Source organism: Actinomycetes bacterium, assembly GCA_036000965.1.
Taxonomy (GTDB): Bacteria; Actinomycetota; CALGFH01; order CALGFH01; family CALGFH01; genus DASYUT01.
In genome coordinates this window covers 1-43,324 of sequence record DASYUT010000263.1, presented here as the reverse complement: position 1 = coordinate 43,324, position 43,324 = coordinate 1, and the positions used below count along the sequence as shown (strand labels likewise).

Here is a 43,324-nt window from a genome sequence, read left to right as displayed (position 1 = left end):
CCCGGGCCTGCGCACAGGGCGGCCAACCGGCAGCCCACCACGTCGACCGGGCCGCGGAGCCCCAGCTCTCCCATGCCCAAGTCCCGCGAAGGCCAGTCGCCGCGACCCAGAATCGCCATAATTCAGTGGCCTCCTAGCGGGAGTTTCCGGCCTTCGTCGGTCGTTTAGGCTGTTTGTGCTGCTCAGGCGGGGTGTTGGGTGGGGGTGGGTGTATTACCCATCCCCGGGTGTTGGCCTGGTCAGCGGGCCGGTGCCCAGCGGTGGAGGTCGAACAGGTCGGCTAGGCGCTGCTGGGTGGGGGTCGTGTCGGTGAGCATGCGGCGGGCGCGGGGGCGGCCTTTGCCGCCGTCATGGTAGAGCAGCACGGTCTCTTGGATGTCGGCGAGCTCGGCCAGCAGCTCGCGGACGGACAGGTGCAGGCCGGCGTGTTCAGCCTGGCGGCGCAGCAGGTGGGCGATGGCGAGGGCGAGGACGCAGTAGAAGATGTGGACGCGGATCTTGGAGTCGGTCCAGTGGTGCATCGGGCTGAACGAGACCACGTGGGGGTCTTTGAGCTGCCGGAACCCGAACTCGACCTCGGACTGGGAGCGGTAGGCGGCCACGATGTCGGCGGCTGGCCAGTCGTCACGGTTGGTGAACAGGATCCGCTTGCCGAACAGCCCGCCTTCCAGGCGGTTGCGGGCGCGGGTGTCGCTTCGCCAGGTCAGGCGCAGCTCGGCCGGGTCCTGCCCGGTCAGGGTGGTGGTGATTGAACCACCCTGACTTCAGTGGAGGCTCCATCGCTTGGAAGGGAAGATGGAGTCATGGCAGACGACCACAGCAGACATCCGTCGCAGAAGCGGTACCCGCCCGAGCTTCGTGAGCGAGCTGTCCGCATGGTGGCCGAGACGATCCAGGAGACCGGTGAGCGCTTCGGGGTGATCACCCGGGTGGCGCGCCAGCTCGGCGTGGGGACCGAGTCCCTGCGGGGCTGGGTGGCGCAGGCCGAGGTCGACGGGGGCCGTCGTCCGGGCGTGCCGAGCGAGGAGCGCCGGCGCATCGCGGAGCTTGAGCGGGAGGTCCGTGAGCTGCGGCGGGCCAATGAGGTCCTCAAGGCGGCCTCGGCGTTCTCCGCGCGGGAGCTCGACCCGCGCCTGCCGAGGTGACCCGGTTCATCGACGGCCACCGGGACCGATGGGGGTCGAGCCGATCTGCCGGGTGCTGCAGGTCGCCCCGTCTAGCGACTACGCGGCCATGGGCCGGCCGCCATCGGCGCGGGCGTTGCGTGACGAGGCGCTGAAGGTCGAGATCGCCCGCGTCTACAAGGAGCACGATGGTGTCTATGGGGCCTGGAAGGTCTGGCGGCAGCTGGGCCGCGAAGGGATCGGGGTGGGCCGCGACCGGGTCGCCCGGCTGATGCGCGCGCTCGGCATCTGTGGGGTCGTGCGCGGCAAGCGGCAGCGCACCACCACACCCGCCGAGGCCGACCAGCGCCCGGCCGACCTGGTCGAGCGGGACTTCAGCGCGCCGGCCCCAACCGCCTGTGGGTCGCGGACCTCACCGACGTGGCGACCTGGGCGGGGTTCTGCTACGTCGCGTTCATCGTCGACGCCTTCAGCCGCATGATCGTCGGCTGGCGGGTGTCGACCTCGCTGCGGGCCGACCTCGCCCTCGACGCCCTGGAGATGGCTGTGTGGGCCCGCCAGGGCGAAGGGTTGGACGGCTTGGTGCACCACTCCGACCGGGGGGTGGGAGTACCTGTCGATCCGCTACACCGAGCGCCTCGCCGCCGAAGGCGCGGTCGCCTCGGTCGGCTCCCGCGGCGACAGCTGCGACAACGCCCTCGCCGAGACCGTGAACGGCCTGTACAAGACCGAGCTGATCGGCCGCCACGGCCCGTGGCGCACCGCCGAGCGGGTCGAGCTCGCCACCGCCGCGTGGGTCGGCTGGTGGAACCAGCGGCGGCTCCACGGCGCCATCGGAGCGATCCCCCCGGCGGAGTACGAGGCCGCCTGGCGCCAACGCTGTGAGGAGGCCGCATGATCCCGTCGCGTAACGGGACCGTAACGGCAGCCTGTGGGGTGTGCGGCGGGCCGCTGCCACCCGGGCGCGTCCGGCGCTGGTGCTCCGACGCCTGCCGCCAGGCTGCCTGGCGTCGCCGTCACACCCCGAGCCCGACGTCACCCGAGCTGCCTGCCACCCGGTCGCGCCGCACCAGCACCGTCTACGAGTGCCCCGACTGCCAGACCAGGCTCCTCGGCACCCAGCGCTGCCAGGACTGCGGCACCTTCATGCGCCGCCTGGGGCCTGGCGGACACTGCCCTTGCTGTGACGAGCCCGTCACCATCAACGAACTCCTCCAGCCCTGATGCTCCGAGCCCCTCGAGCCCCGCCACAACCGTGCGGCACAATGACCCAGCCGACCGTCAGCACAGCCGACCAGAACCAACCCCACCGGCCTCCATCAAACCCAGGGCGATTCACCCGGGGTCAGCACCCGCTGGCGGGTGCCCCGCACCACCCAGGTGGCCCGCACCCACGGCAGCAGGTTGCGGTGGGTCTCGTCTTCTGCCAGCACCACCGCGCCCGCGGGCAGGCCGGCGATGTGGGCTCGGACCTGGGCGCAGCGCCGCTCGGCATCGGGGTCGCCCCTGGCGACCAGCCGGGACCGCCGCCAGCAGGCCACCTCCCGGGTGCGCCGGTGCACGGTGCGAGGCTGATCGCGGGTCGACCCAGCCGCTGCCAGAGCCTCCCGATCGTCCAGGCGCGGGGCTGGGCCAGCAGGCGGCGGATCCGCTGGGTGCGCCGCCGACCGCCACGGCGGGGCCGGCCGGGACGTGGCCGGTCGGCCAGGCTTGCGGTCCCGTCGCGGTTGTAGCGGTGGACCCAGCGGCGCACGGTGCGCGGGTCGTAGCCGAGCAGCGATGCGGTCTGGGCTGGCTGCCGGCCTTGCGCAGACAGCAGGATCATGACCAGCCGGCAGGCGACGCGGTGGGGGCCGTGGAGCAGGTCAAGCAGTTCGGTGTGGGCGGTGGGGTGGGGTGGGGTGGCGTACACGATGGGGGGACGCAGACTGACCGTGCCTCGTGGGTCGCTGTGGTTGCAAGCTCCAACGGCCTACGAGGCTACTTCGTCGGCCCAGGTGTTCTCCACCAGGCGTTACGGACAGAACTTCTGGTCACCTGCTTAGACGGCGTTCGACGATGCCTCACCCGACGCGATCGAGCAGCGACGCGCCTGAGCAGCGCGCTTGACCGGATCGGCGGCCCCCTCCATACTTACACCGCTGTAAGTTTGTCGGCGTTCTCGCCCCTCCGGCTCGGCCGTTGCTCTGTGCTTCACGGCAATACAGAGGTACGACCGAGAGGAGGTGAGATGTCCGACGACCACAGCGAGGCGGAGGAGTACGGGTTCTCGTGCCCCAGGTACGACGAAGGCGGGTACGAGGACTACGAACCTCCGTAGCAGGACGGAGGGCAGGCGGGTGGGTGAGTAACCGCCGGGAAGCCGCCTGTCTCCTCCGAAAAGCAGAGGAGGGCCGGGTTCCTGCGGCCGGCCAGCCTCTGGCAGCACGGAGGATGGGTGTGGGGGGCCATAGGCAGATGCCCATCTCCTCCGATAGAGGGCCGGCGGGGCGTGTCAAGCGCTGTCGCGCCAAGTGCGCGCACTTCCCCACCGCCGGAGCCTCATCCCATATACCACACCGCCCGCGCAGAGGCGGACGGCGGGTCGACTAGGACTTCGGGTCGGGCAGGGTGTCGGGCAGATACTTCGCCCGAACGTACTGCGTCACGTCGTCGATGACCTGGCCGGGCGGATACTGCTCCGTCGGAGCCACCCGGGCCATCATCGCGTCAATCTCGTCCATCGCCTGGTTGGCGGCGGCGAGTCCATGAGCCTTCCTGATCTGGCCCACCAGTTCCTTCTGGCGCTGGCTCGCGTAGTGCACCTCGTCCTTCGGGAACGGACGCAGGATGCGCAGCTTGCGCAGCAACGCCTTGACGGCCAGGAACAGGGTCATGCAGACCTCCTGAGATCGTTCAGCCACCCGTCGATCGTCGCGATCGCGGAGAATACGTCACGCCGGACGGGCAGGTCCAGGGCCTCGCCTCGGCGACGCACTGTGCGAGCAGCTCAGACACGCGCTGCACGTCGGCTATCAGCGCGGCTCTGCGGACGGCGGTAGGGGTACGCTCGTCGGGCATGTGAGGCTCCTTCCTCGTGTGCCTGGGCCGGGGGTGCGACCACACCTGCCGGCCCTCAAACATGCCGCAGCACCCCTCGTCCTGAGAGGCGCGCGGCGGAGCGTGTGGATCACTCGGTCTCGGGCTTCGGCTGGCGGGCGGCCTTGGAGGCGGCACGGGTGGCCTTGCGGTGCGCGTCGGCGGCGGCCTGTGCCTTGGGAAGCCCCCCGTTCTCCTGCGCGACCTCGACGACGTCCTTCGGCTGGTGGATCTCGGGCTCTTCGGCCTCGTCGCCGGAGTCCTCGGTCTCGTCGTCGGGCTCGAGAGCCTCGTCGATCTCCTCGTCAGCGGCCTTGGCCTTCGCGGCGCGCTCGTTCTCGCGCTTGGCCTTCGCCTCGGCCTGCGCCTTGGTCCAGGAGTCGAACTTGGCCTTAAGGGACTTGACCTGCCCCTTCTGGATCTCGTATCGCCCTCCCTGCCCCACCGGCTCGACCCCCGAGTCGGGCGAGCGCCGCTCGGGTCGGCAGGGACCCGGCAACCTCACCGGGCGAGGCACCTCCCCGGAGACTGCGGCGCGGTTCCTGCTCTCGGGGCAGGTGTGGTGCGACCGCTGCGGAGAGAGGGTCGGGATCAAGTCGCCGAAGCCCGGTCGCCGGAACAAGGACAAGTACCGCTGTCGCGGTCGTCGCATGGGCAAGTGCGATCTGCCGCCCATCGACCGGGAGATGCTGGACTCGGCGGTGCTGGACCATCTGCGCGACCGGCACATGGACGTCGTGGACGTGCGGCGCACGGTGGAGCGCGAGCGAGACCGGCTACTGGCGCTGCGCGACGACGAGGCGGGTGTGGTCGCTGACGAGCTGGCTCAGGTCGAGGCCGATCTTGTCCGAGTCCGCACCCTCGCGCGGAAGGCTCAGCAGGAGTATGAGGTGGGCGAGCTGTCGGCGAAGCTCTACTCACGCCTCGACGCCGAGTACGAGCGCGAGCAGGCTGGTGCCAGGCCGCCCAGAAGCGTCTGAGAGACAGGCTGAAGGCCGTTCAGGGGGCGATGCCGGTCGAGCAGCTCGACGGTCTCCTGGACGCCGTCTCGCGAGTGCAGCGGTTGGTGCGGGGCACGCTCGACGCCGAGACCACACCCATGCTCCAAGACCGGCTGCGCCTGCTGTTCGAGGAGTTCCGGCTGAACGTCCGAGGAGCGCGGATCATCGTCACGCCCGTGCTCAGGCCCGAGCACCGGCCCGAGGGCAGGTGGCGGCTCCTGGACCTCGCCGAGCCCGATGCCGAGGGGGTCGAGGTGGTCGACTACCTGGGCGCGGAGCTGACGAAGATCGAGCTGCTTCCTAAGGGCTCGCCACCCAATAACCTGGCCAGATCGAGTCCGCTTACCTCGGTGTGTCGTCGCTGGAACGACCAGGTTATTGGCCCGCAGGCCCTAACCTCGTCGATTCGTGAACTGCAGGGGCAGGCCTTCGTCCCGCTCCTTGAGCAGGGCGATCACCTTCTGCAGGTCGTCCTTGCTCTTGCTGGTGACACGGAGCTGGTCGCCCTGTACCTGCGCCTGCGCCTTCAGCCCGGACTGGCGGATCGTCTTGGCCAGCGCCTTGGCCTTGTCCTCCGGGATCCCCTGGATGAACGTGCACTCGATGCGGTAGTTGCTCTTGCCCGCGGGTCGCGGCTCGGACGCCCGCAGCGCCTTCAGCGACACCGAGCGCTTGACCAGCCGCTCCTTGAAGACGTCGAGCGCGGCCAGGGCCCGCTGGTCGGTGCTGGAGACGATGATCACGTCGTCGCCGGAGCGGTCGATCGAGGTGCCGGTGTTCTTGAAGTCGAAACGCTGGCCGATCTCACGCTTGGCCTGGTTGAGGGCGTTGTCGATCTCCTGCCGGTCGACCTGGGAGACGACGTCGAATGACGCATCAGCCATCGCAGGTTCCTCTCGCGGTGGTGCCCGTGGTGGCTGCGCACCCTAGCAAGAGCCCGGGACCGTCCGCCAGCACGCCAGCGGGCCGGCGTCCCTGTCAGACCGGCCGGCGTCCCTGTCAGACCGGGTCCGTACCGATCGGCCTGCCTATCGGACGGGCCTGCCTACCAGACGGGCGTTCCTGCCAGACCGGCGTCCCTGCCGGACGGTACGATCCGCCCGTGCACGCCACCGACACGCCCCTCGAGACCACGCTACGGCCCTCGCTGCCCGTCCACCTCGGCCTGACGCTGGGACCGCTGCGGCGCGGCAGCGACCCTTCGGTGCTCGTGGAGCGGTCGGGCGCCTGGTGGCGGGCGACGCGGACCCCGGAGGGCCCCGCCACCGCGCGCTACGCCGCGGGTGCCGACAGGGTCTGGGTGCAGGCGTGGGGTCCGGGCGCGGCCTGGTGCCTCGACACGGCCGCCGAACTGCTGGGCAGCCGCGACCACCTGGACGGCTTCGAGCCGCGCGGGCTGGTCCGGGAGCTGCACCGCAGCCTACCCGGCCTGCGCATCAGCCGGTCCCGGACGGTGTTCGAGGCGCTCGTCCCGTCGATCCTCGAGCAGAAGGTGAGCGGCAGGGAGGCACGCGCCTCCTATCGGGCGGTGGTCCGGGCCTGGGGCACGCCGGCACCCGGGCCGGTGCCGCTGCTGGTGCCGCCAGGACCCGACGTGCTCGCGGGCAAGGCGTACTGGGAGTTCCACCCGCTCGGAGTCGAGATGAAGCGGGCCAACACGATCCGGGCCGCGGCCACCAGGGCGGCGCGGCTCGAGGAGGCCGTGGGCATGGCCGCGGCAGACGCCTACCGACGGCTCCAGGCCGTCCCCGGCGTCGGGCCGTGGACCGCGGCCGAGGTGGCCATCGTCGCCCTGGGCGACGCCGACGCGGTGTCGGTGGGCGACTACCACCTGCCCCACCTGGTCAGCTGGAAGCTGGCCGGGGAGCCGCGGGGCACCGACGAGCGGATGCTGGAGCTGCTCGCCCCCTACGCCGGCCACCGGGGCCGCGTCCTCCGCCTCCTGCAGCACTCCGGGGAATGGGCGCCCCGCTTCGGGCCCCGCATGCCGGTGCGCTCGTTCCGCCGGCTCTGACCCGCGGCGGCCGTCCGCCGCGGCCGTCATCGGGGGGCGTCGGGCGCCGCCCGGGTGTGAGCCACGGTGGTACGGGACCCCTGAGCCTGAGCAGGCCCAGGGCCGGGCTGGCAGGTCGGGCACCACCAGGTCGGGCGCTCGGCGTCGTAGCTCTGCTGCTCGGCCTTGCGGATTGGCGTGCCGCAGCGGCGGCAGGGCTTGCCCGTGCGGGAGGTCACCCAGTGCGTCCGGCCCGCGCGGGTGTCGCCGGTGGTGATCTGCCTCCCGGTGGTCCGGTTGGCGTCCATCATCCGCCCCAGCAGGGCGAGCATGCCCTCGAGGTCGCGCACCTCGCCGACCGGGGTCCACGGGTCGACACCCCAGAGGAAGCAGAGCTCGCACTTCCAGATGTTGCCCGGGCCGGCGATGGCCCGCTGGTCGAGCAGGGCGGTGCCGATCGCCCGGTCCGGGTCGGCGCGCAGCCGGCCGGCCGCCTCGTCCAGGTCCCAGTCCGGACCGAGCACGTCGGGGCCGAGGTGGCCGACGACCTCGTGCTCCTGGTCGGTCGGCAGCAGCTCGCAGATGGCGAGCCGGAGGCCGACCGCGACCCAGCGTTCGGTGCGCAGCACGGCACGGACCTGGAAGTCGTGGCCGCGCCAGCGCTCCCCCGGCCGGTACAGGTGCCAGGCGCCCTCCATCTTGAAGTGGGTGTGCAGGGTGACGCCCGCATCGGTGCGGAACAACAGGTGCTTGCCTCGCGGCACCACCTCCCGGACCACCTGGCCGGCGAGGTCGGCGGTGATGGAAGATGGACCAGGAGCCAACTTGCGGAGCCTCGCAACTGGTCGGGGGACCCGAAGTTCAGCCGCGAGCAGCCGCTGGCCGGCCAGGGCCTGGTGAAGGCGGGTCGCGGCCAGGAAGACGGTGTCGCCCTCGGGCACGGCGTCAGGCCCCGTTCCCCTGCGAGGCCGCCCGTCTGGCGCCCGGCAGGCCCCCGGGCAGCCGCAGGCCGCGGGTTGACGGGCGGAAACCGGCCGCGGTGAGGGCCTGGGCGAGCGGGCTGTCCAGCACCGCCTCCCCGTCGGCGCGCTCGACCGAGAGCCTGCCGAGGGCGCCGTCGCGCGCGGCCAGGGCGAGCGCGTCGGCCGCGCGCCCGAGCCGGTCGGCGTCGTCGGTGAAGGTGAGCAACGTGCGGCCGCCCTTCTCGACGTAGAGGACGAGCTCGCCGTCGACGAGAGCGACCACCGCGCCGGCCTTGCGCCCGGGCCGGTGCCCGGGCCGCCCGTCGGTCCGGGGTCCGGGGCGCCCGTCCGGCCGGCCCCCGGCCTCCCCGCCGGGACCGGGACCGGCCGGCAGCGGCCGGTCGGGCCAGGCGAGGGCGGCGCCGTACGGGTTGGCCGGGTCGGCGGCGGCCAGGATCAGGGTCTGCGGGTCGCTGCCGGGCGTGGCCAGCAGGCGGAGGCGATCGACGGCGCCGACGCTGGCGAACTGGGCGCCGCCGAGGCCGTCCACGAAGTAGCCGCGCCGGCAGCGGCCCGCCTCCTCCATCGCCTTGAGGACCGCGTAGGCCCCGGCGAAGCCGCCCGGGACCCGCTCGGACACCACCGCGCCCCGGGTCACCAGGCCGTGGCGCTCGAGGAGCTGCTCGGCGACCGCATGCATGCGCCGGGTCGGGTCGGCGGCCCGCTCGGGCACCAGGCTCCAGCGGCCGGCGCCTGCAGGTGGGCCGAGCCGGCTCGGGAAGGCCGGCCCGCGCCGGCCCCGGCGGGCGGGCGGCCGGGCCACCGGGCGGGAGCCGCCGGTGACCAGCGCCCGCAACGGCGCCAGGGTGTCGTTGGTCGCCAGCCCGGCCCAGACCAGCTCCCAGATCGCGAGCAGCAGCTCGGAGTCGTTGGTCGGGCCGACCACGTCCGAGAGCTGGCGGAAGAACAGGGCGCCCCGCTCGGCCAGGGCCTCGCGGACCCGGGCGGCGAGCGGCGACGGCTCGACCGGCAGCGGCTCGGGCAGCAGCAGGGGCGCCTGCTCGGCGGTGAACAGGCTGACCCAGCCGTCGTCGGAGCCGAGCGCCCCGGCGCCCACCCAGACCACCTCACCCGAGGCGCAGAGCTGGTCGAGCAGCCCCGGGCTGTAGTCGGGCAGGCGGACGGCGAGCACCTGGCGCTCGAGCGCAGAGGCGGGCACCGCGGCGCCCTGGAGCTGCTCGACCGCCCGGTAGACGGCGTCCAGGTTGGCGAAGCGAGGGCCGGTGGGGCCGATTCCCTGCCAGGCGGTCACGAAGCGGGCGAGCGCCTCCTGGGGGACCGCCTCGACCTCCTTGCGGAGCGCGGCGAGCGAGCGTCGGCGCAGCCGGCGCAGGACCTCGGCGTCGAGCCACTCCCGGCCCGACCGTCCGGGCCGGAACTCGCCCTCGACCACCCGGCCGGCCGCGGCCAGCCGTGCCAGGGTCTGCTCCACCACGGCCACGCCGAGGCCGAGGCGGCCCGCGGGCTCGGCGGCCGTGAACGGCCCGTGGGTCCGCGCCCACCTCGCGACCAGGTCGCCGACGGGGTCGGCGACCGGCGCAAGGAAGTCCCGGGGCACCCCGGGCGGCGGCGCGGTGCCGAGCCCGTCCCGGAACCTGGCTACGTCCTCGATGGCCACCCAGCGTTCGGCGCCGCCGATGCGCAGGAGCAGCGCCCGCCGCGTGCCCTGCAGCTCGGCCAGCCAGGTGGGCGCGGCACCGGGGTCGGCGGCGCGCGCCGCTGCCTCCTCCACCGACAGGTCGCCGAGCAGCCGCAGCGCGTCGTGGAGCCCGTCCGGGCCGCGGACCTTGCGCTCGGGCGTGAGCAGCTGCAACTCGAGCTCCAGCTCCGCCAGGGCGGCCTGGTCGATCAGGTCGCGCAGCTCCTCCCGGCCGAGCAGCTCGGCCAGGATCGAGCGGTCCAGGGAGAGGGCCTGGGCGCGGCGCTCGGCCAGCGGCGCGTCGCCCTCGTACATGAACGCGGCCACGTAGCCGAACTGCAGGGAGCTGGCGAACGGCGACGGGAAGGGCGTGTCGACCTCGACGACGCGGACCTCGCGGCGGCCGACGGCCGCCATCAGCTCGGCCAGCCCAGGGAGGTCGAACACGTCCTGGAGGCACTCGCGCATGGTCTCGAGCACGACCGGGAACGACCCGTACCTCGAGGCGACCTGGAGCAGCCCGGCGCTCTTCTGGCGCTGCTGCCAGAGCGGGGTGCGCTGGCCCGGCCGGCGCCTGGGCAGCAGCAGCGCGCGGGCGGCGCACTCGCGGAAGCGGCTGGCGAACAGCGCCGAGCCGCCCACCTCGCCCACGACGAGGTCCTCGATCTCGTCCGGCTCGAACAGGATCGAGTCCGACGGGGGTGCCTCGTCGGCCTCGGGCAGGCGCACGACGATGCCGTCGTCGCTGTACATCGTCTGGACCTCCAGGCCGAGGCGCTCGCGCACGCGAGCCTCGATGGCCTGGGCCCACGGGGCGTGGACCTGTGCCCCGAACGGCGTGTGCACGCAGACCCGCCAGTCGCCCAGCTCGTCGCGGAAACGCTCGACCACGATCGTGCGGTCGTCGGGCAGCACGCCGGTCGCCTCGACCTGCTCGTCCAGGTAGCGGACGAGGTTGCTGACCGCGTTGTCGTCCAGCCCCGCCTCGGCCAGGCGCGCGAGCCTGGCCTCGGCGGGCAGCGCGGTCAGCTCGCGCAGGAACCCGCCCAGGGCCCGGCCCAGCTCGACCGGCCGGCCCAGCGCGTCGCCGTGCCAGAACGGCAGCTTGCCTGGCTGGCCCGGGGCCGGGCTGACCAGCACCCGGTCGTGGGTGATGTCCTCGATCCGCCAGCTCGACGCGCCCAAGGTGAAGACCTCGCCCACCCGGGACTCGTAGACCATCTCCTCGTCCAGCTCGCCCACCCGGGTCTGGCGCTCCCCCACCAGGTAGACGCCGAACAGGCCCCGGTCGGGGATGGTGCCGCCCGAGGTGACCGCGAGCCGCTGGGCGCCGGCCCGCGGGGTGAGGGTGCCCTCGACCCGGTCCCAGTTGAGCCGCGGCCGCAGCTCGGCGAACTCGTCGGACGGGTAGCGTCCGGCCAGCATGTCGAGCACGCTCTCCATCGCGCTGCGGGGCAGGTCGGCGAAGGGTGCCGCCCGGCGCACCACCGCCTCGAGACCGTCCACCGTCCAGTCGTCCATCGCGACCATCGCAACGACCTGCTGGGCGAGCACGTCGAGGGGGTTGCGCGGGTAGCGCATGGCCTCGATCGCTCCCGCCCGCATGCGCTCGACCACCACCGCGCACTCGACCAGGTCGCCGCGGAACTTCGGAAAGACGATGCCGCGGCTGACCGCGCCGACCTGGTGCCCCGCCCGGCCGATGCGCTGTAGCCCGGCCGCGACGGAGCTGGGCGCCTCGACCTGGATCACCAGGTCGACCGAGCCCATGTCGATGCCGAGCTCGAGTGAGCTGGTGGCGACCACGGCAGGCAGCCGTCCCGCCTTGAGGTCCTCCTCGATCTCGGTGCGCTGCTCGCGGCTGACCGAACCGTGGTGAGCCCGGGCGATCTCCGCCCCGGCCAGCTCGTTGCAGCGGGCGCAGAGGCGCTCGGCGAGCCGGCGGGAGTTGGCGAACACGATCGTCGAGCGGTGGGCACGGATCAGCTCGACGAGGCGCTCGTCGATGTGCGGCCAGATGCTCGACCGGTCGGGCGGCCCGGCGGCGGAGCCGCTGGCCGGCTCGCCGGACCACGGCGCACCAGACCCGGGCGCCAGCCCAGGCCCGCCGGACCACGGCCCAGCGGGCCCCGCCCCCGGCCCACCAGCGCCCGGCTCCGGCCCGCCCGACCACGACCCGTGCCCGCCCCCATCTGCCACCGGCCCCGGCCAGCCGGACCCGGCAGGGAGGGTCATGGGACCGGGGCCGGAGTCCTCTCCGATGGCGGCCATGTCCTCGACCGGGACGACCACCGAGAGGTCGAATGCCTTCTCGCTCGGCGGGGCGACGACCGTCACCGGGCGGGAGCCGCCGAGGTAGCGGGCCACCTCGTCGGTCGGGCGCACGGTGGCCGACAGCCCGATGCGCCGGGCTGGCTGCGGGAGTAGCTCGTCCAGCCGCTCGAGGCTCACGGCCAGGTGGGCACCGCGCTTGGTGGCGACCACCGAGTGCACCTCGTCGACGATTACGGTGTCGACGAAGCGCAGCGCGTCCCGGGCCCTCGAGGTGAGCAGCAGGAACAGCGACTCCGGGGTGGTGATCAGGATGTCGGGCGGCGCGGACGGGAACCGCCTGCGGGCGTCGGCCGGGGTGTCGCCGGTGCGCATGCCCACGGTGATGTCGGGCAGCGGCAGGTCGAGCCGGGCCGCGGCCGCCCGCAGCCCGGCCAGCGGGGCGCGCAGGTTCCGCTCGATGTCGGCGGCGAGCGCCTTCAGCGGCGACACGTAGAGAACGCGCAGCCGCTCGACGGCCTGCCGCGCCGGGCCGGCGGCCCGACGCGCCGGGTGGGCGGCCCCAGGCGCCGGGGGTAGCGAGGTCCCACGCGTTGCAGGTGAGCCGGCCAGGCCGTCGATCGCCGACAGGAACGCGGCCAGGGTCTTGCCGGATCCGGTCGGGGCGACGACGAGCACGTCCTGCTCGGCTGCGATCGCCTCCCAGGCCAGGGCCTGGGCCGCGGTCGGCGCGGCGAACGCGCTCGCGAACCAGGCCCGGGTAAGCGGCGAGAAGTGCCGCAGCGGACCCTGGGCCGGGTCGTCATGGCGTGCTGCCTGCTGGTCCATCGCGCCGCTGGCCTTCCTGAAGTGCTGGTGTCCGTCTCTTTCATGCTAGACCCCGGCCTCGACAAAGCACCTCGGCTCGTCCACAGGCCCTGCAAGACCGTTTGTCCACGTCAGATGCGGCAATGTTCTCACTGCCAGGAGCGACCGCGAGAATGGCAAACTGGGCGTAGGAGGCCGCAGTGACGTCCGGGCCGGCCGGGGAGCCGGCCGTCACCGCGGTGCGCGGCGGATCCGACGCCAAGGGTGGTGCAAGGCAGATGGGATGGTTCGATCGGGCGGAGTTCGGCCCTAACGTCGGGCTGATCGACGAGATCTACCGGCAGTATCTGGACAACCCTGAGTCGGTGAGCGACGCCTGGCGGGACTTCTTCGCCGAGAACGACCCCGAGGAGGACGGCGAGGTCGAGACGGCGCCGGCCGTGGCCACGGCGGTCGACGGCGAGCGTGGCGACGGCGAGGCGGCGGACAGCGGGGAGTCACCCGAGGAGCAGGAGTCACCCGAGGAGCAGGCGCCGCCCCAGGTCCAGGCGCCGCCCCAGGTCCAGGCGCCGCCCGAGGAGCAGGAGTCACCCAAGGTGCAGGCGCCGCCCGAGGTGCAGGCGCAGTCTGTGGGCCAGACGCCGCCCGAGGGCCAGACCAAGGCCGCACCGCAGGGGCAGGCTGCGGCGGCGTCCAAGGAGCAGGCGGAGGCGGCGTCGCGCGCGCCGGAGGCCGGCGAGGCCACCGGCGACGCCAGGGCCAGGGCCACGGCCACGCGCGACAAGGCCACGCGCGACAAGGCGACGGCCACGGAGACCACGAAGGCGAGGAGCGAGGCCAGGGCGGAGGGCGACGGCAAGGCCGAAGCCAACGGCAAGGCCCGAACCGACGGCGGGGCCGGAGCCGAGGTGATCCCACTCCGGGGCGTCGCCGCACGGATCGTCGAGGCGATGGAGGCGAGCCGGGCCGTGCCCACGGCCACCTCGGTCCGCACCGTCCCGGCCAAGCTCCTCGAGGTCAACCGCAACGTGCTCAACGGCCACCTGCGCCGCCACCGGGGCGGCAAGGTGAGCTTCACCCACCTGATCGGCTGGGCCGTGGTCAAGGCGCTCGCCGCCGTGCCCGCCATGACCTCGGTCTACCGGGAGGTCGACGGCAAGCCGAACGTGGTCCGCCCCGAGCACCTGAACCTCGGCCTGGCCGTGGACGTCAAGCGTCCCGACGGCGGCCGGACCCTGCTGGTGCCCAACATCAAGCAGGCAGACACCCTCGACTTCGCCGGCTTCGTGCGCGCCTACGAGGAGCTCATCAAGAAGGTCAAGAGCAACAAGGTCACGGTGGAGGACTTCCAGGGCACCACGGTGACGATCACCAACCCGGGCACGATCGGCACGGTGCTGTCGGTGCCGCGCCTCATGGCCGGCCAGGCAGCCATCGTCGGCGTCGGCTCGATCGCCTACCCGGCCGAGTACCAGGGCGCCGACCCCAAGGCCCTGGCCGAGATGGCCGTGGGCAAGGTCATCACCATCACCTCGACCTACGACCACCGGGTCATCCAGGGCGCCGAGAGCGGCGAGTTCCTGGCCAAGGTGCACGCCCTGCTGCTCGGCGAGGACCAGTTCTACGACGAGCTGTTCGCCGACATGGGCGTGCCCTACGTGGCGGTGCAGTGGCACCCGGACACCCACGCCGGGCACGACGCCCTGGCCGCGGTGGAGAAGCAGGCCCGCGTGCTGCAGCTCATCAACATGTACCGGGTGCGCGGCCACCTGATCGCCGACCTCGACCCGCTCGAGGTCAAGCCCCCCTCGATGCACCCCGAGCTGAACCCGGCCAGCTTCGGCCTGTCCATCTGGGACCTCGACCGCTACTTCGTGACCGTGGGGCTGACCCGCGACCGCGAGCTGCCGCTGCGCGAGATCCTGCGCATCCTGCGCGACGCCTACTGCCGCACCGCCACCTACGAGTACATGCACATCTCCCAGCCCGACGAGAAGCAGTGGATCCAGGAGCGGGTCGAGGTCCCCCAGCAGCCGCTGCCCAAGGAGGACCAGCTCCAGATCCTCCACAAGCTGAACGAGGCCGAGGCGTTCGAGCGGTTCCTGCACAACAAGTACGTGGGTCACAAGCGGTTCAGCCTCGAAGGCGGCGAGAGCCTGATCCCGATGCTCGATGCAGTCCTCGACGCTTCCGCCGAGGCAGGGCACGAGCGCGTGGTCATGGGCATGAGCCACCGGGGGCGGCTGAACGTGCTCGCCAACACGGTCGGCAAGAGCTACGGCGAGATCTTCCACGAGTTCGAGGGGCACCTGGACCCGGCGCTCACGCAGGGCTCGGGCGACGTGAAGTACCACCTCGGCGCGGTCGGCAAGCACCAGGCCCGCTCGGGCCGGGAGGTGGTCGTCGAGGTGGCCTCCAACCCGAGCCACCTGGAGGCGGTCAACCCGGTGGTCGAGGGCATCGTCCGGGCCAGGCAGGACCTGCTCGACCGGGGCGAGGAGGCGCCGGTGCTGCCGGTGCTGATCCACGGCGACGCCGCCTTCGCCGGGCAGGGGGTGGTGGCCGAGACGCTCAACCTCTCCCAGCTCCGCGGCTACCGTACCGGCGGCACGGTGCACATCGTCGTCAACAACCAGCTCGGCTTCACCACCAGCCCGGACTACGGCCGCTCGAGCACCTACGCGACCGACGTGGCCAAGATGATCCAGGCGCCGATCTTCCACGTGAACGGCGACGACCCCGAGGCATGCGTGCGCGTGGCCCGCCTGGCCTTCGACTACCGCCAGGCGTTCAAGAAGGACGTGGTGGTCGACATGTGGTGCTACCGGCGCTTCGGCCACAACGAGGGCGACGAGCCGGCGTTCACCCAGCCCCTCATGTACGCGCGGATCAAGGGGCGTCCGTCGGTGCGCAAGCTCTACACCGAGGCCCTGGTCAACCGGGGCGACCTGTCGCTCGAGGACGCCGAGCGCGCGCTCGAGGACTTCCGCTCGCGCCTGCAGCAGGCGTTCGACGACACCCGCACCGACAGCAAGGTGGCCGAGGTGGAGCTGGCCAGGCCCGCCTCGATGGCCGAGGACCCGCCGGTCGAGACCGCGGTGGAGCGCGAGCGGCTGGACCGCATCGCGGCCAGCCTGGCCGACGTGCCCGCCTCGTTCAACGTCCACCCCAAGCTCGTCAAGTGGCTGGCCGACCGCAGCGCAGCGCTCGGCAAGGACCGGGTCGACTGGTCGCTCGGCGAGGCGCTCGCCTTCGGCTCCCTGCTGCTGGACGGACGCATGATCCGCCTGTCCGGGCAGGACACCCGGAGGGGCACCTTCAGCCAGCGCCACTCGGTGCTGGTGGACCAGGAGAACGGCGAGCTGTACACGCCCCTGGCCAACCTGGCTCCTGGCCAGGGCCGTTTCTTCGTCCACGACAGCCTGCTGAGCGAGTTCGCCGCCGTGGGCTTCGAGTACGGCTACTCGGTGGCCAACCCCGAGGCGCTGGTGCTCTGGGAGGCCCAGTTCGGCGACTTCGTCAACGGCGCGCAGATCATCGTCGACCAGTTCATCTCGGCCGCCGAGGACAAGTGGGGGCAGCGGGCGGGCCTGGTGCTGCTGCTCCCCCACGGCTTCGAGGGCCAGGGCCCGGAGCACTCGAGCGCCCGTCTCGAGCGCTTCCTGCAGCTCGCGGCCGAGGACAACATCCAGGTGACGGTGCCGTCCACCCCGGCCCAGTACTTCCACCTGCTGCGCCGCCAGGCCCTGCGGGCCACCCACAAGCCGCTCGTGGCGCTGACCCCGAAGTCGCTGCTGCGGCTCCCGGCAGCCCGGTCGACGGCCGCCGACCTCACCGGCGGGCGGTTCCAGGAGGTCCTGCCCGACCGCGGCGGTCCCGACCCCGAGGACGTTCGCCGGGTGCTTCTCTGCAGCGGCAAGGTCTACTACGACCTGGCCAAGCGGCGGCAGGAGAAGCAGCTCGAGCAGGTCGCGCTACTCCGGATCGAGCAGTTCTACCCGTTCCCGGCCGAGCAGCTCCGCGAACGCCTGGCCCCGTACGGGAAGGCGGAGCAGATCTGGTGGGTCCAGGAGGAGCCCGAGAACATGGGCGCCTGGTGGTACCTGCGCATGCGAGCCGAGCAGGAGTGCGGCCTCGACCTCACCGGCGTCACCCGCCCCGAGGGCGCCGCCCCCGCCGCCGGGAGCCCCACCCTGCACCAGCAGGAGCAAAAGGACCTACTCGACCGGGCGTTCGCCGACCTTTAGGGTTTAGGGTTGTCGTCTAGGGTTTAGGGTTGTCGTCACCAAATCACGAGCGCACGAAGGAGGCGGAGCCGTGAAGGTTCGGGATGTCGCGAGCAGCGCGGTGGTGGCGGTCGGACCTGGGCACTCCCTCCGCGAGGCCACCAGGGTGATGGCCAAGCACGGGGTCGGCTCCGCCGTCGTCCAGGACGTCGAGCAGCTGGTCGGCATCCTGACCGAGCGGGACGTCCTGAACGCGGTCGCGACCGGCGCGGAGCCGGACGAGACCTCGGTGCAGGACATCATGACCGGCGACGTCGTCACCGTGGGACCCGACTGGGACCTGGTCGAGGCGGCCGGCGAGATGGCCCGCCGGCGCATCCGCCACCTCGTCGTCTACGAGGGCGGGCAGCTCCTCGGCATCCTCTCGGTGCGCGACGTGCTGCCAGCGCTGCTGCCCGACTTCCAGGCCGGGCGCTGAGCCCTCAGCCGCCGGCTTCCGCGTCGAGCAGCTCGCCGGCGGTGGGGTGGTGGTGGCGCGCTGAGCCCTCAGCCCGCCGGCTGCACGGGTGCGATGCGCAGCAGCAGCCAGTCCCGGCCGCCCGGCGGGAGGACCATGCTGAAGCGCAGGAGCTGGCGGCGGGCCGGCTCGGCCTTGACCTGCCGGCCGGACTCGGTCACGAGCCGGGCGGGCGCGCAGGCGAAGGCGGCCAGGATGGTCCACTGCCGCGCCCCCGCCGGGCTCGCCTCGACGACCTGGACCGAGGTGGAGAGCCCGATCCAGCGGACGTGCTGCCGCCGCATCTGGGCGATCGAGGCCCGGTCGATCCGCCGGTTGACGCTCCCGGGCGCGTAGATCCGGTCGAGCAGCGCCACGTCGCGCCGGCTGAGCGCGGCGTCGCGGAGGCTGACCATCTCGGCCAGCCGCCGCACCGCCGCCTGGCGGGCGGCTGCCGAGCCGCTGGTCCCGTCCGCGGCGACCTTGGCGCTGACCCGCGAGGCGGTGGCCCCTCGGACAGCGGGCGGCGGGGGGTCGGACCCGGTCGCGAGCACGGCTCCGATGCCGCCTGCGAACAGCACCACCATGACGACGCCGACGAACAGCAGGCCGGTGGCGGCGTTGCCACCAGTGGACGAGGAGCGATGGGAGCTAGCTCGCATACCGTTTGGGTCAACCCTCGGGGACAGGCCGCAGGCATGCTAAGACGCCTCAAAACCCCCTTACAAACCGCTGATCACGACGAACCTATCATCAGGCCGCTCGGCGCTGTCCGTTTAGGACGTAACGGTACGTTCGGTCGGCGATCGTGAACGAATCGCAACACGCTCAGCCTGCCCGGTGGGGGGACGCCCGCCGCCGGTGCCGGCGGCGGGCGGCTCCGGACGGCCCCTACGGCGCGAGCGCCCGCCTCGCCTCGAGGCGTCGCTCGGCGGTCAGGCGGCCGAGGCCGACCTCGTCGTGGACGACGAAGCGCATGGCGCCGGCCAGTGCCCGATGGCCGGCCTCCTCGGCCACGAGCCGGTGCAGCGCCTGCGCCACCGCCCGGTAGGCGGGGTGGCCCTGGGGCGTGGAGCGGAGCTCGGCCAGGTGCATCAGCTCCCGGGCGTTCAGCGTGATGGCGAAGCGGATCCGGTGGGCCAGGCTGACGGCGTAGGCGGCCTGGGCCGGGAAGCGGGGGGCGAGCGCCCGGAAGAGGCCGGCCGAGGCGGCCATCGCGGCCTCGAAGCGGTCGCCATGGCCCGCCGCCTCGACGTCGGGCGGCACCTCGTAGCCCAGCGAGGGGGTGAGCGGCTGCCAGACGATCGTGCAGAGCCGGTGGCGTTGCAGGTCGCGGAAGGCCCCGTAGTCGGCCACCACGTCGAAGGTGTAGACGGCTCGCTCGAACGCCCGCCCCGGCTTGTGGCGCCGGTTCTCCCGCTCGCCGACGTATGCGGCGAGCAGGCGGGCCCGGTCGCCGGCGCCCAGTCCCGCGACCCGGGCGGCCACCTCCGCCTCGCCGGCGCCCGCGTGCGGGTAGGCGACGGCGGTGAGCACCTTGTCCTCGCCGGCCGGGTCGAACTCGGTGAGGCGGACCGACGGGCCCTCCTCGCCCAGGTGGGCCGGGCCGAGCACGTCCTCGACCGCCCTGGCGGTCTCCGCCGCGGTGCGGGCGAGGTAACGGGACCACGCCACCCCTCGGTCGTCCCGGTCGACCCGGGTCAGGAAGGCCGGGATGACCTTGCGCAGCTCGGCTAGGAGCAGCTCGCCGCAGGTCCGTGCCTCGGGCAGCGGGTGCGCGGCCAGGCGCAGCAGGAGCGCCTCGTACGCCTGGCCGGTCGCGTAGATGCCGAGGTTGGAGGTGGTCGCGGCCGGGAGCAGGCCGCGCAGGGCGTCCAGGGACCTGGCCTTCACCGCCCGCCGCCACGCCGCCTCGCTGGTGCCCGCCTCGTGGGGCACGACCCGGCCGAGGTGCCCGGTGAGCGCGGGGAGCAGCTCCGCGTAGGTCTCGAAGAGCCCGTCGAGCACCCGGCGGTACTCGGGGCCGAGCTCGGCGTCGGCGGCCACCTCCGGGTCCAGGTGGTAGCGCCAGCGGCCGCCAGGGCGGTCGGCGTAGGCGACGTAGCGGGTCGACTGCTCGAGGTAGGCGGCCAGCCGGCCCCATTCGAGCACCTTGGTGAGCAGGTTGGAGGCCTGCTCGCAGGCGACGTGGGCGCCGCCGAGCTGCGCGATCGAGTCGTCGCCGTACTCGTCGAACACCCGCTGGTAGAGCGCGGCCGCCCGCCGGTCCCCGGTCGCCGGGCCACGCGTCCCGCCGAGGCGTGCCTCCGGGTCCTCTTCCCCGCTCGGCACGCCAAGGCGTGCCTCCAAGCTCTGTTTCCCGTTCGGCACGCCAAGGCGTGCCTCCGTTTCGTCGGCGAACTCATCGAGGAACAGCCGGCGCAGGCTCTTGCCGGTGCGGGAGTAGCGGGCGAACAGCGCACCCTTGACCGTCTCGGGCAGGTTGCGCAGCGCGAACACCGGCCCGTCGACGTTGGTGAACCACGGCTCCAGCCGGGCCCGCTCGTCGTCGTCGAACTCCTCGACCCACCAGGTCGGCCGCGCCGCCGTCGCGTCCCCGGTCATGCCAGGCCCAGCAGGGGTTCCAGGCCGACGGTGAGGCCGTGCCTGAGCGGCACCTCGCGGACCGCGAGCAGCACGCCGGGCATGAACGAGACCCGGTCCAGCGAGTCGTGGCGCACGGTCAGCAGCTCGCCCTGGCCGCCGAACACGACCTCCTGGTGGGCGACGAGACCGGGCAGGCGCACCGAGTGCACCCGCACCCCGTCGATCTCGGCCCCGCGCGCACCTGGGGCGAGCTCCCGACCAGGGTGGGTGGGAGGACCGGCGCCCGCGCGGGCGGGAGGCGCGGCCGCCCGCGCGGCGGCGATGGCGTGGGCGGTCCGGATGGCGGTGCCCGAGGGCGCGTCGGCCTTGGCCGCGTGGTGCTCCTCGATGATCTCCCCCGGGTAGAAGCGGGCCGCGATGGCCGCGAAGTGCATGGCGAGCACCGCGCCGAGCGCGAAGTTGGGTGCCCACACGGCGTTGCCGCCTTCGTCGTCGCTGGTCAGAGAGGCAAGCTCCTCCATGGCCCCGTCGGGCAGGCCGGTCGTTCCCGAGACGAGGTGGATCGCCTCAGGCAGCAGGGTCCGGGCGGCCGCCATGGTGGCGTCGGGGGCCGAGAAGTCCACCACCACGTCGACCTCGGCGCTGATCACGTCGGAGAGATCCTGGCCGATCAGGAGGTCGGGCGGCGCCTCGGGTATGACGGTGCGCAGCTCACGCCCGACCGCGGTCGAACGGGCCACCACCGCGACGAGCTCGAGGTCGCCGGCGGCCAGGACCGCCCGGCAGGTGGCCTGGCCCATCCGGCCCGTCGCTCCCAGCACGCCCACCCGCACGCTCGCGCCTCCTCGTCCCGTCCAGGCTTCTCTCCGGCGGGCAGGATACCGCCCGCGGTCGACACCGCGGCGGGCCTCGCGCGCTTCAGGCAGACGGGCCTCGCGCGCTTCAGGCAGACGGGCCTCGCGCGCCTCAGGCAGACGGGCCTCGCGCGCCTCAGGCAGACGGGCCTCGCGCGCCTCGGACGGGTCGGGTCAGCGACGGTCGTGTCAGCGGTCGCGGGCGCCCGTCAGCCGGCGCACCAGCAGGGTCCCGCCGATGACGGCGCCCGGCATGGCCACGACGTTGGCGAACGGCACCAGGAACAGCAGGAAGGCCGCCACCCCGAACCCGGTCACCGGACCCCGGTGCGACCAGGCGAAGCGCAGGCGCGCCCGCAGGCGCAGCCCGCGCCGCTCCAGCGGGATCGCGAGCAGCTCGACCGAGAGCAGGTAGCCCGAGACGACCGCCTGGACCACCGGGACCAGGCTCTGGCCGACCACGGGGGTGAGGCCGAGCAGGAGGAGCGGGAGGTTGACGCCGAGGATGAGCACGAACAGGACCAGCGACTCCACGGTGGCCCGCGGCAGGGTCCGCCACCAGGGGCTGTCGATCCCGGCCGGCGGGTCGCCCAGGTCGCGCTCGACCCGGTCGGAGATCCGCTCGAAGAAGGGTTGCCCGATCATGTTGGCCAGGGTCGCGAACGACAGCACGGCGAGCAGCAGCGCGCCGAGCACGACGGCGATGCCGACGGCGTCCCGGAGCGCGCCACGGGCTCCCGGCGACCAGTGGTCGGCGAATGGGGTGAGCCAGGCCGCGACCGCGTCGACGTTGCCGACGAGCAGGGCGAGCAGGGCGAGGACGAGCAGGCCGGCGATCAGGACCGGGACGAGCCCGAGGAGCCAGACGGCCGGGGTGGCCAGGAACGTGCGCATGCCCCGGGCCATGTAGCCGGCGCCGGAGACCGCCCCGGGCGGCGCTCCCCGGCCCGCGCGAGCGGGAGGCAGGGCGGCCATGGCCCGGATCGTAGCAAACCGGCCCGCGGCCGCCGGGCCAGGCGACCGCCCCGGCGACCGCCGGGGACGGCCGCAGCCGCCGGGCGGGGCGGCCTCCCACGGGCGCAGCCGCCGGGGGGGCCAAGGCGGATCATGGCTGCCGTCACCTCCACCTGGGTGGACGGGCGGGCCCGGCCGGGGGTTGCCGTTCGCGCGGGCATGGGCATGGTCTGTCGGCCACCGCCTGGGAACCGCTACGCTTCCCACATGCTCGCATCCGTCGACAACGACGCCGTGGTGATGGCCGTGCTCGCCGACCGCTTCCGGCTGCCCATGGAGCGCCTGGTCCCCGGCGAGATCGCGGTGGCCGAGGTCCCCCACCCGAGCCTGCCGGTGCGCGCATTCACCCGCGACGGCGGGGCGGTGGTGGCGGTCGCGCCCGAGGCGGCCCGGCTGCTCTCCGCCCACCTGCGGGGGCCGGCCACGATCCGGCCCTCGCTCGAGGCGGTCGCGGCCGAGCTGCCCGGGCACATGTTCTCGGGCGTGGCCCGGACCGGCGTGGCCATCCCTCCGCCGCTGGTCCCGGTGACGATCGTCGACACCGCCGACCCGCGCCTGCCCGACTGGGTCCACGGGCACTTCACCGGGGACGCCTGGGTGGTGCTCGAGGACCGCCAGGTGCTGTCCACCGCCGTGCTCAAGCGCTACGACGACCGGCTCCGGGAGATCGCGGTGGGGACGGCGGAGGCGGCGCGCGGCCGCGGGCTGGCCCGCGGCGTCGTCGCGGCCGCCGCCCGCGCCGTGCTCGCCCAGGGTCGCGCGGTCCTCTACAACCACGCCGAGGACAACTTCGCCTCCGCGAAGGTGGCCGAATCGATCGGCCTGCACGAGTTCGGCCGCTATTACGCCGTGGTCCCCGACCGCCGCTTGGGCGCGGAGTTCGGCGAGGACGACACCGCCGCCGACCGCGCCGCCAGGCCCGGCACGGGCAGGGGCGCCGTGCCGGGCAAGGGCGCCGTGCCGGCATGAGATCCTCGACGGGCTGGCGCCCGCGGGTGGAACATCGATGACCTGATGCGTGCCCGCTCGACCAACCTGACGCTGCTCGCGCTGCTGGTGGTGGCGCTGGCCAGCGGCGGGCTGGCGTTCGCGGCCGGTACCCCGGCCGGCCGCTGGGTGGTGATCGGGCACGGCGTGGCCGGGCTCGCGCTGCTGCTGCTGAGCCCGTGGAAGTCGGTTATCGCCCGCCGGGGCCTGGCCAGGCGACGGCCGGGCCGGGGCCTGTCGGTCGCCTTCGCGGTGCTCGTGGCCACCGCGGTCGCGGCCGGGGTGCTCCACGCAGCCGGCGCGGGGTCCCTCGGCCCGGTCACGGCCATGCAGGTCCACGTCGGCGCGGCGCTGCTCGCGGTGCCCCTGCTCGCCTGGCATGCCTGGACGCACCAGGTGCGGCCGAGGCGCACCGACCTCTCGCGCCGCGCCGCACTCCGGCTCGGCACCCTGGCCGCCGGGGCGGGCCTGGCCTGGCTCGGCGTCGAGGGGCTCGTGCGGCTCTCGGGGCTGCCTGGGGCGGGACGGCGCTTCACCGGCTCCCTGCCCGCCGGCGGCGACCCGGACCGCATCCCGGTCACCCAGTGGCTCGACGACCGGGTGCCCGCCATCGATCCCGGCACCTGGCGGCTCGAGGTCCGCATGGGCGGGCATCGCCGGCTGGTCGGCTACGCCGAGCTGGCCGCCTGGTCGGACCGGGTGGACGCCACCCTGGACTGCACCGGCGGCTGGTACGCGACCGCCCGCTGGGAGGGAGTGCGCCTGGACCGGCTGCTCGCCGGCATGGACGAGGGTGCCAGCATCGTGGTCACCTCGAGCACCGGATACCGCAGGCGCCTGCCCTGGTCGGCGGCTGGCTCGCTGCTGCTCGCCACCAGGCTCGCCGGCCGGCCCCTCTCTGCCGGCCACGGCTTCCCGGCCCGCCTGGTGGCACCCGGCCGGCGCGGCTTCTGGTGGGTGAAGTGGGTGACCACCGTCGAGGTCACCGGCACCCCGGCGTGGCGGGAGCCGCCCTTCCCGCTGACGTGAGCGGGCCGAACAGGAGGGACCGAAGGCCTCCGCCCCTGCCGCTGCGACAGGCGCGGGCGGGCGGTTCACTGGGAGGCTGGCAGCTCCGCGGTCCAGTCCTCGGCCAGGGCCTCGGCGGGGGGCTCGCCGAGCGCCGTGGTCCGGCCGGCGCCCGCCGCGATCGCGGCCTCGACCAGGTCGAGCGCTTCGGCGGGGGTGGCGGCGACCTCGAACAGCCCCCCCTCGCCGGCCGCGACGAATCCCTGCTCGACCATGGCCCGGACCATGGCCAGGAAGGGGTCGTAGTAGCCGCTGGTGTTGAGCAGCACGATCGGCCGGTCGTGCAGGCGGAGCTGGCGCAGCGTGATCACCTCGAGCAGTTCCTCCAGGGTGCCGAACCCGCCGGGCAGGGCGACGAACGCGTCGGCCCTTGCGTCCATCTCGGCCTTGCGCTGGCGCAGGGTCTCAGTCACGACCAGCTCGTCGGCCGGGCCGTAGGCGAGCTCGCGCTCGACCAGGGCGCGCGGGATCGCCCCGAAGACCCGGCCGCCGTGCTCGTGCACGGCCCGGGCCACCTCCCCCATCAGACCCACATCACCGCCGCCGTAGACGAGCTGCCACCCGCGCCGGGCCAGCTCGCGCCCGAGCTCACGCGCGGCCCGGTGGTACTCCTCGGGCAACCCGTGCGCGGACGCACAGAACACGCAGACCGACAGACCGGCGAGCTTGCCGGTCTGAGTCAGACGATCGTCCGCTTGCGGACTCCTCGCCGTTCCAGCCTGGTTCAACTGGCTGTCCGAAGGACTCCACGCCTTTCCCGCCTGCTCCGCCCGACCGTCCGAAGGACTCCACGCCTTTCCTACGCCACGTACTCCTCGAAGCCCTCGGCGTCGAACGGGCCGATCAAGGCCAGGGCCCGCGGGCCCCCGCCCAGGATCTCCTTGGCCACTGCGCGCACGTCGGCCTCGGTGACCGCGTCGACCCGCCGGATGACCTCGTCCACCGACAAGATCTCGCCGCGGGTCAGCTCCGACTTGCCGAGCCACGACATCCGGCTCGAGGTGTCCTCGAGCCCGAGCACCAGCGAGCCCTTGAAGTGCCCCTTGCTCCGCTCGAGCTCCTCCTCGGTCAGCCCGTCGGCCACCACCCGCTCGGTCTCCTCGCCGACGACCCGCAGCACCTCGTGGATCCGCTTGGGCGCCGTCCCGGCGTAGACCGCGAACGACCCGGTCTCGGAGTACTGGCCGGTGTAGGAGCCGATCGAGTAGGCCAGGCCGCGCTTCTCGCGTACCTCCTGGAACAGCCGTGAGCTCATGCCGCCGCCGAAGGCGATGTTCAGCACACCGAGCGCGAACCGGCGCGGGTCCGACCGTGACATGCCCGGGCAGCCGAGCACGACGTGGGCCTGGTCGGTGGGCTTGCGCCGCACGCGCACGCCCCCGGCGAACCTGGGCTCCTTGCGCTCGACCCGGGGGCCGGCCGCGCCGCCCGCCTCGAGGTCGCCGAACGCCCCCCCGACCAGCTCGACCACCTCGTCGTGCCGGCAGCTCCCGGCCGCGGCCACCACCAGGTTGCCCGGGGTGTAGTGGCGCCGCCAGTAGCGCGCGAGGGCGTCGCGCGTCATGGCCTGGATCGACTCGACCGTGCCGAGCACGGGCCGGGCGAGCGGGTGCCCGCCGAACAGCACCTCGGCGAACACGTCGTGCACCAGGTCCTCGGGCACGTCGTTGGCCGCGCCGATCTCCTCGAGGATCACCGTCCGCTCGGCGTCCACGTCGACCTTGGCCAGCCTGGAGGCGCGCACCATGTCGACCAGCACGTCGACCGCGAGCGGCAGGTCGCGGTCGAGCGTGCGGGCATAGAAGCAGGTGTACTCCTTGAACGTGAAGGCGTTCATCTCCCCGCCCACCGCGTCCATGACCTCGGCGATCTCCTGCGCCGAGCGGCGCGCGGTGCCCTTGAACAGCAGGTGCTCGAGGTAGTGGGAGGCGCCGGCCAGGCGTGGGGTCTCGTCCCGGGACCCCACGCCGGCCCAGATCCCGAGCGCCACCGAGCGCACGCTGGGCATGCGCTCGGTGAGGATTCGCAGGCCCCCGGCGAGCTCGGTCCGCTCGAAGGCACCTGATCCGGACCCGGCCATGGAGCCTACTGGCTCTCGCCGTCGGCGCTGGCGGACCCGGACGCGGCCGGGCTGGCGGTCACCCCGTCGGTGGACCCGGGCGCCGCCTCACCCTCCTCGGCCAGCTTCAGCGAGATGCGGTTCTGGCGGTCGACCTCGACCACCTCGACCAGCAGCTTGTCGCCCACGTTGACGACGTCCTCGACCGCCCGCACGCGCTGGCCCTTGCGGCCCAGCTTGGAGATGTGGAGCAGGCCGTCCTTGCCCGGGGTGAGGGAGATGAAGGCGCCGAAGGTGGTGGTCTTCACCACCGTGCCGAGGTAGCGCTCGCCGGTCTGCGGCATGACCGGGTTCATCTGCTCGCGGATCATCCTCAGGGCGATGTCGAGCTGCTCGCCGTCGGTCGCCCCGATGAACACGCGCCCGTCGTCCTCGATCGAGATGTCGGCGCCCGAGGCGGCCTGGATCTCGTTGATCCGCTTGCCCTTGGGACCGATCAGCTCGCCGATCTTGGCGACCGGGATCTGCTCGACGTGGACGCGGGGCGCGAGCCGGTTCAGCTCCTCGCGGGGCCGGTCGATCGCGGCCTGGATGACGTCGAGGACGACCAGGCGGGCGTCGCGGGCCTGGGTGAGGGCGCCGATCAGCACCTCGCTCGGGATGCCGGCCAGCTTGGTGTCGAGCTGCAGCGCGGTCACGAACTCGCGCGTGCCCGCCACCTTGAAGTCCATGTCGCCAAAGGCGTCCTCGGCCCCGAGGATGTCGGTCAGGGTGACGAACTCGCCGCCCTCGGCGATCAGGCCCATGGCGATGCCGCCGACGGGCGCCTTGATCGGCACGCCGGCGTCCATCAGCGACAGCGTGGACGCGCACACCGACGCCATCGAGGTGGAGCCGTTGGACGACAGCACCTCGCTGACCAGCCGCAGGGCGTAGGGGAACTCTTCCTTGTCGGGGACCACGGGCAGCACCGCGCGCTCGGCGAGCGCCCCGTGGCCGATCTCCCGACGCTTGGGGCCGCGCATGAAGCCGGTCTCGCCGGTGGAGAAGGGCGGGAAGTTGTAGTGGTGCATGAAGCGCTTGCGTTCCTCGGGGTCGAGGGTGTCCACGATCTGCTCCATGCGGACCATGCCGAGGGTGGTGACGTTGAGCACCTGGGTCTCGCCCCGCTGGAACAGGCCGGAGCCGTGGGCCCGGGGCAGGATCCCGACCTCGGCCTCGAGCGGCCGGATGTCGCGCGGGCCGCGTCCGTCGATGCGCTTGCCGTCCTTGACCACGCGCTGGCGGACCAGCTCCTTGGTCAGCGCGCGGAAGGCGGCCGAGACCTCCTTCTCGCGGCCGGCCAGGGCGTCGCCGAGCTGCTCGGCGGCGGCCTGCAGGGCCTGGGCCTTCAGCTCGTCGAGGCGGTCCTGGCGCTCGTTCTTGTCGGCGATGGTGATCGCCTCGCGGACCGCGGCCTCGGCGGCGGCCCGCACCACCCCGGCCACGTCCTCGCCGTACTCGGCGAACAGCGGGAACTCGCGGGGCTGGGCGCCGGCCTGTCGCACCAGCTCGAGCTGGAGCTGGCAGGCGGTGGCGATGTGGGGCTTGGAGAGCTCGAGGGCCAGGCCCAGGGCCTCCTCGGTCGGCTTGGGCGCGCCCTCCTCCATCAGGCGGACGGCGTGCTCGGTGGCCTCGGCCTCGACCATGAGGACGTCCACGCCGCCGGCCTCGTTCTGGCGCCCGGCCACGACCATGTCGTAGGTGCACTCGGCCAGCTCGTCGTAGGTGGGGTTGACGATCCAGTCGGTCTCCTTGCGGCCCAGGCGCACGGCCCCGACCGGCCCCGAGAACGGGATGCCCGCGAGCTGGACGGCGGTCGACGCCCCGTTGATCGCGAGGACGTCCCACAGGTTCTGCATGTCGGCCGAGAGGACGGTGGCGACGACGTGGACCTCGTTGCGCAGGCCCTTTGGGAACGAAGGACGCAGCGGCCGGTCGACGAGCCGCGCGGTCAGGATGGCCGTCTCGGAGGGCCGCCCCTCGCGACGGAAGAAGCCGCCGGGGATCTTGCCGGCGGCGTACATGCGCTCCTCGACGTCGACGGTGAGCGGGAAGAAGTCGAGCTGCTCCTTGGCCTGCTTGGCCGCGGTGGCGGTGACCAGGAGCCAGGTCCCGCCGAGCCCGACGACGACTGAGCCGCCGGCTAGCTTGGCCAGCTTGCCGGTTTCCAGGAACATGTCCCGGCCGCCGACGGCGCCTTGTACACGATGGACTGCCATGTAGTGATTCTCCTCAAGTAGCTGCCTCGCGTGGAGGCCAGTGGTTCCGGCCCTCGCCGGGCCCTCCGTGGCGGTGGCGGGTCCGGATGGGCGTGGTGGGCTGGCGGCGGGGCGCCGGCCAGCGTGGAAGCGCGGAGGTTGCGCTGACGGAGGCCGGCTCGGGCCGGCCCTGCGCAGCGGAGCGCGGTGCCAGTTCTCAGTAGAGGAGCCTGGAGCGGTCGGTTCTCGATCCAGGAGCCACCACTGACAACTGGCGGCGACCCTTGCCGGGCCTGCGCTCCGGCACCGGTCGGCCAGCCGACCCGTGCCGGGAGTCTGCGGTGCGACGTCCGTCGTGCTCCGCGTCAGTCGGCCAGTGGCCTCACCGCCTTCTGGGCGCGACAGCGCCACCTCATGGCGCCGCCACGTGCTCGCATGCGCGGCCCGGTCAGCGGCGCAGGCCCAGGCGCTCGATCAGCGAGCGGTACCGGGCGACGTCGTTGGTCTGCAGGTAGCGGAGGAGCCGCCGGCGCCGGCCGACCATCTGCAGCAGGCCACGGCGCGAGTGGTGGTCGTGCTTGTGGACCTTCAGATGCTCGGTGAGCGTGTTGATGCGCCGCGTGAGGATGGCGACCTGGACCTCGGGGGACCCGGTGTCGCCGTCCTTGGTGGCGTATTCCGAGATGATCTGGGTCTTCTCGTCCTTGACCAGCATGCCGCTACCTTTCCGGTGAACACTGCGGAAGTCTGCCCGGGGGCCTCGCAGCAGGGCTCGGAGGGCGCTGCGCAGTCCCGCGTCCCGGGCGACCGCCGGACCTCAGCGAGGCCCAGCCACCCGCGCAAGGGTAGCACGGCGCGCCGGGGACCGCTGTTGAGCTGCGGTGCTCTGTCTGTCAGGCGGCGCCTGCCCGCCTGAAGCGCGCGATGCCTCGGCGGGCCACGGCGCGAGCACGGCGAGCGCGAGCAGGGTCATCGGCACCGGCCAGTAGTTCCCCATGAAGGCGCGGCTGAACCAGAAGGTGCCCACGGTTACGAACGTCGCGGCGAGCAGGAAGGCCCTGGGGCTGGTCCAGCCCCGGCGCCACAGCCAGCCGGCGCCCACCGCCAGCAGCAGCAGCGTCGGGAGCGTGGTCGCCCAGACCGGCGCCGGGCCCAGCGGGTCGCGGATCACCCCGAGGGCGTGCAGCAGCACCGGCAGCCCCTGCCCGGCGATCGGGAACCGTTCGGCGCTCGCGCCGAGGTGGTAGAGGAGCGCGTCGTCCAGGAAGGCGGCCGGGTGCCAGAGCAGGAACGGCACCGCGGTGACGGCGGCGGGCAGGACTGCCGCGGCCGCCGCGCTGACGGCGGTCCGCCGGTCGAGCTCCCCGTCGCGGGCCCGGCGCGCAAGCCAGGCCGCGAACAGCACCACGGCCGGCACCACCAGCAGCTTGCAGGCGAGCGCGAGCCCGAGCGCGAGCCCGGCGAGCACGGTCCGCCGCCGGAACAGCGCCCAGCCCATGAGCGCGAGCCCACCCACCGCGAGGATGTCGTTGCTCCCCCAGCGGGTCCAGTAGAGCACCAGCGGGTTCAGAGCGACGCCGACGGCGAGCAGCAGGTCGCCGCGCACCCGCAGGCTGAAGCGGGCCATGCCGACGCCGAGCGCGAGCAGGACGCCGAGGTAGACGAAGCGGGCGTCGACCACGGGCGCGCCCGCCCAGAGCAGCGGGGCCTGCACCGGGACCTGGATGAGCAGGGTGGCCGGCCAGTACGGGTAGCGCTCCATGATCGGGTTGTCGATGAGGCGGTCACCGTAGAAGATCGGCATGCCCTCGACCAGCTCCGCGTAGCTCTCGGTGTACGGGTCGCGGCCCTCTAGGAGCGCCCGCACGGCCAGGTCCGTCACCGCGACGCCGCCGTCGTGGCCGTGGCTCATGGTCGGCTCGTCCTGGAAGGCGACGGCATGGTGGAGGCCGGGCAGGAGTCCCAGGGCCACGACCAGGACCAGCAGGGAGAAGACGCGGGCGGCGGGCGACGGCCTGGACTGGAACAGCACGACGGCGTGGAATGCGAGCGCAGGCACGGCCAGCATGCCGGCGAGCAGGTCGGCGACCCCGAACGGCAAGCTGGCCATCGCGGTCGCGGCCAGCACGGCGAGGAGCTCGACCAGGCGCCCGTCGACCGGTACCGGTACCGACGCCCGCGCGCCCTCCACGCTGCCGTCCATCCCCCGCCCGTCTCGGTCGGCCATTGGGGCTGAACCGTACGGGATCGCCCGTTGCCAGCACATCGCCAGCGGGTAGGGGTCTACCTGCGCACTTCTGCCGAGAACCGGGTCTGGGGCTCGAGCGGCGAAGCGGCAGCCCCGGCGCTCTTCCAGGCTCAGTCCCTCGGGGTGGTCGCCTCGGTGGTGCGGGCCAGGAAGTGGAGGAGCCGCAGCAACTCGTCGGGATCGAACGGCTTGGTCATGTAGTGGTCCACACCCGCGCTCCAGCCGGCGAGCGCGTCCTCGCCAGACGTGCGGGCGGTGAGCATGACCACCTTGAGCGCGTGCCGGGAGAAGCTGCGGCGCAGGACCTCGACCACCTGGTAGCCGTCCATCCGCGGCATCATCACGTCCAGGACGACCACGTCCGGGGGGTTCTCGGCCACCGTCTCGAGGCACGAGGGCCCGTCGGCCACGGCCTCGACCTCGAACCCCTCCGCCTCGAGGAAGACGACGAGCATGCCCCGGATGCCGTCGTCGTCGTCGCACACGAGGACCTTCGGGCCGCTCGCCACCCGTCCACCTCCGCTCGTCCGGACGTCCTGCGAGTTGCATCGGCAGGTCCCGGTCCGTGCTGAACGAGCCGGCTCAGGACGCGGCGGGCGCGCCGAGGAGCTTCCGGCTCTGCCGGATGTCCTCCTGCATCTGGGTTACCAGCTCGTCGACGCTGGCGAAGACCTCCTCGCCGCGGAGCCGGTGCTCGAACGAGACCGACACCCGGCGGCCGTACAGGTCGGCGTCGTAGTCGAGCACGTGCGCCTCCACGCGGAGCTCGGTGCCGCCGAACTGCGGGCTGACGCCGACGTTGGTGACCGCCGGCAGCCAGGTGCCGTCCCCCGGGGCGACGTGGCCGGCGTACACGCCCATGGCGGGCAGGGCGAGGCGGGTGGGCACGCCGACGTTGGCGGTCGGCACCCCCAGCGTCCGGCCGCGGCCGTCGCCCCGGTTGACGTGGCCCTCGAGGGCAAAGGGACGGCCGAGGGAGCGGGCGGCGGCCTGCACGTCGCCACGGGCCAGCTCGGACCGGATCCGGGTCGACGAGATCACCTCGCGTCCGTCGGTATGGAGGGTGACGCCCACGGCGTCCACGCCACGCTCCCGGCCCAGCGCCGCGAGCAGCTCGATGTCGCCCTGGGCCTTGTGGCCGAAGCGGAAGTTGGCCCCCACCACCACGGCGCGGGCGCCCATGACCTCGAACAGCACCCGGGTGGCGAACTCGCGGGCCGGCACCTGGGAGAGCTCCAAGGTGAAGGGCAGGACCAGGACGACCTCGACGCCAGCCTCGCCGAGCAGGGCGACCTTCTGGCTCAGGGTGGTGAGCAGCAGCGGGTGGCTGCCCGGCCGGAGCACCTCCATCGGGTGGCGGTCGAAGGTGACCGCCGCGGCCGGCACGCCCCGGGCGGCCGCCTCGCGGGTCACGTGGCCAAGCAGCGCCTGGTGGCCGCGGTGCACCCCGTCGAACATCCCCACCGTGACAACGGTGGGGCCGAGCCCGGCCGGCACCTGGTCGAGCCCGTGGTAGAGACACACCGTCATCAGCGCCCCACCTGCCCGCACGCCGCCCCGGGCGCGCCCGCCCGCGCCCGGCGCCCCTCCCCCCCGGGCACCGCCTGGGGTGCGCCCGCCCGCGCCCGGCGCCCCTCCCCCCCGGGCACCGCCTGGGGTGCGCCCGCCCGCATCATGCGAGCACGACCTTGGGGCGGGCACGGCCCGAGCCGTCCTGGATGACCGCGACCAGGTGGCCGTCCGGGGCGACGGCCGCGACCGGAGCGTCCAGGCCGGTCGGGGCGATCGTGCGGCCGGTGGCGAGGGCGGCCGCCTCGTCGGCCGAGACCGACCGGACCCCGGCCGGGGCCATGGCGGCGGCCGGGTCGAGCACGGCCGTGGCCAGCTCTCCCGTTGCCGCGAGTGACTCCAGCCGGTCGAGCGGGTACGCGGCCTGCTCGGTGAAGCCGCCCACCGCGGTGCGGCGCAGGGCGGCCAGGTGAGCCAGGCAGCCCAGGGCGCGGCCCAGGTCGGCGGCGAGCGCGCGCACGTACGTGCCGCCGGAGCAGGCCACCTCGACGGTGGCCAGCGGCCGGTGGCCGGGGACGAAGTCGACCAGGTCCATGGCGTGCACGGTGATCGGGCGGGCCGCCCGCTCGACGGTCTCACCCCGGCGCGCCTTGGCGTAGAGCCGCTCGCCGCCCACCTTGACCGCCGAGACCATGGGCGGGACCTGCTCGCCGGGCCCGACGAACCCGGCCAGGGCCTGCTCGACGGCCGCCCGGTCAAGCGCAGACGCGTCGGTGCTGGCCACGACCCTCCCGGCCGCGTCGAGCGTGTCGGTCTCCGTGCCGAACGCGACCGTGGCCAGGTAGCGCTTGGGCTCCATGGGCAGGTAGGGCAGCAGGCGGGTGGCCCGGCCGAGCGCGACCACGAGCACGCCGGTCGCCGGCGGGTCGAGCGTGCCGCCGTGCCCGACCCGGCGCTGCCCGGCCAGGCGGCGCACCCGCGCGACCACGTCGTGCGAGGTCATCCCGGCCGGCTTGTCACACACGAGCACGCCGTCGGTGGTCGCCGCCCCGCCGTCCCGGGCCCGACCTGGGACTGCACCCGCCGTGGTCACCGCGCCGGCCTGCCTACCCGACCAGCGGGCGGGCGGCCGTCGCGCCGGCCTCCTGCCCGGTCAGGGCCTCGACGATGGACCAGACGGTCTTCTCGACCCCGAGCTGGGAGGTGAACCCGGCCGCGAACGCGTGCCCGCCGCCGCCGAACCGGGTGGCCAGCTCGCCGACGTTGGTGCCGCCCTTGGAGCGGAGGGAGACCTTGTGGGCGCCGTCGGGCTGCTCCTTGACCACGGCGGCCACGTCGCTGGCGGCGTCGGTGCGCACCAGGTCGATCAGCCCCTCGGTCTGGTCCATGTCGACGCCGTGGCGGGTCAGGTCGGCCAGGGTCACCGCGGTCCACACCAGCGACGCCTCCGGGACCTGGGCGATACGGCCGAGCACGTCGGCGGCCAGGCGCAGGTAGCCGATGTCGTTGGTCTCGAACAGCGTCTTCGACACCTCGTACTGCTCCACGCCGGCAGCCAGCAGCTCGGCGGCCAGCAGGTGGGTCTCCGGGGAGGTGGCCTGGTACTGGAAGCGCCCGGTGTCGGTGACCAGGCCCGTGTACAGGCAGGTGGCGATCTCCTTGTCGAGCGGGAGGTCCAGGCGGCGGAGCAGCTCGCGGCAGAGCACGGCGCTGGCCGGGGCGGCCGGGTCGATGAGGTTCACGTCCCCGAACCGGGTGTTGGACGCGTGATGGTCGATGACCACGGTCGTGGCCGCGCCCTCGAAGGCGGGGACGAGGCTGCCGAGCCGGTCCAGGGAGCCGGCGTCGAAGCAGACGAGCAGATCCGGGTTGGCCGGCACTCGCGCGGGCGGGATCAGCCGGTCGAGCCCGGCGAGGAACCGGTACTGCGGCGGGACCACGAACGGCTCGGAGAAGCTCACGACCGCGTTCCGGCCCGCGTTCTCCAGGCCGCGCTGCAGGGCCAGGGCCGAGCCGAGGGCGTCCCCGTCCGGGTTGAGGTGGCAGGAGACCACCGTCTGGCCGGCCCCGGCGATGGCCGCGGCCGCGGCCTCCCATTCCTCCTGGCTGATGGACTCGGGCCTGGTGGTCATCGCTGCGACCCCTCCTGGTTCGGGGCGATCCCGGCCGCGGGCTCGGGGGCCTCGCCGCCGTCGTCGGTACCCAGCTCGGCAAGGAGCCGGTCGATCCGGGCGCCACGGCCAGGCACGTCGTCGAGCTGGAATTCTAGCGTCGGGGCGTGGCGGAGCCGAACGCGATGGGCCACGTAGGTCCGCGCCCGGACGGTGGCCTCGCTGAGCGTGGCTCCGGTCGCCGCCTGCTCCTGCTCGCCGCCGAGGACGGTCCAGAAGACGGTGGCGTGACGGAGGTCGCCGGTCATGCGCACGTCGGTCACGGTCACGAAGCCGAGCCGGCCGTCGGCCTGCTCCGCCTCGACCCACTCGCTGACCAGGCGCCTGACCGTCTCGGCCAGGCGCCTGGCGCGTGGGTAGCTTGGGGTTGCCATCTCGTCTCTCTCAGCCGTCCTCGGGTCCGTACAGGGTGATCGTGGAGTCGAGCAGCTCGACGCCGGGGGTCCGCTCGGCCTCGCGCTCGGCCGAGATCAGCACCCGGCGGGCATGGAAGCCCTCGCCGGCCACCGTGGCCACGGCCAGGGTGGCCCGCTGGCGCAGGTCCTGGTGGTCGACCTCGGCCACTGCGCAGTTGAGCCGGCGCAGGGCGGCCGAGAGCGACTTGATGACCGAGCGCTTGTCCTTCAGCGAGGTCGCGTCGGTCAGGCGCAGGTCGAGGCGGAGCAGGGCGACGAACATCTGGAAGGCTCGGCTCCTGGCGGAGCCTCAGCGTGGGATCTCCACCATCTCGTAGGCCTCGATCAGGTCTCCTTCCTTGACGTCCTGGAAGTGCTCGAGACCGATGCCGCACTCGTAGCCGGCCGACACCGAGCGCGCGTCCTCCTTGAACCTCCGCAGCGAGTCGACCCGCCCGTCGTAGACGACCACGCCGTCGCGGACCAGGCGCGCCTTGGCGCCGCGGGTGATCTCGCCCGAGGTGACGTAGGAACCGGCCACGACGCCCACCCTGGGCACCCGGAACAGCTGCCTGACCTCGGCGCTGCCGAGGGCGCGCTCCTCGAGCTCGGGTGCGAGCAGGCCGCGCAGGGCCTTCTCGATGTCCTCCACGACCTGGTAGATGACCGAGTAGAGGCGGATGTCGACGCCCTCGCGGGTGGCCAGCTCACGAGCGGCCGGGGTCGGCCGCACCGAGAAGCCGATGATGATCGCCCCGGCCGTCGCCGCCAGCGTCACGTCGTTCTCGGTGATCGCGCCGGCGCCCTTGTGGAGCACGCGCAGGCGCACCTCGGGCACCTCGAGCTTGTTCAGCGCGTCGTCGATGGCCTCGACCGAGCCCATCATGTCGCCCTTGACGACGAGCGGCAGCTCCTGCAGCTCGCCCTCCTTGATCCTGGCGAACAGGTCCTCGAGACGAGGCGCCTTGGTCGTGGCGATCTCGGCCTGGCGCTGGCGCGCCTCCCGGGTCTGGGCGATCGAGCGGGCCACCCGCTCGTCGGACACCGCCCGGACCTCGTCGCCCGCGCTGGGCGGGGCCGACAGGCCGAGGACCTGGACCGGGCGGGCCGGCCCTGCCTCGGCGACCTCCTTGCCGTTCTCGTCGAACATGGCCCGGATCCGGCCGAACGCCGTGCCCGCGGCCACCGCGTCCCCGACCTTGAGGGTGCCCCGCCGGACCAGCGCGGTGGCCACCGGACCGCGGCCGCGGTCCAGGTGCGCCTCGATGATGGTGCCCTGGGCGCGACGGTTGGGGTTCGCCTTCAGGTTGAGCTCGACGTCGGCGACGAGCAGCACGTTCTCGACCAGGGTGTCGAGACCCTGCTGCGTCTTGGCGGAGACGTCCACGAAGGCCGTCTTGCCGCCATACTCCTCGGCGACCAGGTCGTACTCGGTGAGCTGCTGGCGGACCCGGATCGGGTTGGCCTCCGGCTTGTCGATCTTGTTGACCGCCACGACGATCGGCACCCCGGCCGCCTTGGCGTGGTTGATCGCCTCGATGGTCTGCGGCATGACGCCGTCGTCGGCGGCCACGACCAGGACGGCCACGTCGGTCACGGCGGCGCCGCGGGCCCGCATGGCGGTGAACGCCTCGTGGCCCGGGGTGTCGATGAAGGTGACCAGCCGGCCGTCCTCGCCGGCACGGACCTGGTAGGCACCGATGTGCTGGGTGATGCCGCCCGCCTCGCCGGCGACCACGTCGGTGTGGCGGATGGCGTCGAGCAGCTTGGTCTTGCCGTGGTCGACGTGGCCCATGACCGTGACCACCGGGGGTCGCGGCTGCAGGTCCTCGTCGCGGTCCGGCTTGGCGTCCTCCCAGCCCTCGATCTCCTCGAGCACGTCGGCCTCGCTCGGGTCGACGATCTCGATGCGGGCACCGAGGTCCTCGGCGAGGAGCAGGACGGCGTCGTCGGACATCGACTGGGTGGCGGTCAGCATCTCGCCCATCTGCATGAGGTGGCGCACCAGGTCACCGGCGGGCCGGCCGAGCCGGTCAGCCAGGTCCTGCACGGTCACGCCCCGCGGCACGCGCAGGACGCCCTCCAGCGAGATGTCGAGCGCCGACTGGCCGATGGTCGGCGCCGGCGACGCCTCGAACTCCTCGCGCCTGCGACCACCCTTGCGCTTCTTCGGGCGCGGGCCACGGTAGCCGAAGCCACCCCGGCCCCCGCCGGGACCGCCACCCGGGCCGCCGCGGCCGCCACCCGGCGCACCGCGGCCGGCGCCAGCACCCGCGCCACCTGGGCGTCCGCCCGGTCCGGGCCGTCCAGCTCCGCCGCCGGGAGCGCCGGGACGACCGGCGCCACCCGCGGGTGGCCGGCCAGGACCGCCGGGACGACCGGCGCCGGGACCACCGCCCGGGGCTGGCCTGCCCTGGCCGGCGGGACCGCCGGGCCGTGGGCCCATGCCGGGCTGGCCGGGCCGGGCTCCGGGCTGGCCCGGCCGGGCTCCGGGCTGGCCCGGCCGGGCTCCGGGCGGGCCCGGCCGCGGACCCATGCCAGGCCGGCCGGGAGCGCCGGGCTGTCCCGGCCGCGGGCCCATCCCGGGCTGGCCCGGACGAGCGCCGGGCTGTCCCGGCCGCGGGCCCATCCCGGGCTGGCCCGGACGGGCGCCGGGCGGCAGGGGGCGGGCGGCAGGCGGCAGCGGGCGGCCGTCACGGCCGACTGGACGGGCACCGGGCGGCAGCGGGCGCACCCCGGGGGGCAGCGGCCGGCCCTGGCCGGGCTGGCCGCCCGGGGGACGGACGCCGGGCGGCAGCGGGCGCACCCCGGGGGGCAGCGGCCGGCCCTGGCCGGGCTGGCCGGCCGGGGGACGGGCGCCGGGCGGCCGCGGGCGCACCCCGGGCGGCAGCGGGCGCACCCCGGGGGGCAGCGGCCGGCCCTGGCCAGGCTCGCCGGGGCGGCCCTGGCCGGGCTGGCCTGGGCGAACCTGGCTGGGACGGGCCTGGCCGGGCTGCGGCTGGCGGCCCTGGGCGGGCGCGGCCGAGCGGCCCTGGCCGGGCGGCCCCTGTCCCGGCCCGGACGGGCTCTCGCCGCCGGACGTCGGACTCCTGCCCGCGGGGCCGGACGCCGGCCTTCTCGGGGACGTCTCAGCCGGGCGGCCACCACCTCGGACCGACGAGCGCAGGCGACTCGCGACGTCCGGCGTCACCGTCGAGGAATGGCTCTTGACCTCCACGCCCATGGTGGACAGCTTCGTGAGCAGGTCCTTGGACGGGACCCCCAGCTCTTTGGCAAGTTCGTAGACGCGCGGGTTGCTCAACCAGTTCTCACTTCCTCTTGATCACTCGACCGGGGGCTGCGCCGCCCGGACCCCTCATCGCCCTGGGGGGGCTCGTCAATGCGCCGCCCCGCTCCCCCGCTCACGCTCAGAGCGGTGCGCAACGCTTCGACGGCGGCCTCTGCCCCGGCCCCGCCTGGCAGCTTCAGCGCGCGGTGCAGGCTGCGCCGCTTGACCGCCAGAGCCGTGCAGGCCGGGTCGCCACACAGGTAGGCGCCCCGGCCGGCGGCCGAGCCGGTCGGGTCGTACCGGATCACGCCGTCCAGCGAACGGACGATGCGGTGGAGGGTGCGCTTGTCCGTGGAGACCCGGCACACCACGCAGGTGCGCTGGGGCACGGCCCTCCGGGCCGTCGCCGGACGACCAGTGGCCGCAGCCACGGGCCCTCCATCCCCACCGGACACTCGCACCATCCGCCGTCTCCTCCTTAACGCCGTGGACCAGGGTCGACATTCCCGCCCGGGGTGGTCAGCCTACCGCCACTCACGGCCGGACGGCCCGACCCTCCCGCTGGCTCGTAGACCCGGTCGGACGTCCGCTCGGCGGCCTGGCTCTCGCTCGAGATGTCGATGCGCCAACCGGTGAGCCGGGCGGCCAGCCGGGCATTCTGTCCTTCCTTGCCGATGGCCAGCGAGAGCTGGTAGTCGGGCACGACCACGTGGGCGGTCCGCTCCGCCTGGTCGATGCGGACCGACTTGACCTTGGCCGGGGACAGCGCCTCGGCCACGAACTGCGCCGGGTCGTCGGAGTACAGGACGATGTCGATCTTCTCGCCCCGCAGCTCGTTGACGACCATGCGCACACGCGACCCGCGCGAGCCGACGCAGGCGCCCTTCGGCTCCACGCCGGGCTCGTGGCTGGTCACCGCGATCTTGGTCCGGTGCCCAGGCTCCCGGGCCACGTTGGTGATCTCCACCATCCCCTGGGCGATCTCCGGCACCTCCAGCTCGAACAGCCGCTTGATGAGGTTCGGGTGGGTGCGCGACACCACCACCCGCAGTCCCCGCGCCGATCGGACCACGTCGGTCACGTAGACTTTGAGGCGGTCGTTGTGCTGGTAGTGCTCGCTCGGCACCTGCTCGGAGTGGGGCAGGTCGGCTTCGACCTTGCCGAGGTCCACGGTGACGTGGCGAGGGTCGCGCTGCTGCACGATCCCGGTGACGATGTCGCCGACTCGCCCCTCGTACTCCCCGAACGTGATGTCGCGCTCTGCCTCGCGCAGGCGCTGGACGATGACCTGCTTGGCGGTCACGGCCGCGATCCGGCCGAAGTCCGACGGCGTGTCCTCCCACTCGCGGATGACACGCTCGTCCTCGTCGAGCTCCTGGGCGTAGACGGTGACCTCGCCGGTGTCGCGGTCGACCACCACGCGGGCGTCATCTGGCGCGTTGGGCTGGCGCTTGTAGGCGGCGGCCAGCGCGCTCTCGAGCGCGCTGATGACGGTATCGAGCGCGATGCCCTTCTCACGCTCCAGGAAGCGCAGCTCGTCGATGGGGATGTTCACGTCGCCGTCCTCTCGTTGCCGGTGCCGACCCGACGCTGGCCCTGCTGACTGGGTGTCACCACGGCAACACAACCTTTCCCCGCACCACGTCGGACAGCGGCACCCGGAGCTGGCTGCCAGCAGCGGAGAGCGTCACCGCATCGTCGTCCACGGCCACCACCACACCCTGCACGAAGGCTGCCTCACCCTCCCCGGCCCCGGTCCGCGTCACCCGCACCTCGTGGCCGAGCTGGCGGCGGTAGTCCCGGGCCGAGTGCAGCGGCCGATCCAGCCCGGGGGTGGTGACCTCGAGGACGTAGCTCCCCGGCACCGGATCCTCGGCGTCGAGGACGTCGGACAGCTCCTTGGAGACCCGCTCGACGACGTCCGCCTCGACCGGCGCGTCGGCGTCAAGCACGACGCTGAGCACCGGGGACCGTCCCCGTCGGTGGAGCTGCGCCTCGAGCACCTCGATGTCGTGACCGGCGGCCACCTGCTCGGCCAGTTCCAGGACACGCGAAGGAAGCGTCGCCACGGTCGCTTACCTCCTCACGCGTCTACGTTGCTGGTCGCCCTCTCGATAGCGGCACCCATACCGGTCTGTCGGCGGGTGGCGTGGCCCGGACAAAATTGAAGTGGGCCAACGCCCACTTCGTTCGAAACACAGGTGTCACCCGCCGCCGACGAACGACAATACCACTCTCGCGCAGTGCGTAGCAACCTGTTCGAGGCTTCTGGCCTGCGCGTTTACCGGACCACCCGAGAGCCGAGCAGCCGCAGCCCGGTCGGCAGCCGGCGGACCGGGCAGCCCCATCCGGGTCGGCAGCCAGCGAGAGCCAGCGAGCCGAGCAGCCCCATCCGGGTCGGCAGCCAGCGGGTGCCGGCCCAGCCGCCGGGCGCACGCCAACCGCGGCGGGTCAGGCCGGGCGGTGGGTGGCCGGGCCGCGGTCGCCCTGCACCGCGGCGGGATCCGGCGGCGGGACCCGGCCGCGGGACCCGGCCGCAGGATCCGGCGGCGGGCGGGTGGCGGGATCCGGCGGCGGGCGGGTGGCGGGTCACTGGGCCGGGGCGCGTCCTGCCAGGTGCGCCAACCCCAGCGCCGGCCAGTCGGACACCAGCAGGACGGCGAGCTCGTACGCCTGCCGCCGCCAGCGCCCGGGCATCCGGTGCCAGGCGAACGGCCCCACCCGCAGCGCGGCCGCCCCGGTGGGCTCGTCCGGGAGCAGGAAGGCGCCGCGCGCCCAGGGCACACGGTCGAGCAGTTGGCCGGCGTCCAGACCCGCCGGTGCCCGGCTCACCACCAACGCCACCGGCCGGCCAGAGCTGGTCTTGGCCCCGAGGGCCGGGCCGAGCCCGGCCCGGCGGCCCGCCCTCGGTTCCAGGGTCGCTCCTGGCGCCCGGTCCTGGGGGCCGGTCACGAGCACGAGCTGGTCGGCGGCTGCGATCGCGGCCCGGGCGGCCGGGACGCCGAGGCCGGGCCCGCAGTCGACCACCACCGCGACTGGGTGGCGCGCGAGCCCGCGCAGCACCCGGGCCCACCCCCGCTCGTCGAACAGGCCCGCGTCGGCGCCGGTGGCACCCGGTCCCCCGGGCCGGGCGGGACCGCTGTGGGGCCGGGCGGTCAGGACCGCCACCCGGGAGCCGGCCCGGCCGAGGGCGGCGCGCAGCTCCGGCCAGGTGAGCGCCGGGTGCTCCAGTACGTCGACCAGGTCGTCGGCGAAGACCTCGGAGTCGAGGGCGAGGACCTCCATGTCAGGGGCGAAGACTGTGGGATCAGGGGCGGGGGCGAGGATCTGGGTGAGGGAACCGGGCCCGGGATGGAGGTCCACCGCCACGGTGGCGTTCTGCCCGCCCGCCAGCGCGGCCGCGAGCAGGGCAGCGACGCTGGTGCCGCCCACACCCGGGGCGGCCGAGAGCACCCCCACGCATGCGCAGCGATCGAGTACCGGCGCGGCCACGGCCGCCTCCAGCCTCCGCCCGTACCCGGTCGCCTGCCAGGCCTGCACGACCCTGGCGCCCGGGCCGCGACCGCAGCCGCCGACCAGCTCGTGCTCGTGACCGGCCCCCAGGACCGGGCGCCAGGAGCGACCCTGGAACCGAGGGCGGGCCGCCGGGCCGGGCTCGGCCCGGCCCTCGGGGCCAAGACCCGGCTCCACCAGCCCGCGGCGGACGAGCGCGCGCAAGGCGGTCACCACCCGCTCGCGCACCGGCGACGGCCCTGGGGGACCTGCGGTCAGGGCCACGCCGGCCAGGGCCGGGTGCGCACTCGGCGGGAGGGCTGCTGGGCGGACCGAGGCCGGGCGGGTGGCGGACGCCTCAGCGCAGAGGGTGAGGACCGCACCGTCTCCAATACCGGAGGCGGCCAGGGACCGCTCCGGCGGCAGGGGGACACCGTCGGCGCCAGCCAGCGACCAGGGCCCCACCACGTCAGGTCCCAGCACCGCGCTGGCCAGCGCGCCGAGCAGGCTGGCGACGGGCATGTCGGCGGGCACGGCGAGGTCGGCGGCACGCCCGCCCGAGGCGGCCACGGTGACGAGCAGGACCGCCAGGCTCACGACGGGCCCGGCCCAGCCGCCGGGGAGGCGGGCGGCACCCAAGCCACGCGGCCCGCCTCGACCGGCACCCCGGGCACCGGCGGGACCGGCTCCTCAGGCACCCGCGGGACCGCCACCCCGGGCACCGGCGGGGCTGGCACCTCAGGCACCGGCGGCGGTTGGTACGCGACCTGGACGAGCCCGCTCAGGGCGTCCGGGCGCACGAGCCAGCCCCGGCCGGGTGGCAGCGGGCCGGCCTTCAGGCCCCCGAGCACGGCGCCCTCCCCGGGGTCACCCCGCATGAGCAGGCCCGGGGTGCCGAGTTCCCGCAGGCGCTGGAACACCGGCTCGAACGCGGTCCGGGCGGTGCCGCCGACCGGCCGGGCGACGACGAGGTGCAGCCCCACGTCCCGTGCCTGGCCGAGCAGGTCGACCAGGGGCGCGAGCGGGTTGCCGGACGGGGTGGGCAGCAGGTCGTAGTCATCGACCAGGATCACGAAGCGCGGGCCGGTCCACCAGTCCCGGGCCAGCAGCTCGCGGCGGGAGAGCGAGGCAGACGGCAGGCGCCCGGCCAGGACGGGGTACAGGTGCCCAACCGCCTCGCTGGCCATGGCGGGCGTGCAGGCATACCCGTCCAGATGGGGACCCTCGGCCACGTCGATCAAGGTCCGGCGGTAGTCGATGACGAGCAGCCGTAGCTGGCCGGGCCCGTACCGCGTGGTCAGCCCCCGGGCCAGGAGCCGCAGCAGGCTGGTCTTGCCGCACCCGGCGTCCCCGAGAACGAGGAAGTGCGGCGCGGCGGTGAACAGGTCGAGCAGGACCGGCTCGAGCCGGTGCTCGTCGACCGCGAACGGCACGCCTGGTGGCCGCTCTGGCCCCGGAGCAGGCAGGTCAGCCTCGCGTACCAGGGCGGGGAGCAGGCGCAGCGGCGGGGCGGGCGGCCCGGAGGGGACTCGGCGTCCGATCTCGGCGGCGGCCCCGGCGAGCCCCGCGTCCCCTCCTGTGTCGCCGACCACGGGCAGGGCGGCCTGGAACTGGAGCCCGGTCGGGGTGAGGCCCCGGCCGGGCAGGGCTGGGAGCGCGGCGGCGGCCGCCCGGCCCAGCTCGGACTCGACAGGGTCGTTGAGCCGGAGCTCGATGCGGCCGCCGAGGTTGTCGCGGAGGGTGGCGCGCAGGTCGGCCCACCGGTTGGCGGCGACG

Annotated in this window: 36 protein-coding genes, 3 pseudogenes and 1 other annotated feature; of the genes and pseudogenes, 8 read left to right on the top strand and 31 right to left on the bottom strand. The window is 73.9% G+C overall.

Annotation, left to right across the window (positions count from 1 at the left end; genetic code table 11):
- Positions 1-239: 239 nt before the first annotated feature.
- Entirely contained in the window at positions 240-602 is a 363-nt protein-coding gene (locus tag VG276_22880; GenBank protein HEV8652155.1) for a hypothetical protein, read from the bottom strand.
- Positions 603-803: 201 nt separating this feature from the next.
- Here VG276_22880 and VG276_22875 point away from each other — a divergent pair.
- A pseudogene (locus tag VG276_22875) lies at positions 804-2,022 on the top strand (IS3 family transposase).
- Positions 1,103-1,215, top strand: a sequence feature (AL1L pseudoknot). Its footprint overlaps the pseudogene before it by 113 nt.
- A complete protein-coding gene (locus tag VG276_22870; GenBank protein HEV8652154.1) occupies positions 2,019-2,348 on the top strand; it encodes a hypothetical protein in 330 nt (109 codons plus the stop codon). Before VG276_22875 ends, VG276_22870 begins: the two are co-directional and overlap by 4 nt.
- A 95-nt stretch (positions 2,349-2,443) precedes the next feature.
- On the opposite strand, the gene VG276_22865 is transcribed toward VG276_22870, so the two are convergent.
- The 4 genes and pseudogenes from VG276_22865 to VG276_22850 all read right to left on the bottom strand — a co-directional run bounded on the left by VG276_22865 (position 2,444) and on the right by VG276_22850 (position 4,707).
- Positions 2,444-2,686, bottom strand: a complete 243-nt coding sequence (locus VG276_22865; GenBank protein HEV8652153.1) for a hypothetical protein — start codon at positions 2,684-2,686, stop codon at positions 2,444-2,446.
- Positions 2,687-2,769: 83 nt separating this feature from the next.
- Positions 2,770-2,949: pseudogene (locus VG276_22860) on the bottom strand (helix-turn-helix domain-containing protein).
- Between the two features lie 763 nt (positions 2,950-3,712).
- Complete coding sequence (locus tag VG276_22855; protein ID HEV8652152.1) at positions 3,713-4,000, bottom strand: hypothetical protein; 288 nt, start codon at positions 3,998-4,000, stop codon at positions 3,713-3,715.
- Positions 4,001-4,293: 293 nt separating this feature from the next.
- Positions 4,294-4,707 carry a hypothetical protein gene (locus VG276_22850; GenBank protein HEV8652151.1) on the bottom strand — a complete coding sequence of 138 codons (414 nt, stop codon included), beginning with the start codon at positions 4,705-4,707 and terminating at the stop codon, positions 4,294-4,296.
- Between VG276_22850 and VG276_22845 the strand changes: the two genes are divergently transcribed.
- Positions 4,589-5,182, top strand: a complete 594-nt coding sequence (locus tag VG276_22845; protein HEV8652150.1) for a recombinase zinc beta ribbon domain-containing protein — start codon at positions 4,589-4,591, stop codon at positions 5,180-5,182. The two genes, VG276_22850 and VG276_22845, sit on opposite strands and share 119 nt — an antisense overlap.
- 413 nt (positions 5,183-5,595) lie before the next feature.
- Here the strand turns inward: VG276_22845 and VG276_22840 are convergent, their stop codons facing one another.
- Positions 5,596-6,087: a YajQ family cyclic di-GMP-binding protein gene (locus tag VG276_22840; protein HEV8652149.1), complete on the bottom strand. Its 492-nt coding sequence runs from the start codon at positions 6,085-6,087 to the stop codon at positions 5,596-5,598.
- Between the two features lie 218 nt (positions 6,088-6,305).
- On the opposite strand from VG276_22840, the gene VG276_22835 reads away from it, so the two are divergent.
- A complete protein-coding gene (locus tag VG276_22835) occupies positions 6,306-7,217 on the top strand; it encodes a DNA-3-methyladenine glycosylase 2 family protein (protein HEV8652148.1) in 912 nt (303 codons plus the stop codon).
- Between the two features lie 26 nt (positions 7,218-7,243).
- Here VG276_22835 and VG276_22830 read toward each other — a convergent pair whose 3' ends face one another.
- Complete coding sequence (locus VG276_22830; protein ID HEV8652147.1) at positions 7,244-8,137, bottom strand: DNA-formamidopyrimidine glycosylase family protein; 894 nt, start codon at positions 8,135-8,137, stop codon at positions 7,244-7,246.
- Positions 8,138-8,141: 4 nt separating this feature from the next.
- Complete coding sequence (locus VG276_22825; protein HEV8652146.1) at positions 8,142-12,956, bottom strand: DEAD/DEAH box helicase; 4,815 nt, start codon at positions 12,954-12,956, stop codon at positions 8,142-8,144.
- 257 nt (positions 12,957-13,213) lie between these two features.
- On the opposite strand from VG276_22825, the gene VG276_22820 reads away from it, so the two are divergent.
- A complete protein-coding gene (locus VG276_22820; protein ID HEV8652145.1) occupies positions 13,214-17,182 on the top strand; it encodes a multifunctional oxoglutarate decarboxylase/oxoglutarate dehydrogenase thiamine pyrophosphate-binding subunit/dihydrolipoyllysine-residue succinyltransferase subunit in 3,969 nt (1,322 codons plus the stop codon).
- A gap of 70 nt (positions 17,183-17,252) precedes the next feature.
- Complete coding sequence (locus VG276_22815; protein ID HEV8652144.1) at positions 17,253-17,639, top strand: CBS domain-containing protein; 387 nt, start codon at positions 17,253-17,255, stop codon at positions 17,637-17,639.
- A 68-nt stretch (positions 17,640-17,707) separates the two neighbouring features.
- Here the strand turns inward: VG276_22815 and VG276_22810 are convergent, their stop codons facing one another.
- From VG276_22810 to VG276_22795, 4 genes are all read right to left on the bottom strand, one after another.
- Positions 17,708-18,319 (bottom strand): hypothetical protein, encoded by a 612-nt coding sequence (locus tag VG276_22810; GenBank protein HEV8652143.1) that lies wholly within the window; start codon positions 18,317-18,319, stop codon positions 17,708-17,710.
- 229 nt (positions 18,320-18,548) lie between these two features.
- Positions 18,549-20,261 carry an FAD-dependent thymidylate synthase gene (locus VG276_22805; protein ID HEV8652142.1) on the bottom strand — a complete coding sequence of 571 codons (1,713 nt, stop codon included), beginning with the start codon at positions 20,259-20,261 and terminating at the stop codon, positions 18,549-18,551.
- Entirely contained in the window at positions 20,258-21,076 is an 819-nt protein-coding gene (gene dapB / locus VG276_22800; GenBank protein HEV8652141.1) for a 4-hydroxy-tetrahydrodipicolinate reductase, read from the bottom strand. The genes VG276_22805 and dapB overlap by 4 nt, the downstream gene beginning before the upstream one ends.
- Positions 21,077-21,286: 210 nt before the next feature.
- Entirely contained in the window at positions 21,287-22,072 is a 786-nt protein-coding gene (locus VG276_22795) for an EI24 domain-containing protein (protein ID HEV8652140.1), read from the bottom strand.
- Between the two features lie 246 nt (positions 22,073-22,318).
- Here VG276_22795 and VG276_22790 point away from each other — a divergent pair, with 246 nt between their 5' ends.
- Positions 22,319-23,080, top strand: coding sequence for a GNAT family N-acetyltransferase (locus VG276_22790; protein HEV8652139.1), 762 nt, complete (start codon positions 22,319-22,321; stop codon positions 23,078-23,080).
- Between the two features lie 45 nt (positions 23,081-23,125).
- On the top strand, positions 23,126-24,127 hold the full coding sequence (locus VG276_22785) for a molybdopterin-dependent oxidoreductase (protein HEV8652138.1): 1,002 nt from the start codon (positions 23,126-23,128) through the stop codon (positions 24,125-24,127).
- Between the two features lie 65 nt (positions 24,128-24,192).
- On the opposite strand, the gene VG276_22780 is transcribed toward VG276_22785, so the two are convergent.
- From VG276_22780 to eccCb, 19 genes and pseudogenes are all read right to left on the bottom strand, one after another.
- Entirely contained in the window at positions 24,193-24,810 is a 618-nt protein-coding gene (locus tag VG276_22780) for a TIGR00730 family Rossman fold protein (GenBank protein ID HEV8652137.1), read from the bottom strand.
- Positions 24,811-24,965: 155 nt separating this feature from the next.
- Positions 24,966-26,246 (bottom strand): pitrilysin family protein, encoded by a 1,281-nt coding sequence (locus VG276_22775; GenBank protein HEV8652136.1) that lies wholly within the window; start codon positions 26,244-26,246, stop codon positions 24,966-24,968.
- Between the two features lie 5 nt (positions 26,247-26,251).
- Positions 26,252-28,486: a polyribonucleotide nucleotidyltransferase gene (locus VG276_22770; protein HEV8652135.1), complete on the bottom strand. Its 2,235-nt coding sequence runs from the start codon at positions 28,484-28,486 to the stop codon at positions 26,252-26,254.
- 427 nt (positions 28,487-28,913) lie between these two features.
- A complete protein-coding gene (gene rpsO / locus VG276_22765; protein HEV8652134.1) occupies positions 28,914-29,180 on the bottom strand; it encodes a 30S ribosomal protein S15 in 267 nt (88 codons plus the stop codon).
- 102 nt (positions 29,181-29,282) lie between these two features.
- Positions 29,283-30,692: a glycosyltransferase 87 family protein gene (locus VG276_22760; GenBank protein ID HEV8652133.1), complete on the bottom strand. Its 1,410-nt coding sequence runs from the start codon at positions 30,690-30,692 to the stop codon at positions 29,283-29,285.
- Positions 30,693-30,823: 131 nt separating this feature from the next.
- On the bottom strand, positions 30,824-31,222 hold the full coding sequence (locus tag VG276_22755; protein ID HEV8652132.1) for a response regulator: 399 nt from the start codon (positions 31,220-31,222) through the stop codon (positions 30,824-30,826).
- Positions 31,223-31,295: 73 nt separating this feature from the next.
- Positions 31,296-32,243: a bifunctional riboflavin kinase/FAD synthetase gene (locus tag VG276_22750; protein ID HEV8652131.1), complete on the bottom strand. Its 948-nt coding sequence runs from the start codon at positions 32,241-32,243 to the stop codon at positions 31,296-31,298.
- Positions 32,243-32,389 carry a hypothetical protein gene (locus tag VG276_22745; protein ID HEV8652130.1) on the bottom strand — a complete coding sequence of 49 codons (147 nt, stop codon included), beginning with the start codon at positions 32,387-32,389 and terminating at the stop codon, positions 32,243-32,245. The genes VG276_22750 and VG276_22745 overlap by 1 nt, the downstream gene beginning before the upstream one ends.
- Entirely contained in the window at positions 32,386-33,315 is a 930-nt protein-coding gene (gene truB, locus VG276_22740) for a tRNA pseudouridine(55) synthase TruB (GenBank protein HEV8652129.1), read from the bottom strand. The genes VG276_22745 and truB overlap by 4 nt, the downstream gene beginning before the upstream one ends.
- A gap of 13 nt (positions 33,316-33,328) precedes the next feature.
- Positions 33,329-34,354, bottom strand: coding sequence for a DHH family phosphoesterase (locus VG276_22735; GenBank protein ID HEV8652128.1), 1,026 nt, complete (start codon positions 34,352-34,354; stop codon positions 33,329-33,331).
- The gene (gene rbfA / locus VG276_22730; GenBank protein ID HEV8652127.1) at positions 34,351-34,767 is read right to left on the bottom strand and encodes a 30S ribosome-binding factor RbfA; all 417 of its coding nucleotides are present in this window, start codon (positions 34,765-34,767) and stop codon (positions 34,351-34,353) included. The genes VG276_22735 and rbfA overlap by 4 nt, the downstream gene beginning before the upstream one ends.
- A 10-nt stretch (positions 34,768-34,777) precedes the next feature.
- A complete protein-coding gene (locus VG276_22725) occupies positions 34,778-35,071 on the bottom strand; it encodes a DUF503 domain-containing protein (GenBank protein ID HEV8652126.1) in 294 nt (97 codons plus the stop codon).
- A 27-nt stretch (positions 35,072-35,098) separates the two neighbouring features.
- Positions 35,099-36,844, bottom strand: coding sequence for a translation initiation factor IF-2 (gene infB, locus VG276_22720; GenBank protein HEV8652125.1), 1,746 nt, complete (start codon positions 36,842-36,844; stop codon positions 35,099-35,101).
- Positions 36,845-38,008: 1,164 nt separating this feature from the next.
- Positions 38,009-38,089 (bottom strand): annotated as a pseudogene (locus VG276_22715) (translation initiation factor IF-2 N-terminal domain-containing protein).
- Positions 38,086-38,520: a YlxR family protein gene (locus tag VG276_22710; GenBank protein ID HEV8652124.1), complete on the bottom strand. Its 435-nt coding sequence runs from the start codon at positions 38,518-38,520 to the stop codon at positions 38,086-38,088. The pseudogene VG276_22715 and the gene VG276_22710 overlap by 4 nt, the downstream one beginning before the upstream one ends.
- A 14-nt stretch (positions 38,521-38,534) precedes the next feature.
- A complete protein-coding gene (nusA, locus tag VG276_22705) occupies positions 38,535-39,611 on the bottom strand; it encodes a transcription termination factor NusA (protein HEV8652123.1) in 1,077 nt (358 codons plus the stop codon).
- A 55-nt stretch (positions 39,612-39,666) separates the two neighbouring features.
- On the bottom strand, positions 39,667-40,125 hold the full coding sequence (rimP, locus tag VG276_22700; protein ID HEV8652122.1) for a ribosome maturation factor RimP: 459 nt from the start codon (positions 40,123-40,125) through the stop codon (positions 39,667-39,669).
- A 520-nt stretch (positions 40,126-40,645) separates the two neighbouring features.
- Positions 40,646-42,145 (bottom strand): EsaB/YukD family protein, encoded by a 1,500-nt coding sequence (locus VG276_22695; protein HEV8652121.1) that lies wholly within the window; start codon positions 42,143-42,145, stop codon positions 40,646-40,648.
- Positions 42,142-43,324: type VII secretion protein EccCb (eccCb, locus tag VG276_22690; protein HEV8652120.1), on the bottom strand; the 1,183-nt coding region annotated here is incomplete at its 5' end. The genes eccCb and VG276_22695, both read right to left, overlap by 4 nt.

Excerpts from the sequence above, each read along its gene's own strand:
- VG276_22870 (HEV8652154.1), top strand. The coding sequence starts at position 2,019 with ATGATCCCGTCGCGTAACGGGACCGTAACGGCAGCCTGTGGGGTGTGC.
- VG276_22855 (HEV8652152.1), bottom strand. The coding sequence starts at position 4,000 with ATGACCCTGTTCCTGGCCGTCAAGGCGTTGCTGCGCAAGCTGCGCATC.
- VG276_22840 (HEV8652149.1), bottom strand. The coding sequence starts at position 6,087 with ATGGCTGATGCGTCATTCGACGTCGTCTCCCAGGTCGACCGGCAGGAG.
- VG276_22825 (HEV8652146.1), bottom strand. The coding sequence starts at position 12,956 with ATGGACCAGCAGGCAGCACGCCATGACGACCCGGCCCAGGGTCCGCTG.
- VG276_22820 (HEV8652145.1), top strand. The coding sequence starts at position 13,214 with ATGGGATGGTTCGATCGGGCGGAGTTCGGCCCTAACGTCGGGCTGATC.
- VG276_22810 (HEV8652143.1), bottom strand. The coding sequence starts at position 18,319 with ATGCGAGCTAGCTCCCATCGCTCCTCGTCCACTGGTGGCAACGCCGCC.
- VG276_22805 (HEV8652142.1), bottom strand. The coding sequence starts at position 20,261 with ATGACCGGGGACGCGACGGCGGCGCGGCCGACCTGGTGGGTCGAGGAG.
- VG276_22795 (HEV8652140.1), bottom strand. The coding sequence starts at position 22,072 with ATGGCCGCCCTGCCTCCCGCTCGCGCGGGCCGGGGAGCGCCGCCCGGG.
- VG276_22790 (HEV8652139.1), top strand. The coding sequence starts at position 22,319 with ATGCTCGCATCCGTCGACAACGACGCCGTGGTGATGGCCGTGCTCGCC.
- VG276_22785 (HEV8652138.1), top strand. The coding sequence starts at position 23,126 with ATGCGTGCCCGCTCGACCAACCTGACGCTGCTCGCGCTGCTGGTGGTG.
- VG276_22775 (HEV8652136.1), bottom strand. The coding sequence starts at position 26,246 with ATGGCCGGGTCCGGATCAGGTGCCTTCGAGCGGACCGAGCTCGCCGGG.
- VG276_22770 (HEV8652135.1), bottom strand. The coding sequence starts at position 28,486 with ATGGCAGTCCATCGTGTACAAGGCGCCGTCGGCGGCCGGGACATGTTC.
- rpsO (HEV8652134.1), bottom strand. The coding sequence starts at position 29,180 with ATGCTGGTCAAGGACGAGAAGACCCAGATCATCTCGGAATACGCCACC.
- VG276_22760 (HEV8652133.1), bottom strand. The coding sequence starts at position 30,692 with ATGGCCGACCGAGACGGGCGGGGGATGGACGGCAGCGTGGAGGGCGCG.
- VG276_22750 (HEV8652131.1), bottom strand. The coding sequence starts at position 32,243 with ATGACGGTGTGTCTCTACCACGGGCTCGACCAGGTGCCGGCCGGGCTC.
- VG276_22745 (HEV8652130.1), bottom strand. The coding sequence starts at position 32,389 with ATGATGCGGGCGGGCGCACCCCAGGCGGTGCCCGGGGGGGAGGGGCGC.
- VG276_22735 (HEV8652128.1), bottom strand. The coding sequence starts at position 34,354 with ATGACCACCAGGCCCGAGTCCATCAGCCAGGAGGAATGGGAGGCCGCG.
- rbfA (HEV8652127.1), bottom strand. The coding sequence starts at position 34,767 with ATGGCAACCCCAAGCTACCCACGCGCCAGGCGCCTGGCCGAGACGGTC.
- VG276_22725 (HEV8652126.1), bottom strand. The coding sequence starts at position 35,071 with ATGTTCGTCGCCCTGCTCCGCCTCGACCTGCGCCTGACCGACGCGACC.
- VG276_22710 (HEV8652124.1), bottom strand. The coding sequence starts at position 38,520 with ATGGTGCGAGTGTCCGGTGGGGATGGAGGGCCCGTGGCTGCGGCCACT.